Below are 55,676 nucleotides of genomic sequence, written 5' to 3'. Positions count from 1 at the left end.
AGATCAACCTGGCCGGGCCGCACCGCATGGCGGGCTACGACGGCCTGTCCTCCGACGAGGTGCTGCGCGGCGAATGGTTCGTCGGCGGCGACCTCGGCGCCGTCTCGGAGGACGGCGTCCTCACCGTGCTCGGGCGGCGCGAGGACGCCATCGCCAAGGGCGGCCACTGGAGCCAGCCCGCCGCCGTCGAGGAGGCCGCCGCGGCCCTGGACGACGTGGCGGAGGCTGGCGCGGTCGGCGTCCCGGAGGGCGCGTCGGAGCAGAAGATCCTGCTGGCCGTCGTGCCCCGCGCGGGTCACTCGCTCGACGCCGCCAAGATCGCGCTCGCGCTGTCGGAGTCGCTGCCCGCCCACCAGCGGCCCGACCACATCGTGGTCGCCGACGAGCTGCCGCACTTCCAGGACGCGTCCGGCGGGCCCGGCAAGCTGCTCAGGCGGGAGATCCGGGAGCTGTATGGCCACCTGGTCTGAGCACGCGGTCAAGGAACTGCTGCTCGCATCGGGCATCCCCGTGCCGCGGGGCGTGCTGGTCACCGACGGCGACTTCGCGTCGTGCGCCGCCCTGACCGCGCCCCTGGTGCTCAAGGCGTCGGGGGTGCTGCACAAGTCCGACGTGGGCGGTGTACGGCTCGGCCTCGCCCACGCCGACCTGCCCGCGGCGGCGGCCGAGATGGGCTTCGCCTCCTACCTCGTCGAGGAGCAGGCGCCCGCCGGGGTCGAGCTCATCGCCGGGCTGGTCCGCGACCCCATGGCGGGGCCCGTGCTGCTCTTTGGACTCGGCGGCGTCTGGACCGAGGTGCTGCGCGACACGGTGCTGCGGGTGTGCCCGATCGCCGAGGACGACGCGCGGGCCATGGTCGAGGGCCTTCGCGGCTCGCCGCTCCTGCACGGCTTCCGCGGCTCCCCCGCCGTCGACGTGTCGGCTGTGGTCAAGCTGCTGCTGGCCCTGGGCGGCAACGGAGGAATGTGGGAGCGGCTGGAGCTGGGAGAGTTCGAGCTCAACCCCGTCATCGCCGGGCCCGGCGGGCTGGTGGCCGTCGACGCCCGCTACATCGAGGGCTCGGCCCCCGCGCCGGCCCCCCGTCGCGCGGGCGACTTCACCGCCCTGTTCGAGCCGCGCCGCGTCGCCGTGGTGGGCGCCTCCACCACCAAGCCGGGCTTCGGCAACATGTTCCTCGGCTTCTACAAGCAGAGCGGTGTCCCGGTCGTGGCCGTGCACCCCACGGCCTCCTCCATCGACGGGGTACCTGCCGTGCCGTCGTTGTCGGGCGTGGACTACGCGCTGGTCGCGGTGCCCGCCGCCCGATGCGCCGAGGTCGTACGGCAGGCGGAGGGCGTGCCGTACATCCAGGTGATGAGCGGCGGGTTCGGCGAGGCGGGGCGCGCCGACCTGGAGGCCGGACTGCTCGACGCGATGCCGTCAGGGAGCCGGTTGCTGGGGCCCAACTGCATGGGCGTCTACTCACCCAAGGGCCGCCAGACCTTCGTCGGCGGCGGCCTCGGCGAGCCGGGCGGCATCGCCCTCGTCTCGCAGAGCGGCGGCCTGGCCGGGGAGGTCGTCAAGGTCGGCGAGCTGCGCGGGCTGCGCTTCAGCCGGGTCGCCACCGTGGGCAACTGCGCCGACGTCGGCCCCGCCGAGCTGCTCGGCTGGCTGGCAGGCGACCCGGAGACCACGGCGATCGGGCTCTACCTGGAGGACCCGCGTGACGGGCGGGCGCTGTTCGAAGCGCTGCGGGAGACGGACAAGCCGGTGGCCCTGCTGGTCGGGGGCCGCACCCGCCAGGGAAGGCTGGCCGCCGCCTCGCACACGGGCGGGCTGGCCGGCGACGGCCGGGTGTGGCGGGCGCTGGCCGAGCAGACGGGCACGGTGCTCGTCGACAGCCAGGACGACCTGATCGGGGTGCTCTCCTACTTCCAGGCCCATGCCACGTCCCACGGTGGCGTATCCCCCGGTGCCGCTTCTCGCGGAGCCGATCGGCGGGGGTCGGACGGTGTCCTGGTGATCGGTCCCAGCGGCGGGGCGAGCGTGCTGGCCGCCGACGCCTTCGACCGCCGGGGGTTGCCGCTGCCGCCCCTGCCCGACGGCGCCCTCGACGGCCTCGGCCTGGGCGCGGGCAGCTCGCTGGCCAACCCGCTGGAGATCCCCGTCGGCCCCCGCGCCGACCCCGCCCTGGCCAGGAAGGCCATCGAGGCGATACTCCCCCTCCTGGCGTACGGCGACGTCGTCGCCCACGTCAACGTGCAGAGCTTCTTCACCTACGGCTCCTCCGCCGAGCCGCTCCACGCCTTCGCGCGGGAGCTCGTCCAGGTCAGGGGCACCCGGCTGAGCCTGGTGCTGCGGAACGCCGACGTCGCCCCGCCCGGGGTCGAGAACGAGCTACGGGCCATCGCCTCGCGGCTGCCCGTCTACCGATCGATGGAGGCGGCGGCCGTGGCCGTCGCCGCGGGAAGGAGTCTGTGATGGGCCTGCTGGACGGCAAGGTCGCGTTGATCACCGGGGGCGCGAGGGGCATGGGGGAATCCCACGTGCGCTTGTTCCTGGAAGAGGGCGCCCAGGTGGTCTTCGGCGACGTGCTGGAGGAGGAGGGCAAGGCCCTGGCCGCCGAGACCGGGGCGACGTTCGTGCGTCAGGACGTGACCCGGCCGGAGGAGTGGGCGCGGGCGGTGGACACCGTCCTGGAGACGTACGGCAAGCTCAACATCCTGGTCAACAACGCCGGGATCCTGAAATTTCGCCGCATCGCCGACATGGACGTCGAGGAGTTCTCCCGCGTCCTCGACGTCAACCTCAAGGGCACCTGGCTCGGCGTGAAGTCGGTGATCGAGCCCATGAAAGCCTCGGGACGCGGCTCGATCGTCAACATCTCCTCCATCGAGGGCTTCATCGGCGCGGCAGGACTGTCGGCCTACGCCGCCTCGAAGTTCGGCATCCGCGGCGTCACCAAGGCCGCCGCGCGCGAGCTCGCCCCCTTCAAGATCCGGGTCAACAGCGTGCACCCCGGGGCGATCAACACGAACATGGTCCTGGACCCCGAGATGATGACCGAGGTCGACGCCGACGCCTTCGTCAAGTCGATGGTCATCAAGCGCTTCGCCAAGCCGATCGAGGTCTCCCACGTGGTGGCCTTCCTGGCCTCCGACCGCTCCAGCTACTGCACCGGCAGTGAGTTCACGGTCGACGGAGGGCTGCTCACCGGAGCGGGGTACTAGGACCTCTTGCGGCGGCTGCGCGCCACCTCCAGCGTGTCGACGGCGCTCCAGCCCTTGGCCAGCTCCAGCGAGGGGGCGCGGCCGCTGCTGACGTGCTTGAGCGCGCACTCGGCGGCGGCGTCGGGATCGTGAGCGGCGATCGCGGCGAACAGCTCCGCGTGCTCGGCGCACTGCTGGGCGATGTCGCGGCTGGAGGTGAGCCTGAACAGCCAGCGCAGCCTGGCCTCCAGCGGGCGCATGATGTCGACGAGCAGGGCGTTGCCCGACAGCTCGACGACGACCGTGTGGAAGGCGGCGTTGGCGCGGGCGATCTCCGAGGGCACGCTCTGGCGGGCGGCGTGGTCGAGCGAGGCGCGCAGGCGCTTGAGATCGGCCTCGGTGGCCTGCACGGCGGCCAGCCTGGCGGCCAGCACCTCCAGGCTCTCGCGCACGTCGAACAGGTCGGCCACGTCGGCGGGGGTGAACGGGCGCACCAGCACGCCCTTGCGCGGCACGACCACGACCAGGCGCTCGGCCTCCAGGCGCCGCAGCGCCTCGCGGACGGGAACGCGGGAGACACCGTGCTCGGTGCCGAGCTCACGCTCGACGAGACGCCGGCCCGGCTGGAGCACCCCCTCGATGATCTGCTCCTTCAGCGTCTCGTAGACCATGCATAAACCGTACCGTCAGGTGCCGGGATGCCGTCCCAGCCAGGCGGTCGGCATGACGAACACCCCGCTCGCCTCCACCAGGGGCGTGCCGTCGGGCAGCGCGATGCGGCCGTCGGCCCAGCTCTTGCGCCCCTCGGCGCGGGTGTGCTCGGCGGTGGCCACCAGCGGCGTGCCGTACGGCACGGGCCGCAGGTAGCGCACGGTGAGGGTGCCGGTCATGCCGGGGAAGCCCGCTGCCGCGGCGGCCTGGCCGAGTAGGTGGTCCAGGACCATGGCGCTGATGCCGCCGTGCACCCCGTTGGGCGGGCCCTCGTGCAGGGGGCGGAAGGTGACCTCGGCCCTGGCGGTCAGCCCGTCCATCTCGACGACCAGCGGCAGGGCCATGGGGTTGGCGCCGCCGATGACGGCGTTGCCGAGGTGGCGCAGGTTGCCGTCGGGCGAGAGGTCGAAGGGCAGCGGGGTGGCGCGGGAGGCCGCTCGCAGGCGCTCGGTGAGCGCCGCCAGCTCGGCCGCGACGGCCAGCAGCTCGTCCTCCGCGACCTCCGTCAGTGCCACGGCGTCCATCAGGTCGCGGGTCTGCTGGGCGAGCTCGCAGTGGGCGGCCAGGCGGGACTCGGGAGTGAGCTCCATCGTCATGCGCCCCATACTAGAACACGTTCTACAGAACGGCATTCGAATCAGGGATCACACAGGTCACAGGTAGATCTTTTCCGGATTTCACTACCTATTTCCGGCATATCTGGCAACCTCTTGACCTGCGGTTTTTGCTTCCGAACCGCTGTTGGCGATTCCTTGGTTTGTGCTTGACCGCTCGTTTGCCCAGGTAGCCTCCCCAATCACGGAAGTTGCAGGCTGCCCCGGAAGGTCCCCCGAACCTCCATGACACCAGAGATGCACAAGTACATCGAGCTGCTCGAGAAAGAGCTCGGTTACACGGAGAAGGCGAACGCCTACACCAAGTTCGGTGACTGGTACGGCAGGAACGTCGAGACCGACTCCGACTACAGCGGCCAGCCATGGTGCGACATGTACCTGTCGTGGGCCGCGGCCAAGCTCGGCTACGAGGAGTGGATCGGGCAGTTCGCCTGGACCGTCGCCCACGCCGAATGGTTCAAGGAGCAGGGCGCCTGGGGGACCAAGCCCAAGCCGGGAGCGTTCGTCTTCTACGACTGGTCCGGGTCGGACAGCATCGACGGCATCGACCACGTCGGCATCGTCACCAGCGTCGAGGGCGGCCGGATCCACACCATCGAGGGCAACATCGACGGCGGGGTCGCCAAGCGCAAGGAACGTGACACCAGCAAGGTCGTCGGGTACGGGTACCCCGAGAAGATCAAGGCCAGGCTCGACGCCGCCAGCGCTCCGCAGAAGGAGGAGGGCACCCTCGCACCCGACACGCCCTTCTACGGCGACGCGGAGTCGGGCAACGAGTTCACCGCCCTGTTCCCGCGCGTGGAGTCCTCACCCGAGGCCTCCGCCCCGTCCAAGCCCAAGGCCGCCGAGGCCCCCACACCTCCCACGGCCAAGCCCTCCGCGTCGTCCTCGTCCTCGTCCTCGTCCTCGTCCTCTTCGTCTTCGTCCTCGTCCTCGTCCGACGCCGCGGCCGGGGCTCCGACGACCAAGGGCAAGCACGCCAAGCCCTCGACGGCCGACACGCAGGAGGCGACCACGCAGCCGCTGCCCGCGATCGTCGACGTCGCCGCCGCCACCACCTCCCCGGTCGCCGCGCTCGGCACACCCGCACTGGTCGGCTCGGCCCTCGTCGCGGCGCTGGCGGTGCTGGTGTTCTCCAGGACCAGACACGTGCGGGCCCGGCTCGCAGGCGCCGGACCGCTCGCCTCCGAGACGCCCGCCCACGGCCGCCGCCGCCGCAAGCCCACCGCCGCACGGCCCGCCGCTCGCACGGCAGGCACCCGCCGCAAGACGTCGAAGACCACCGCCGGTGTCGCCATCACCGTCGAGGCACCGCGCACGGCACTCGTGCTCGCCGCACCGGTGGACGAGGCGTACCTGACGAGCCCGCTCGACACCGACATCCTGACCCGCCTCGACGCCACCACCCTCGCCCACCTCGACGCCACCGCCTCACACCAAGGCACCGCGCTCGCCCACCTGGACGCCGCCGCGCTCACCTCCCTCAACGCCACCGCCTCACACGATGGCGCCACGCTCGCCCGGCTCGACGCCGCCGCCTCGCACGCCGCCACGCTTGCCCAGCTCGACGTCACCGGGCCCTCGGCCGATCCCGCCGTCTCGTCCAGCCTGGCCGGCCTGTCCGGGCTGTCCGGTGCCGATCGGGCGGGCTCGTCGACGACAGCCGGTCGACGCGAGGAGCGGGTGCCGCGCAGGTTGCGCCGTGCGGTCCCCGCCGAGTCGCTGGGTGGCGAGGTCACGGGCGAGCCGGTGCGTGGCGAGGTCACCGCCGAGTTCGACGCCTTCCGCGCCGCCTCGGGACGCCGGACCACCTACCGGCGCCTCGACCAGGCCGCCGCGAGCTCACCAACGGGCGCGTTCCCGGGCATCGACCGCGACGCCCTCGCCCCGCGCGAGAACTCCGCCTACCGTGGCCGCCGCCGCAAGGCCGCCGTCCACGCCGACGACGCAAGCTTCCAGGACAGCGCCCCCACCCGCGGCCGCCGCCACCGCCCGTCGACGGACGGCCACCCGCACGACACACGCCGAGCCGACCTCCACGCCGAGGCACGCTCGACCGCGCCCCACGCGCACGACAGCCGACGAGCCGAGCTCCACGCCGAGGCTCATCCCACCGCGCCCCACGGCCACGCGCACGACATGCGGCGAGCCGACCTCCAAGCCTCCGCGCACGACGTCCCCCATGCGGCCGAGGGCTTCGTGCAGGACGGGCCGCTCAGGGGTCGTCGGCACCGTGACCTCCAGTCCGCCGTCGCCCCCCGGTGACCGGCTACGACACCCCGTACTCCCGCGCGAACGCGGCCAGCCCGTCCACCGCGTCGCGCGAGCGTTTCCACGGCCGCACGATGAGCCGCTCCACCCCCAACGCCGCCCACTCCCCCACCTCGCCGGGCGACGCGAGGTCGTAGGCGTGCGCCGTCACCGGCACGCGGCGACCGCCCGACAGTTCCGACAGCACCTCCAGCTGCGGCCGGATCGACTCCAGCGTGTGCGGCATGCTGATCCACCCGTCGCACAGCGTCGCCGCCCGCCGCAGTGCCGCGCGTGACTCGCCTCCGGCGAGCACCGGCAGCCGGTGCTGCACCGGTTTGGGCTCGAAGGCCACCTCGGGAAAGGTGTAGAACTCCCCCGCGTGCTCCACCACGGGCTCGCTCCACAGCCGTCTGGCGATGCGCAGCGCCTCGTCGAGCCGGGCGCCGCGCGTCTCGAAGGGCACCCCGGCCGCGTCCCATTCCCCTCGGTACCATCCGGCGCCGACCCCGCAGATGGCGCGCCCTGTCGAGATGACGTCGAGCGTGGCGAACGCCCGAGCCGACACGAACGGGTGGCGCAGCGCGAACAGGTGGACGGCGGTGCCGAGCCGGATCCGGCGGGTCAGCCCGGCCAGCCAGCACAGGAAGGCGGGCGCGTCGAAGATGGGCGTGGCGGGTCTGATGCCGGGGTCGCTGGTCCCGGGGTAGGTGGCGGTGGACAGGTCGGTGGTGAAGACGAGGTGCTCGGGCGCCCACACGGACTCGAATCCGAGCTCGTCGGCGGCGACGGCGACGTCCTTCCACGCGGCGGGGTGCAGCAGGCCGAGCGGCACGCCGTACTTCATCCTCACGGCCATCGCGGCACCTCTCTCACCAGGGCGCGCACGCGGGCGCGGTGGGTTGCGCTGGTGCCGTACGCGGCGCTCCACGACCAGACGCGGGTCAGCCAGTGGCGCAGCTCCAGCTCGTGGGTGTAGCCGATGGCGCCGTGCACCTGCAGCGCCGCTTCCGCGGCGAGGCGGGCGGCGTCGTTGGCGGCGGCCTTGGCGGCGCTGACGTCCCGCTCGCCTGAGGGCAGTTCGTAGGAGAGCGCCGCCCGGTGGACCAGGGGTGCGGCGAAGTCGACGGCGATGGCGACGTCGGCGAGCCGGTGCTTGACGGCCTGGAAGCCGCCGATGGCCCGGCCGAACTGGGTGCGTTCGCGGGCGTAGGCGACGGAGGCGTCGAGCAGGTGGCGGGCGGCCCCGATCAGCTGGGCCGCGGTGGCGACGGTGGCCGCCCGCCACGCTGGTACGGCGGAGCCCGTCAGTTCGCGGGTGTCGCCGTCGAGGGTGACGGTGAACAGCGGTCTGGCGGGGTCGATGCCCGGCCGTGGCTCCAGCCGTACGGCGTCGCGGAAGGCCATCCGCGGCCAGGCCACGATCACGTCGGCCAGGTCGGCGTCGGCGGCGGCCGAGGCGCTGTCCGCCACGGCGACGCGGAGCGCTCCGGCGGCGAGCTTGTCGAGCTCGGGCCCGTCGAGCAGCAGCGCTCCCGCGACGGCGGTGTCGACGACGGGGCCGGGCATGGCCGCCCGCCCGGTCTCCTCCAGGGCGGGCAGCGCGTCCACGAGCCGCAGCCCGAGTCCGCCCCGCGTGTCGTCGACGAGCAGCGCGAAGAAGTCGAGCGTCCCCAGCCGCTGCCAGGCGGCGGCGCCGCGGTCGTCGCGGCAGTCGGAGAGCACGTCGCGCACGACGAGCCCGAAGTCGAGCTGGTCGTCGGTGAAGGTGAAGTTCATCGTGGCAGCCCCAGGACGCGTTCGGCGACGATGTTGCGCTGGATCTCGTTGGTTCCCGCGTAGATGGGCCCGGCCAGGGAGAACAGGAAGCCGTCGTACCAGGGCGTCTCGGCGGCGCGGTCGCCGAGCAGGTCCATGGCGAGCGTGTGCATGCGCAGGTCGAGCTCGGACCAGAAGACCTTGCCGAGGCTGGAGGCGGCGCCGATCTGCGTGCCGTCCATGAGGCGGCGGGCGGTGGAGAAGGTGTGCAGGCGGTAGGCCTCGGCCTCGGACCAGCAGCGGGCGGCCCGGTCGAGCAGCACGGGGTCGCCGGCGTCGGCGGCGAGGTCGACGAGCCGGGAGGCGGTGGCCAGGAAGCGGCCGGGGCTGCGCAGGGTGAGCCCGCGTTCGGAGGAGGTGGTGGCCATGGCGATGCGCCAGCCCTGGCCGACCTCGCCGAGCACCATGGAGTCGGGCACGAAGACGCCGTCGAAGGCGAGCTCGGCGAAGCCGTACTCCCCGTCGAGCTGGGCGATGGGCCGCACTTCGACGTCGTCGAGGGGGAAGAGGAAGTAGGTGAGGCCGTGGTGGCGTTCGCCGGAGGTACGGAACAGGCCGAAGCCGTGGCCGGCGTAGGCGGCGCGCGAGCTCCAGGTCTTCAGTCCGTGCAGCCGCCAGCCGCCGTCGGCGCGGACGGCGCGTGAGGTGAGGGCGGCCAGGTCGCTTCCGGCGCCCGGCTCGGACCAGGCCTGGGCCCAGACGTCGTCGGCGCGGGCCATGCGCGGCAGCCAGGCGGCGCGCTGCTCGGGGGTGCCGTGGGAGAACAGGGTGGGGGCGAGCAGGAAGATGCCGTTCTGGGTGACCCGGGCGGGGGCTCCGGCCGCCCAGTACTCCTCTTCGAAGATCAGCCACTCGATGAGGGAGGCTGCCCGCCCGCCGTACTCCTCGGGCCAGGAGACCACGGACAGGCGTTCGGCGGCGAGCCGCGCCTCCCAGGCGCGGTGGGCGGCGAAGCCGTCGGCGGTGTCGAGCGAGGGCAGGTGGTGCGGGGTGTGTTCGGCCAGCCAGGAGCGCACCTCGGCGCGGAACGACTGTTCCGCGGGGGTGAAGTCGAGATCCACCTACCCAACCTAGCGCACGCTTGGTTCCCTGAACAGGAACCCCACCCCCGCCATCACCGCCAGCGCCGACCACACCGTCACGGCCTGCACCGCCCAGCCGTACCACTCGGGCGGCGGTGTCGATCGTGATGAGCAGCAGCCCGTAGAGGGCCACGTGGCCGAGAAGCACCGCGGCGGTGGGGCGTGACCTCATGCCCCTTGGACGCTCGTGACCCCCTTTTTCGTTCGTCCTACCATTGTCAACCATGTGCCACTCTCCTGACAGCCGCCCGCCCGCTCCGCCGGTCGTGGGCGAGGTCGCCGAGCACGGCGAGACCATCGTCACGTCCGCCGACGGCACCGCGTTCCTGGCCTACCGGGCCGTGCCCGCCGAGCCCAACGGGCGCGCGGTCGTGATCTTCCCGGACGTGCGCGGCCTGCACCCGTTCTACCGCGACCTGGCCGTGCGCTATGCCGAGGCCGGCTTCCACGCCGTGGCCATCGACTACTTCGGCCGCACGGCGGGCACCGGCGAGCGCGGCGACGACTTCGACTACCCGCCGCACGTGCAGCAGGTCACCGCCGATCAGCTCGACGCCGACGCCCGCGCGGCGGCAGCCACCCTGACCGGCCCGGTCTTCGTCGTCGGCTTCTGCTTCGGCGGCGCCCACGCCTGGCGCGTGGCCGCCACGGTCGAGGGCTTCGCCGGCGGCATCGGCTACTACGGCTCGCTGCGCTTCATCGACGGCTGGCAGCCGGAGGAGCCGGGCTCCCCCGTGCTGATGCTCCTGGGCGGCGCCGACCGCGGCTCGTCCCCCGAGCAGTTCGCCGCCCTGCGCTCCAGCCTGGAGCGAGCGGGCGTCGAGGTCGAGCAGCACGTCTACGAGGGCGCGCCGCACTCCTTCTTCGACCGCTCGGCGACCGAGTGGGCCGAGGCGTGCGCGGACTCGTGGCGCAGGATCCTGGAATTCACCTCTCGCCATGGATAGTTGAAAGGCGTACCGTCGGCGGCATGGCCACCGATTCCGTTCCGTGGCGGGGAGTCCACCACCTGGCCCTGGTGACAGCGGACATGGACGCGACCGTGCGCTTCTGGCACGGCGTCCTCGACGCGCGCCTGGTGACCACGCTTGCCATCCCCGCCTTCCGCCACTACTTCTTCGAGGTCGCGCCGGGCAACACCATCGCGTTCTTCGAGTTCACCGACCAGCCGATCGAGAGCTTCGCCAAGCCGGCCGGCGTGCCGTACCCGAAGGCCTCCCAGTTCGACCACCTGTCGTTGCACCTGCCGGACGAGGACGCGCTGAACCGTATGCGCGACCGGCTCAAGGCCCACGGCTGCGAGGTCACCGACGTGATCGACCACGGGTTCCTGCGGTCGATCTACTTCAGCGACCCCAACGGCATCGCGCTGGAGGCTTCGTGGTGGACGATCGACCCCACCGGGCGGCCGGTCGACTACGGCGACGAACGCCTGTTCGCCGACGCCGACCCTGTGCCCGCCGTACGAGAGCTGCGTGACCACGGCCGCCTGGAGCGCACCGTGGCCACGCGTCTGGTCGACGGGATCATCGAGGACCTCGCCCGCGAAGGGATCACCCTGCCGGCTAGATCCTGAAGAACAGGTTCAGGTAACGATCGGCGACGGTCAGGTCACCCCTGACCGTCCCGGCGTTGCTGCGCCCGAACGTCGTCAGCACCATGCTCCCGGCGTCGAACTCGATCACGGCCGGCAGGCCGTCGAGCTCGCCGCGCTCGTAGGTCATGCCCTGCTCGCCCACCTCGACCCGGAAGTCTCCGCCGTTGGCGCCGCCGACCCTGATGCCCAGCGAGAACGGGCTGCGGTCGGCATCGGCCTTGATCGTCGACTGCCAGAGCACGAACATGAAGGGCACCAGCAGGTCGGCCGCCTCGCCCGAGAGCCCGTGCGCCCGGCCGCTGCCCTGGCGCACGTCCCACGAGTGCACGGCGTAGTCCATCAGCTGTCCCGCCGCGTAGAAGTAGGCGGGCAGCGGGCCCATGTAGAAGTGCGGGACGGTCAGGCCGCCCCACTCCTCGGGACCGAGCTCGCGCAGGATCGCCTGCATGCGCTCGAAGTCGTCCTTGCAGCGGTCGAGCAGCTCCTTCTGCGGCACCGCGCGCAGCGCCACGGCCTGCTCGTTGACCCGTTCGCCCATGCCCGTCAGCCCGTACGGCGTGCCGGACGAGCCGGACGAGCGGGCCGCGTCGAACGCGGCGAAGTAGCCCTCCGTCGTGTCGACGATGTGCGCGACCACGTCGCGCACGCTCCAGCCAGGACAGGCCGTCGGGGCCGTCCAGGCCTGTTCCGGTTCGGCCATCGCGAACAGCCGCTCGGCCTCCTCGCGGACCACTCGAAGGATCGTGTCCTTGCCTTCGTAGGAGGTGGCATCCCATTGGCTCATGCCGTTCACCTCTTCTCCTCAAGGCGACGACAAGCCGATTTGGTTTAAATGTCAATGACTATCCGAGATAGGCGGCCCTGACCACCGGGTCCTCCCTGATCCGCTCGGGCGGTCCCTGGGCGATGACCTTGCCCAGGTCGAGCACCACGAGCTGGTCGCACACGCCCATCACGAAGCCCATGTCGTGCTCGACGAGCAGCACGGTCGTCTCCAGCCCCGTGACCACCTCGCGGAGCCTGGCCACCTGGTCGGCGTCCAGCCCCGAGGTCGGCTCGTCGAGCAGCAGCAGCCTCGGCCGCCCGGCCAGCGCCCTGGCCAGCTCCACCAGCCGCCGCTGCCCGACCGGCAACGCCGCCGCGTACGCGTCGCGCAGCGGCGACAGCCCGCACAACTCCAGCACCTCGTCCACCCGCTCGCCACGCTCGCGCTCCAGCGCACGCCTCGACGGCCAGGCGGCCAGGTCGCCCAGGAAGTTCTGGCGCGGCCACTCCAGCGCCGCCAGCACGTTCTCGGCCACCGTCAGGCGGCCGAACACCTGGGTGCGCTGGAAAGTACGGCGCACGCCGTGCCTGGCCCGCTTCACCGCGCTCAGCCCGGTCAGATCCTCCTCCTGGAAGCTCACCCGCCCGCCACTCGGCCGGCGCAACCCGGAGATCACGTCGAACAGCGTGGTCTTGCCCGCGCCGTTGGGACCGATCACGCCGCAGATCCCGCCCTCAGGGGCCTCGAAGCTCACCTCCGTCAGGGCCCTGACCCCGCCGAAGGAGACGGACACGTCCTCGACTCTCATGACACCCCCAGGTAGGCCGCCGCCAGCCGCTCGCCGTCGACCTCCGACCGGGAACCGGTCCACGTGATGCGGCCCAAGCGCATGAACGCCACCCGGTCGGCGATCGCCAGCGCCTCCGTCGCCTTCTCCTCGACCAGGAGCAGCGCCACACCCTTGTCGCGCAGCTCGGTGAACAGCTGGAAGACCTGCTCGACCACCCTCGGGGCCAGGCCCAGCGACGGCTCGTCGGCGATCAGCACCCTCGGCGGCCTGACCAGGGCGGGGGCGAGCGTGAGAAGCTGCTGCTCGCCTCCCGACAGGGCACCCGCCGGTACGGCGCGCCGCGTGGCCAGGAGCGGCAGGCGGTCGAACACCGGGGCGGGGTCGGGCAGCCAGGTGCGCAGGTTCTCCTCGACGGTGAGGGAGGGGAAGACGCCGCGGCCCTCCGGGGCCAGCAGGATGCCCGCCCTGGCCCGGCGGTGGGGTTGCCAGGCGGTGACGTCGGTGCCGTCGAGCAGCACCCGGCCCTCGGTGAGCAGGACGTCGCCCGCTGCCACGGCGCAGGTGGTGGACTTGCCCGCACCGTTGGCTCCCAGGAGGGCGACGACCTCGCCCGCGTTGACCTCCAGGTCGACGCCTCGCAGGACGGTGGCCTCGGCTCGGGCGGCTGTGACGTGGCGCAGCTCGAACAGGGGTGCCGGTTGGTCGCCTGCCAGGTTCTGCCGGGCTCCGCCGTACTCCGTCTCGCCGGCCCGGCGGAGGGGGGTGCCGGCGGTTCGTGGACCCGCCGTGTGCACCGCCCCGCTCGCCGTGGCGCGCTCGGCGGTCTTCCGGCGGCGGCGGTAACGTTGCTCGGCCAGCTGGGCGAGCACGCCGTCCGGGTGTTTGGCCAGGATCATCCCGCCCGCCCCGAACAGGATGAGCCCCACGTGCGCCGACACTCCCCACGCCGACAGCAGCTCGGGGAAGACGGCCGCGATGAGCCCGCCCACCACGGCGCCGCCGATGCGCCTCACGCCCTGCAGCACCACGACGGCCAGCCAGACGAATCCGGCGAACGCCGGCAGGTCGGTGGCGGTGGTCGCCCCCTTGGAGATCGCGTACAGCACCCCGCCGAGCCCCGCGATCGCCGAGGCCAGCGCGAAGAGCAGGAACTTGGTCCGCGCCGCCGACAATCCCGAGGTGGTCGCGGCGGCCGGCGCCGAGCGCACGGCGAGGATCGCCCGGCCGGAGGCCGACCGTTCGAGGTTGCGCACCAGCAGCCCGACCAGGCCGATCAGCACGAGCAGCAGCACCACCCGCACCTGCGGCGAGGTCGTGGTGCCCAAGCCCAGGTTGATCGCGGGCAGCGTCCACCCGATGGTGCCGTTGCTGAAGGCGTCGATCTGGAAGAGCACCTGGTCGGCCAGGAGCGCCAGGGCCAGCGTGGCCAGGGTGAGGATGCGCCCGCCGAGCCGCAGCGCGGGCAGGGCGACGAGCATGCCGACAGCGGTGGCGGCGAGCACCCCGAGCACGATGGCCACGATGAACGGCAGCCCGGCGGAGAAGGCCCACCCGCAGGTGAGCGCGGCCATCGCGGCGAAGGAGGCCTGGGCGAGGTTGACCATGCCGCCGATCCCGGTGACGACCACGAAGGAGCAGAAGATCAGCGCCAGGACCAGGCCCTGGGCGACGATGCCCACGTAGTAGTCGGGCTGGGTGAAGGTGTAGGCGAGCAGCAGGGCCAGCCCCACGAGCCAGGGCAGGCGGCGCCGCCACGGCGGCAGGTCGGCGCGGTAGTCGGGCGGCGGCGCGTCCTCGGCCGAGCTGCCCGCCACCCGCTCGCGCGAGCGGTTGAGCAGCAGCAGGCCGAGGAAGAGCAGGATGACGGGTACGGCGGAGCGCAGTCCGGTGATCTCCTGCAGGAACGAGCCGTATCCGGCGACGAGGTTCGTCACCACGCCGAGCCCGAGCCCGGCGGCGAAGGTCCACGGGATGGAGCGCAGCCGCCCGAACACCGCAGCGGTGGCGGAGGCGAACAGCAGCACGGTGTAGGCGTGGGCGTCGAGCCCGACGATGGGCAGCGCCAGCACTCCTGCCAGGCCCGCGAGCAGGCAGCTGAGCATCCAGGCCAGGGCCGAGGTGGAGTCGGGGTCGATGCCGCGCAGCCCGGCCAGGCCGCGCCGGTCGACGCAGGCGCGCATGCGCAGGCCGTACGGGGTGTGGCGCATGAAGGCCCACAGGCCCGCGGCGGCCAGCACGGCGAAGCCGAAGGTGATCAGCTGGTCGCTGTCGAGCGTGACCACGCCGAGGTCGAACAGGGCGGGCGGCGCCGGGCCGACGCCGCGCGGCTGCACGCTCACGTCGACCGGCGCGAGCCCGAGCGGCAGGGCCAGCTCGACCAGGAAGAGCCCGAGGGCGGGCAGCGCGATCGTCAGCCCGATGGTGCCGACGATCTGCGCCGTCTCGCCCGCCGCCGCCAGACCGCGGAACATCACCCGGTGCAGCACCAGCCCGACCAGCGGCGCGAACAGCCCGGCCGCCACCAGGGCGGCGAGCCAGCGCGGCAGGCCGAGCCCCGCGTAGAGCTCGTAGTACACCAGCGCGGTCAGGAAGCCGATCGCGCCGTGGGCGAAGTTGAACACCCCGGTCGCCGCGTACGACAGGGTCAGTCCCGAGCCCAGCACCGCGAAGATCGCGCCGGCGACGAGCCCGCTGAGGATGTATCCAATCACGGCTTGAGCGGCACGTTGTCGAAGCACTTCATGTTCTTGGCCACCTGGAACGCGCCGCCGCTGATCTTCACCAGCGCGCCGCAGCCGTTGGGCTCGTCGTGGTCCTTGGGATAGGCGATGCGCCCGAATCCGGCGTTCTCGTAGGAGAAGGTGCCGTTGGCCACGGACAGGAACTTCTCCCTGGTGAGGTCCTTGCCGGCCTGGTCGGCGACCTTCAGGAAGATGTCGGCCGCCCAGTAGCCGATGGCCAGGTGCTGGGTCAGCTGGGTGCCGGGCGCCACGGCCTCGACGTCCTTGCGCAGCTGCTCGATCTCGGGTGCGGTCGACTCGAAGGGCTCGAACATGGGAGCCGCGATGACGCCCTCGAAGGCCTGGGCCTGGGCGGGGTCCTTGAGGATGTTGGCGTCGTAGCTGGTGGCGTCGGTGAGCACGCCCTGGTAGCCGGCCTTCTTCAGCCCCGCGTAGAGCCCGGCGTTGAACTTGGTGCCCGCGATGACGCTGACGACGACGTCGGGCCGGGTGGCCATGATCTTGTTGACGTGGGGCAGCCAGTCGGGCGGCGGGGCCGCGGCGGGCAGGCTGGAGTCGACGCCGACGAGGCTGAAGCCGGCGGCCTCGAACGACTGGGAGATGGTCTTGCCGCCGTACTTGCTGCCGCTGGAGTCGGAGGTCTGCACCCAGACCTTCTTGCCCTGGGCGCCGCCGAGCAGGTCGGCCATCTGCCGCCCCCACCAGGTCTGCGACCCCGCGCCCGCCTTGGGCGCCAGGCAGCCGTTGTAGCCGAAGCCGGTCGTGGTGCCGCACCACTGCGGCCCGGTCGCCCAGCCGAACCACGGCACGCCCTGCTGCTCCAGGAAGGCGGCGCCGCCGAAGTTGGGCGCGTGCACGGGCACGAGTGCGAACACGCCGTCCTTCTGCACGAGCTTCTTGGCCGCCGCGTCGCCCTTGGCGGCGTCCTGGGTGTCGTCCTCGGCGCCGACGAACTCGATCTTCCTGCCGTGCACGCCGCCGGCGGCGTTGGCGCGCTCGAACCTGGCCTTGGCGCCGATCTCGGCGTCTTTGGTGGAGTATCCGCTGGCCGAGGTCTTGGTGAGCACTCCGCCGATCTTGATGGAGGTGTCGGTGACACCGGAAGCCGCACCGCTGGCCGTACCGCCCGACTGTTCTGCCGCGCAGGCCGCGGCGGCGAGCGCCGCAGCGGCCAGGACGGCCATCATCCGCTTCCTCATGAAAACCACCTAGCGCTCGCTCGGTTTTCTGAAGAGTAGAATTACGGACATCACCAAGCAACTGCTTGCTACGCAATTGTGCTCCGGCTAGCGTGACGGTCATGCTGACCCGCGCCGCCGTCCTGACCGAATTCCACGCGCCCCTGGAGATCCGCGAGGTCGAGCTGGCCGACCCGGGGCCCGGCGAGGTCCGCGTCCGGATCCGGGCCTCCGGCATCTGCGGCTCCGACCTGAAGGCCATCGACGGCAAGAGCCCCGTCGTCTCCCAGCTGCCCTTCGTGCTCGGCCACGAGAGCGCGGGCGTGGTCGAGAGCGTCGGCGACGGGGTCACGGCGCTCAAGCCGGGCGACCACGTGATCATCGCGATGAGCGGGCCCTGCGGACGCTGCCGCGGCTGCGCCGGGGGCGAGTTCCACCTGTGCTCGGGCCCCGCGCGGATCACCGCGATCATGGGCGGGCCGCCGCGCATGACCCTCGACGGCGCCGAGACCAGGCGCTTCATCGGCATCGGCTCCTTCGCCGAGCACACCGTGGTCTCCGAGCGCATGTGCGTGAAGATCGCCAAGGACGCACCCTTCGCCGCCATGGCCCTGCTCGCCTGCGGCGTCGTGACCGGGGTCGGCGCCGTGCTCAACGTGGCGCGCGTGCAGCCCGGATCCAGCGTGCTCGTCGTCGGCTGCGGCGGGGTCGGGCTCAACGTCATCCAGGGCGCCGTGCTGGCCGGGGCCACCACGATCTACGCCGCCGACATCGCCGAACAGAAGCTCAAGCTGGCCGAGCGGTTCGGCGCGACGCCGGTCCAGGAGTTCCCCCAGAACGTCGACTACGCCTTCGACGCCACCGGCGTGCCGGGCGTGCTGGCCAAGGCCTTCGCCGCCACCCGCCCCGGCGGCACCACCGTCATGGTCGGCAGCCCCCCGCGCGGCCAGAACCTGGAGATCGACCCCAGCCTGCTGTTCGCCTCGCGCCGGCTCATGGGCACCCAGGGCGGCGACGCCTCGCCGCTGCGCGACCTGCCCATGCTCGCCGCGCAGTACATGGCCGGACGGCTCGACCTCGACGGGCTGATCACCGAACGCGTGCCGCTGGAGGACATCAACGCGGCGGTCGAGAGGGTACGGCAGGGCTCGGTGGCCCGCAGTGTCATCGTCTTCGACTGACGGGCGAGGGTACGGCACGCGCCCCACCCCCGCCCGCTCGCAACGGAAGCGCCCCTCCTCCGTGAGAAGAGCACTCCTATCGCGCATCGACCAGCTCACGTGGTGCTGACGCGTGCTCCTCGTGTCCCTCCACCGACAGGTTGGGCAGCAGCCGGTCCAGCCAGCGCGGACACCACCAGTTGGCCCGCCCCAGCAGCACCATCGTCGCCGGCACCAGGAACCCGCGGATGATGGTCGCGTCCACCGCGATGGCCACCGCCAGGCCCACGCCGAACACCTTCACCAGAGGGTCGGGGTAGGCGATGAAGGCCACGAACACGGCGACCATGATGAGCGCCGCCGACGTGATCACCCGTCCGGTCGAGCCCAGCCCCTCGGCCACGGCGCGGCGGTTGTCCCCGTGCTTGAGATAGGCCTGGCGCACCGCCGTCAGCAGGAAGACCTCGTAGTCCATCGACAGGCCGAACAGCACCGCGAACAGCATCAGCGGCACGTAGTTGTCGATCGGGACGCTGAAGATCCACTCCACGAGCATGGAGTCGGAGACCGGCGCGTCCATGCCGACCAGGCGGCTGCCCAGGCCCAGCGAGAAGACCAGCGCCAGCGCGCCGAAGGCGGCGCCGAGCGAGATCAGGTTCATCACCGCGGCCTTCACCGCCACCACGGGGGCGCGGAAGGCCAGCAGCAGGAGCAACGCGCTGAGCAGCACCACGACGCCGATGACCAGCGGGGTGCGCTCGACCATCCGGCCGCCGACGTCGGCCATCGCCGCCACCTCGCCGCCGACGTGCACCTTCGCGCCGGGCAGCTCCACCGCGCGCACCGCCTCGACGACGTCCAGGGAGCGCGGGTCGCCGGGCGCGTAGTCGGGGATGACCTGCACCAGGACCGACCTGCCCGACTCGTTGAGCTTGGCGGGGCCGACGCTCGCCACGCCCGGCACCTCGTCCAGCGCCTGCCGTACGGCATGCGCGTCGCCGGTGCCGTCGGCCACCACGATCAGCGGCCCGTTGGCGCCGGGCCCGTAGCCGGTCTGGATCAGCTCGTAGGCGCGGCGGGTGGTGGTGCCCTCCTCGGCGTAGGAGTCGCCGAGCGGGCCGAGCTTCAGCGTCAGGGCGGGCGCGGCCAGCGCGGCCAGCACCAGCACGCTGCCGATCAGCACCCGCCAGGGCCGCCTGGCGACCCAGCGGGCCAGACCTCCCCAGCCGCTGTCCTCCGAGCCGCGCGCCCTGAGCACCCGCAGCGCGTTGATCTTCGGCCCGAGCACGCCCAGCATCGCGGGCACCAGCGTGACCGAGGTGAGCACCGCGCACACCACCGACAGGCCGGTGATCCAGCCGAGCGTCTGCAGCAGGGGAAAGCCGCCGAGCATGAGCGCGCTCAGCGCGATGATCACCGTGCCGCCCGCGAACACGACCGCGCCGCCCGAGCTGGAGGTGGTCCTGCGCACGGCCTCCACGGTCGGCACGCCGTCGGCCAGGAGCCTGCGATAGCGCGAGATGAGGAACAGGGCGTAGTCGATGCCCACGCCCAGGCCGATCATGGTGGCCATGATGCCCGCCTGCTTGGGCACGTCGATCACGTGGCCGAGCAGGCCGATCATGCCGAGCCCCGTCACGACGCTGACCAGGGCGCTGAAGATCGGCACCAGGGCGGCGACGAGCGTGCCGAAAGCGAGAACGAGCACCAGCAGCGCGATGAGGACTCCGGCGATCTCGCTCGGGCCGGTCTTGATCTCCTTGTCGGCGGGCGTGGAGTTGTCGGCGGGCACCACCTCGACGCCGAACTCCCGTGCCGGGTCGGCGGCCTTCGCGATCGTCTGGGCGGTCTGCGCCGTCTTGGTGGTGTCGTGGCCTTCGAGCCTGACGACGATCATCCCGATGTTCGGGTTCGCCGACGGCCTCAGCTCGGCGTCCACGACGTGCGGCAGCTCCTCGATGCGCTCGACCGAGTCGTCCAGCGCCCCCTTGCGCGGCTCCGCGGCCAGCGCCGCGTCCGCGTACAGGACCAGCTGGACCGTCCCGCCCGTGCCGTAACCCGGACCGAAACCCTCGGCCATCAGGTCGTGGGCCCGCTGCGCGTCGCTGCCGGGGATCGACACCTCGTTGCTCACCGGGCTGCCGAGCGCCAGGCTGCCGCCCATCAGGGCCGCCGCGACGATCACCCACAGGGCCAGCACCCAGCGGCCGTGCCGCGCGCACCAGCCGCCCAACCGTCCCAGCAGACCCGACATTGGCTTTCCCCTCGTCCTGTACGCCCGTACAGGACCTACGATAAGCAGTGCTGCACCACCTGGGAAGTGAGACGATGACCACACTCGATCACGGCAACGACACCCGCAGCCGCATCCTCGCCGCGGCGCAGAAGCTGTTCGCCGAGCGCGGCTACGCCGCCACCTCGCTCGCCGACATCGCCGGAGCCGTCGGGCTGACCAAGACGGCCGTCGCCTACCACTTCCACCCCAAGGACCGGCTCGCCGCCGAACTCATCGCCCCCGCCGCCGACGACCTGTTCGACTTCCTCGGCACCCCCTTCGACACCTTCGCGCGCTGCCTGGACGGGCTGGTGACCTTCTGCGTACGGCATCGCGCGGTGGTGCGGCTCATGCTGGAGGACATCGGACGCGTCGACGAGGCGCCGCCCGGCTCCACCGGCGAAGCGGTGCGCACCTTCCGCGACGAGATCTACGCCAAGCTGGTCGGCCCCGAGCCCACGGACTTCACCAGGGTGCGGGGGTGGGCGGCGCTGGGGGCGCTGGAGTACGGCATGGTGCACACGATGGACCTGCCGGAGGAGACGGTACGGCAGAGCCTGCTGGAGCTCCTGTCCCGCTGGTCCTGACCACCACCCTCGTGCCTCGGCTCTCGGGTTGCGGCTCTCAGGTCGGTCCCGGGCGTCGGGGGTTCAAGGGCTGGGGCTCGGGGCCGGGGTCGTCGGCTCCTCGCTCGGCTCCGGCTCGGGCTCCGTCTGCCCCATCACGCCCACGGTCAGCGTCACCATCCGCCCCGGCCTGGCACACGTCCCCGCGGCCACGTTCTGGGCCAGCACCACGTCACCCTGACCCAGATCGCTCACCAGCTGCGGCACCACCCTCACCGCGAACCCGGCGCCCGCGAGCTGCTTGGTCGCCTGAGCCCGCTGCCTGCCGACCACCCCCGGCACCTGCGCGCCGTTCCTCGCCACCGTCAGGTCGACCTTCGTCCCCGCCTTCACCCTGCTCCCCTGCGCCGGACTGGCCGCGGTCACCTTGTTCCCACCACCGACCGCACACGTCAGCGTGACCTTGCCCACCGCCAGACCGCTCCCGGCCAGGGCCGACGCCGCTGCCGGACGGGTCAGGCCGACCACCTCGGGCACCGCGATCCCCGCCGAGACCGTCAGGCTCACCCGCGACCCCGCCGCCACCTTCACCCCCGCCGCCGGGACGCTGCCGAGCACCTGGCCGACCTTCCGCGGCGAGTCGACCTCGGACACCTCACCCAGCACCAGGCCGCTGGCCTTGAGCCTCTTCTGGGCCGCGGCCCGATCCATACCGACGACGGCCGGGATCGGGACCTGGGCCACCGGAGGCGGCCCGCCGGTCGGGCGCTCGGCCGGCTTGTCAGAGGGCGCCTCCGAGCGCTTCTCCAGGGAATTCTCGCTCTCCAGCTGCGGCTGGAGCGCGAGGGGGGTCGTCGTCACCACCACGGTCGGCCCGGCGGCTGCCTGAGGCGGGGGGCCGTTCTGTCGGGAGATGCTCGGCCAGACGACGGCCACCAGGATGGCGGCGGTCACCAGGAGCGCGCCGGAGACGGCCAGCCCGGCACGGTTGACGGCACTGGCCCTGGGCGAGGTGACCAGACTCGCGCCCAGACCACCCACGGCCATCCCAGCACCCGCTGCGGCGGCTCCGGCAGTCCCGGCACCTCCGGCGGCCGCACCACCCTCGGCGGCCCCGGCGGGCGGCCCGCCCCTCGACCCAGCGCTCGCTCGGCCTCTCGGCCCGGCCCCCGGCTCACCCCACGGCCCGCTTTGCCCTCTGCCCCCCGGCTCGCCTTGCCGCCTGCCCCCTGGCTCGCGTCTCGGCCCGCCTTGCCCCCCGCCCTCGGGCTCGGCGTCTGGCAGGCGATACGTGTCCGGGGCCGCGCCCGTGGCCTCGGGCTCGGCGATCGGGGGGCCGTCGAGCGAGACGCCCGCCGCCATCCACCCCATCGGATCGGTGTCCTCCGCGTCGGCCGCCCGCAGGACGTGCGGCGGAGGTGAGCGCAGCACCTCCGCCGGCACCCCCTCGGCGCCGCCGAGCAGCTCCAGCAGCAGATCCCGGCTCGTGGGCCGGTTGCGCGGATCCTTCTCCAGGCAAGCCGCCACCAGTTCCCGTAACGCCCCCTCCAGACGCCCGAGCGCGGGCGGCGCGGTGAGGATGCGGTGCAGCACCGGCGCGACGGAGTCCTGCCCGAAAGGAGCGGAGGCATTCGCGGCGAAGCACATCGTGGCGCCCCACGCGAACACGTCGGCCACCCCGCTCACGGCGGAGGCGGTGATCTGCTCGGGCGCCATGTAGGCGGGTGTCCCGACGCTTCGCCCGCTCTGGGTGGCGGCGGCGTCGAGGGCGCGGGCCAGCCCGAAGTCGATGACGCGCGGCCCGTCGGGGCCCAGCAGCACGTTCTGAGGTTTGAAGTCGCGGTGCACGATGCCCGCCCGGTGGATGGCCGCCAGCGCGGTGGCGCATCCCACGGCCAGGCGTTCCAGCGAGGCTCCGCGCCGCGGCCCGGTCAGCGCCACCTCGCGGTGGAGCGAGGGCCCGTCGACGTACTCGCTGACGATGAACGGCCGGCCTTCTGCGAAGCCGACGTCGAGCACCTGCGCGGTGCAGAATCTCGCCACGTGCTTGGCCAGCTCGACTTCGCGCAGGAAGGCGGCCTGTTCGTCCCCCACGGTGCCGTGCAGCAGTTTGACCGCACAGCTCACCTCGTGATGGGCCCCTCCCGACGGCTCGTACTCGTCCCGCTCAGGACTCCTGGTGCCGAGATAGACCACTCCCTGACCGCCCTCACCGAGGCGGCCTGACAGTTCGTAGTCTCCCAGTCGCCGAGGGTCCCCCGTCCTGAGCGGCTGCGCTATGGGCACGGGCGCCTCCCCTCGCTAGCGGCCCGTCGTTGGTCTCCACTGAATGAGACGTATCCGAGGCAGTCAACGGTTCGCGGGGCGATTGCCGCCTGACTGTGACACACCAGGTCAGGAGGGGCGTGCCACCGTGCCCGAGTAGGTGACGGTGTTGTCACCTGATCGCATGACCTTTATCTCCAGCTGGTTCGAGTCGCGGGTGGGGCTGAGGACGAGGGTGCCGGGGTAGCACTCCTTGCCCTCCACGCGGTCGAGGCTGAAGGTGAGGGGTTTGCCGCCGGGGCTGAGCATGCCTTCGCAGTGCAGGTCGGCTCCCCAGCGCATGTGCGAGTCGCCCTGACCTGTGAGGTTCAGTTCGACGGGGAAGACGCGGCCCGCGGCGGGGTGGACGGCGGTGCCGGTCCACTGGCCGGTGAGGGTGGGGAGTTTGGGCGAGTCCAGCCACAGGACGAAGCCGGCCACCGCCGCGGCGAGACCGGCGACGAGGATGAGCGCCTGCCACCACTTCGGCCGCCGCCGCTGCTGCTTCGGCGCCGCCGCCTCGCCGCCCGGCAGGGTGAGCGCGATCGCAGGGCGAGCCGCGGCCTCGGAAGGCGCCGAGGGCACGGCCCCCGGCGCCGGTGCCCCGGTGGGCGGGTCCGAAAGCTGCAGCAGCCGGAGCACCTCCTCCGCCGACGGCCGTTCCTCCGGGACGGGTGCCAGGCAGGCCTCCACGATCTCCCGCAGCGACCCGCTCAGCTCCCCCAGGTCCGCCCTGCCGTACACGATCTTGGCCAGCACCTCCTGGTAGGTCGCCCCGCCGTACGCGTGCCGCCCGTTGGCCGTGAACGCGACGGCCAGCCCGAACGCGTACAGATCGGCGGCCGGCCCGACCGCCTCCCCCTTGACCTGCTCGGGTGCCATGTACGCCGGTGAGCCCACCGCGAGCCCGGTGGTGGCGTCGGTGCCCGCCAGCCGCGCGACGCCGAAGTCGATCACTCGCACCCCGTCGAGCCCGAGCAGTACGTTGCCGGGCTTGAAGTCCCGATGCACGACGCCGGCGCGGTGGATGGCGGCCAGGGCGGTGGACATGCCGATCGCCAGCCGGTGCAGCGACCCGCCGGTGCGGGGCCCGCTCGCGATGACGTGCTCGCGCAGCGACACCCCGTCGACGTATTCGCTGACCAGGTAGGGCCGCCCGTCGGCGATGCCCGCGTCGAGCAGCGGGGCGGTGCAGAACGGTGCGACCCGGCGCAGCGCCTCGATCTCTCCCTGCATGCGCCGTTCGTCCACGCTGGCGTGCAGCAGCTTGACGGCGGCCGCGGGGTCGGCCAGGTAGACCACGCCCTGGCCGCCCTGGCCGAGCCTGCCGACGAGTTCGTACGCGCCCAGCTGTCGCGGGTCCTCAGGGCGAAGCGGGGCGGGTCTCGACATAGGGGGAGATTATGGCAGCCAGCGTGTCCAGCACCGGCAGCACCTCGTCGGCGGTGCCGCTGGGCACGTTGGCCACCACCTCCTCGATCCCCAGCGTGGCGAAGTACTCGAGCTTCTCGGGGGTGGGCAGCGAGCCGAACGGGATGATGCGCTTGTCGCCGCAGGTGTCGCGGAAGGCGGGCAGGGCGGCCTTGATGCCCTTGGCGCCGATCGGGATCCAGCCGTCGCCGTACTCGGCCACGTGCGCGAACAGCTTGGGCCCCGCCGCGCCGCCGAGGTAGATCGGCGGCATCACCGTGGGTTTGGGCCATGAATAGGTCGGACCAAAGCTTTCCGACGAGGCCTGCTCCTGGCTCCACAGCGCCTTCATGGCGAGCATGTGCCGCCGTGCCACGTCCCTGCGCTCGGCGTACGGCACGCCGTGGTGCTCGACCTCGGGCGCGTTCCACCCGAACCCGACCCCCACCGCCACCCGGCCGGGCGCGAGGTGGTCGAGGCTGGCGATGGCCTTGGCCGTGACGAGCGGTTCGCGCTGCGCGGCCAGCAGGATGCCGGTGCCCAGGGTGATGCGCTCGGTGACGGCCGCTGCGGCGGCGAGCGCGACGAGCGGGTCGAGCGTGCGCTTGTACGACTCCGGCACGTCGGGCTGTCCCGGCGTGTGGGGGGTGGCGACGGGCATGTGGGTGTGCTCGGGCAGGTAGAGCGAGCAGAGCCCGCGCTCCTCGACGGCCCGGGCCAGCCGCGTGATGGAGATCGACCGGTCGGTGGCGAACATCGTGACGCCCAGCCGCATGACGCCCCTCTCTCTACCAAGCGATTGCTCGGTTCAGATTCTTAGAGTAGCTTGCTGACCATGTTCGTGGAGTTGGACGGGTTTCGGTTGTTCTACACCGATGACGGTTCCGGGGACACCACACTGCTGCTCGTCCACGGCTGGGGCGCGGACTCGCATCAGTGGGTGCACCACCTGCCCGCGCTCACCCAGCACTACCGGGTGATCGCCGTCGACCTGCGCGGACACGGCTACTCCTCCGCCCCGGAGACCGGCAACACCGTGACCGCGATGACCCGCGATCTCGCCACCCTGCTCCAGGAGACAGGCCCGTGCGTGGCCGTCGGGCACTCGATGGGAGCCGTCATCGTCTCCCGCCTGGCCGTCGAGCACCCCGAGCTGGTCAGGGCCCTCGTCACCGTCGACCCCGGCTACGGCTGGCCCGCGGGCGTGGGCCGCATCTCGCTGGGGCTTCTCGACGGCCTGCGCGGCCCCGACCCCGCGGCCGCGGCCGTCCAGATCGACCAGTGGTGCTACACCGCCGCCTCCCCCGCCTGGCTGCGCGAATGGCACCGCAGGAGGTTGCTGGCCACGCCGCCGCACGTGCTGGCCCAGGCGTTCGAGTCTCTCTGGGACGGCCCCGACGCGATCGGGACCCGCCCGGCCGCCGACGCCTACCTGTCGCAGCGGACCTGCCCGGTGCTGTCGTTCTGGGCCAACCCGGCCCAGGCCGCCTGGGAGGCCGACCTGCTGAAGGACCCCCGCTCGCGCACGATCTGCTGGCCGGGAAGCGGCCATCGGCTGCACGAGGAACGCCCTGCCGAATTCGCTCTTGTCGTCACTGAATGGCTGAGGAGTCTCACGTGAAGTTCGCCATCTTCCTGAACCCCCAGATCCCGGGCTCCGGGTACGCCGCGGAGGCGAACGCTCGCGCCAAACGGCCGATCGGCCGCGACACCGAGTCCTACCAGGGGTTGCTGCACGAGGTGCGCGAGATCGCGGTCCACGCCGACCGCATCGGCTTCGACGCCCTCATGATGACCGAGCACCACTTCCACTCGGAGGGCATGGAGTTCTCGGTCAACCCGCTGATGTTCCTGACGGACCTGGCGGCCCGCACCGAGCGCATCCTGCTGGCGCCGCTCGGCATGGTGCTGCCCGCGTGGGACCCGATCCGCGCGGCCGAGGACGTGGCGCTGCTCGACCAGTTCTCCAAGGGCCGGCTGCGCCTCGGCGTGGCGCGCGGCTACCAGAACCGGTGGATGAACGTGCTGGGCCAGCGCTGGCACGCCGCCGCCGCCCGCTCCGACGGGTCCAAGTCCGACGACCGCAACTTCGACGTCTTCGGCGAAGTGATCAAGATCATGAAGATGGCGTGGACGCAGGAGACGCTGCGCTACAAGTCGGACGTGCTCGACTACTCCGTGCCCTACCCCTACGAGGGCATCGAGGGCTGGCCCGCGCAGGAGTGGACGCAGACCTTCGGCGCGCCGGGCGAGCTCGACGACGAGGGCAGGGTCCAGGCGATCTCGGTCTGCCCCCGGCCCTACCAGAACCCGCACCCCGAGTTGTGGCAGCCGTTCACGATCTCCGACCGCAGCGTCATCCGCGCCGCGCAGGAAGACATCATGCCGTGGATGTTCACCCCCAACCCCGACGACCACGCGGCCAAGGCCAAGCTCTACCAGGAGGAGTCGGCCAAGGCGGGACGCCACTACAAGCTGGGCGAGCACACCGGCATCCTGAAGATCGTGGGCATCGCCGACACGACGGAAGAGGCGATCAACACCTACGGCCGCGGCATCCCCAAGGACTTCGCCGCCTTCTTCGGCCCCTTCGGCTACCTGGAGGTGCTGCGGAAGAAGGAGGACGACAGGCACAAGCCCATCTCGCCGGAGAAGGGCGACGTCAAGCGCATGAACGACGTCGAGATGGCGCTGTTCGGATCGCCCGACGACGTCAAGCGCGGCATCCAGCGCATGCTCGACCGCATGCCGGACCTGGAGTGGTTCGGCCTGTACATGCAGGGCCAGCAGGGCGTGCTGCCGCTCGACACGGTCAAGCGCAACCTGGAGCTGTTCGCCACCAAGGTCATCCCGGAGTTCCAGTGAGGTACTGGCTGGGCGCCTCCTTCGTCGACACGGGCGAGTTCACCCAGCTCGCCCGGATCGCCGAGGACTGCGGCTTCGACACCTTCACGCTGTCCGACCACCTCTTCTACGCCGACTTCGCCACGCCGTACCCCTATTCGCGCAGCGGGAAGCCGCGCTGGGACGCCTCCACACACTGGCCGGACGCATGGGTGACGATCGGGGCGATGGCGGCGGTGACGACGCGGCTGCGTTTCGCGCCGAACGTCTACATCGCTCCCGCGCGTGACCTGCTCACCGTGGCCAAGCAGGTCTCCACGGCGGCGGTGCTGTCGGGCGACCGGGTGACGTTCGGGGTGGGCGTGGGCTGGTGCAAGGAGGAGTTCCTGGCCACCGGCCAGGACTTCCACACGCGTGGCCGCCGCCTCGACGCGATGATCCCGCAGCTGCGCCGGTTGTGGAGCGGCGAGGCCATGACCCTGCCGGGCATCCCGGAGTTCTCCATCGCCCCCACGCCCGAGCGCCCGATCCCGGTGTACGTGGGCGGCGACAGCGAGGCGGCCCTGCGCCGGGCGGCCCGGCTCGGTGACGGCTGGATCGGCAACCGCATCTACGCCGAGGAGCAGCTCGACGAGGTGCTGGCGGCGCTGCGCAAGTATCTGGCGGAGTACGGCAGGCCCGCCGACGCCCTGGAGATCGTCGCCCCGCTGGCCGTGCTGCCCGATCGCGACACCTACCGTCGCTGGCACGACAAGGGCGTGTCGGCCACGATGGCCGCGCCGTGGTGGCTGGCCTCGCCGGAGGAGAAGGCCACGCTGAGCGGCCTCGACCTGAAGCGGGTGACCATGGAGAGGTTCGCCGAGGAGATCATCAGGTGAGCATCTCCCGCAGCACCTCCTCGACCGCGTTGGGCGGCACCTCGGTGACCGCCCCGATGCGCAGCAGCGCGGCCAGCCCCAGGTAGCCGCTGTAGGCCGACAGCGCCCTGTCGCGCGCGGCCTGCGGCGGGTGGCCGAGCTGCTCCAGCGCGGCCGCGATGTAGCCGAGCCGCCGCTGGCTCACCCGCCGCGCCACCTCCGCGACGGCGGGGTCATCGGCGGCGCCGACCAGGCGCAGCGACACCGAGGCGTCGCGCGGGTCGGAGAAGGCCAGCTCCAGCAGGGCCCGCAGGCGTGCGGCCGGGTCGGGGATCTCCTCCAGGAAGCCGATGATCTCGCCCGTCGAGGTCTCCCAGCGCTGCAGCGCGGCCTCCACCAGGGCCTGCCGGTTGGTGAAATGCCAGTAGAAGCTGCCCTTGGAGACGCCCAGTCTGGCGGCGACCGGCTCGACGGCGACCGCCGCGGGCCCGCCCTCCGCCATCGCCTCCAGAGCGGCGTTCGCCCAGTCGTCCGCGGTGACCTTCGCCATGTTGACATCTTTCCATACGCCAGCGTACGGTCCGACCATACGCAACCGTATGGAGTGATGCGACAATGGTTCACGTCCGGCCTGACGCCGCCGAACGGCACAGCATCGTCATCGACGCGCCGCCCGAGCGCGTCTGGGCGGCGCTGAAGTCCTTCTCCGCGAGAGATCTGAAGATCGTCAAACCGCTGTTCGTGCTGCGCGGCCTGGCCGCGCTGGTGCGCCACGGCCACCTCCAACGCGACCTGCCCGCCGCCTTCGTGCCGCTCACCGAGATCCCCGGCAAGGAGCTCACCAGCGGCATCGTCGGCCAGTGGTGGAAGCTCGGCGCCGCGCGCAACGTCGCGATCGCCGACGCCGCGGCCTTCGAGGCCTTCGCCGAGCCCGGCTACGCCAAGGGCGTCTTCGGCTTCACCCTGGAGGCACACGCCGGCCGTACGAAACTGACCACCGAGACGACGGTCACGGCGACCAGCCCCGACGCCCGGCGGGCCTTCCTGCGCTACTGGCGGGTGATCCGTCCCGGGAGCGGCCTGATCCGCGTGATGATGCTCCGCCGCGTCAAGGCGATAGCCTCTGGACGTGCTTGAACGGATCACGGCGACCCGCTACGTCACCCCGCTGCGGGAGGGCGGCTCGCTGCCAGGCGTGGTGGAGGCCGACGACTACGGCACCTACGCCGTGAAATTCCGGGGCGCCGGCCAGGGCCGGCGGGTGCTCGTCGCCGAGATCATCTGCGCCGAGCTCGCCCGCCGCCTGGGCCTGCGCACCCCCGACCTGAAGCTCATCGAGCTCGACGCCCAGTTCGGCGTGCGCGAGCCCGACCACGAGATCCAGGAGCTGCTCAAGAACAGCGCCGGGCTCAACCTGGCCGTCGACTTCCTCCCGGGAGCGCTCAACTTCGAGCCGCTCACCTGGACCCCCGACCCGGCCTTCGCCGCCCGCGTCGTCTGGTTCGACGGGCTGATCCACAACGTCGACCGCAGCTGGCGCAACCCCAACCTGCTGCTGTGGCACGGCGACGTCTGGCTGATCGACCACGGCGCGGCGTTGTGGTTCCACCACAACTGGAAGGGCGCCGACCCGCGACGGCCCTACGACGACTCCGACCACGTGCTGGCCCCGTTCGCCGAGGGCGAGGGCCGCATGGAGGTCACCCGCGCGATGCTGGAGGAGGCCACCGCGCTCGTCCCCGACGAGTGGCTCGACGACGAGCCCGGCTTCGACTCCCCCGCCGACGTACGGCACGCGTACGTGGAACACCTCCACCGGCGCGCCCTCGACGGCTGGGACAGCGCCGTCACCGAGCGACGCAAGAGCGGCCCCGGCTCCGTCGGCGCCTTCCACCGAGGTCAGTGATGGACGTCTACGAGTACGCGGTCATCCGCGTCATCCCCAGGGTCGAGCGCGGCGAGCTAATCAACGCCGGCGTGCTGCTCTACTGCCAGCCGCGTGACTACCTGTGCGCCAGGGCCGAGCTCGACGCCGTACGGCTGCGCGCCCTCGACCCGGTGGCCGACGTGCGTGCCGTACGGCAGGCGCTGTCGGCCTACGAGCTGTCCTGCGCCGACGAGCAGGGCCCGCTCTCGCGCGAGTCCCTGGGCAGCCGCTTCCGCTGGCTGACCGCCCCGCGCAGCACGATCGTGCAGGCCGGTCCCGTGCACGCCGGCCTCACCGGCGACCCGGCCCAGGAGCTGGATCGCCTGTTCGGCAAGCTCGTCAGGCTCTAGCGCCGCAGCTACGCCCGGCCATCAGGGACGGTCAGGACGACGGGGACTGTTCCGGCGCTCTCAGGGGTCTTCCGGCGCCGGTGACCCCTTGAGTTCGTGGAAGCCCGGCGTCCCCGCGACCAGGAGCAGCCCGTCCCACAACCGCCCCGCGGCCTCGCCGGACGGGATCTCGGAGATCACCGGGCCGAAGAACGCCACCTGGCCCGCCGCGACGATCGGGGTGCCGACGTGCGGCCCGACGCGGTCGATCCCGCGTGCCGTGGACGCGCGCAGGAAGTCGTCGAGGGTGGTGTCGCCCGCCCGCTCCGCCAGCTCGGCGGGCAGCCCGGCCTCGGTCAGCGCGGCGGCGAAGTCCCAGTCGTCGCGCTTGCCGTACGCGGAGTAGAACGCGCCGAGCGCCTCCTTGCCGTGCTCCAGCTCGACGGCGGCGCAGACGCGGGCGGGGTACCAGAGGTAGCCCTCGGTGTCGCCCTCCGGGTCGACCTCCAGGTGCTCGTTGAGCGCGGAGAGGCTGAGCAGCTGCCAGCGCACGGTCACCGGCCGCACGCGGGTTACCTCCAGCAACCAGCGCGAGGCGTTCCAGGTGTACGGGCAGGACGGGTCGAGCCAGAAGTCGACGGTCACATGATTGGGCACGTCTAGAAAAGTACCGACATGAACGTGTCGACCTCGTGGAAGCCCACCTTGCGGTAGACCGCCCGCGCGGCCTGGTTGAAGTCGTTGACGTACAGCGACACCACCGGGGCGAAGCACGACAGCGCCGCCTCCACGACCGCCGCCATCCCGGCCACCGCGTGCCCGTGGCCGCGCAGCTCGGGAGCGACCCAGACGCCCTGGATCTGGCACGCCTGCGGGGTGACCGCCCCGATCTCGGCCTTGAACACCACCCGGCCGTCGTCGATGCGCGCGTAGGAGCGTCCGATGCGGATCAGCTCGGCCACCCGGGTGCGGTAGAGCGCCCCGCCGTCGCCGATGTTGGGCGAGACGCCGACCTCCTCGGTGAACATCGCCACGCACGCCGGCAACATCACGTCGAAGTCCTCCGGCCTGGCACGCCGCACGAGCGGGTCGGCGGCGACCGGCGACTTCTGGGTGGTGGCCATCACCGGCTGGCGCCAGCGGATCGCGCGGGCCCGGCCCCAGTACGGCTCCAGCCGCTCCCACAGCGGCCCGACCGCGTCGGCGGGTCCCACGATCGACGAGCAACGGCGGCCCTGGCGCCGGGCGCGGTCGGCGAAGGCGTGGACCGCCTCGGGACCGGCGTTGACCGGCACCATGTTGGCTCCGGCGTAGCAGAGCGACACGAGCGCGCCGCGCGGCCCGTATCCCCACATCTGCCCGCCCAGCCGGGCCGGATTGAGCCCGACGGTGCGAACCCTGGAGGCGACGAAGACGTTGGCGACCGGGTCGGTGTCGAGGAGTGCGATGACCTCGTCCCGATCGCTGTCGTCCAGGACGCGCGACGCCGAAGTACGCAGCATCACATGTGCAGCCTACCTCCGACGGACCAGGATCTCCGTGAGCCTCCCGCTTCCGGCTGCGGACATCCGCTCGGCGGGCCTCGGCCCCGGCATCGCCGGGCAGGTCGTGGCACGCGGCAGCGTGCCGTCGTTGAGGTAGCGCGCCAGGTGCCTGTCGATGCACGCGTTGCCCGCCAGCGAGACGCCGTGGTTGCCGCCCGGGTCCACCACCATGTGCGCGGTGGGCAGCAGCTTGGCCAGGTTGACAGCCCCGTTGTACGGCGTGGCGGCGTCGAGCCGCGACTGCAGCATCAGGATCGGCGGCAGCTTGTCGGAGCCCTTGACCTGCGGGGGCGTGCCACCGGGGACGGACCAGAACGCGCACGGCGCGTTGTACCAGGCGTTGGGCCACGTCATGAAGGGCGCCTTGCGGTGCATCGCGGTCATGTCGGAACGCCAGCGCGCCCAGTCGCGCGGCCAGGCGGCGTCGCGGCACTGCACGCCCAGGTAGACGGCGTAGCCGTTCTCGCTCTCCGCGTCGTTGGCCGCGTGCTGGCGGTAGGCACGGACGAGCCCGTCGACCTTGCCCTTGCGCACGTACGCGGACCAGGCGCCGGCCAGCTGCGGCCACACGGCGTCGGAGTATCCGGCCACGGTGAAGATGTCGTCGAGCTCGCTCGGGCCCACGATGCCGCCGGCCGGGCGCTCGCGCAGCCGCGAGCGCATCGTGTACCAGGCGAAGGTGGTCTGCTTGAGGTTGCGGCCCAGCTTGTAGATGGAGCGGTTGGCGGCGGTCCAGGCCAGGAAGGCCCGGTGCCGCTTGTCGAACGCGCGGTTCTGGGCGAGGTTGGCGTCGTACCAGACGGCGCCGGGGTCGACCGAGCTGTCGAGCACCAGCCGCTTGACGTGCGAGGGGAACAGGGTGGCGTAGAGCGCGCCCAGATAGGTGCCGTAGGAGTAGCCGAGGTAGCTGATGCGCTCCTCGCCCAGCGCCTGGCGGATGACGTCGAGGTCGCGGGCGGCGTTCTCGCTGGTCAGGTGCGGCAGCATCCAGGCCCACAGGTTGCCGCAACGCTGGGCGTAGTCCTTGGCCCTGCCGATGAGCGCGCTCTCCTCGGCCGGGGTGCGCGGCACGTGGTCGGGACGCGGCGGCGCGTAGTAGACCTCCGGGTCGACGCAGCGCAGGCTCGGCTCGCTGCGGCCCACCCCGCGCGGGTCGAAGCCGATCACGTCGTAGCGGTCGGCCAGCGAGGCCGGCAGCGCGGCGGCGACGTACTCCGCCAGCTCGCGCCCGCTCGCCCCCGGCCCTCCGGGGTTGACCAGCAGCGTGCCCAGGTGGTTGTGGTCACGCGACACCGTGCCGCGGATGCGGTTGAGGGCGATCTTGATCTGCTGGCCCATCGGGTCGCGGTGGTCGAGCGGCACGCGGACCGTCGCGCACTCCACGCCGGGCTGGTCGGGCGTACGGCGCTGCGAGGTGAGCCCGCGGAGCACCTGGTCCACCACGGACGGAGCCCGCCCGCACGGTCCCCATACGACCGTTCCCCGGGGGAATGTCCGGGCTTGCGCAACCCCGGTCAGCCCCGCACTCAGCAGCGTCAATACAGTGATCATCCCGACGGCCCGTTTCACGACTGGCATGCTCCCAAGCACGAACCGCCGGGACCTGGGCTATTGCCATTCTGTAATCACAAGATTGCACAGTGTTATATCGCCACGGCCTCCAACCCCGGGACGCGCGGACGGCGTTTCCTAGGACGAAAGGAGACGCATGGACCGATATGAGGGCTTCCGGGAGTTCGTCCACGCCCGGCAGCAATCGCTGATGCGCAGCGCCTACCTGCTGACCGGCGACGCCCACCTGGCAGAAGACCTGCTGCAGACCGTGCTGACCAAGGTCGCCAGGCACTGGCCCAAGCTGGCCGCAGGCGGCAGCCCGGAGGCCTACGCCCGCAAGGCGCTGATCAACCAGCACATCTCGTGGCGACGCCGGTTGCGCCGGGACGTACCCACCCCGGTCCTGCCCGAGCAGGGGCACGACGCGAGCGACGCCAGCCTGCACCGCCTGGCCCTCCAGGACGCCCTGGCCCGGCTGACGCCGCGCCAGCGTGCCGTCCTGGTGCTGCGTTTCTACGAGGACCGCTCGATCGAGGAGACCGCCGAACTGCTCGGCTGCTCCGCCGGGACGGTCAAGAGCCAGACCCACCACGCCCTGGGCCGGCTACGCGTCCTTGCCCCCGAACTCGCCGAGCTGCTGGAGGCCACGTCATGACCGACCTGTTCCGCGACCGCCTGGAAGACCTGGCCGACCAGGCTCCCTCCGGCCCCGGCGACCTGGCCGAGCGTGCCGTACGGGGCGCCCGGCGCCAGCGCGCCGGCACGCTGCTGTCCGCGCTGGCCGCGGTGATCGCCCTGTCGCTGGGCGCCGCCGCCGTGACCGTCGACCGCGGCGGCGACGACGGCGTCACCACCGGCACCGTCTCCGAGACGCTGCCCCCGTCCGGCGTGGGGCCGCTCAGCCACGCCTACTACGACTTCTGCGGCGAGAAGTGGAATCTCGGAGGCAACACGGCGAGCTTCTCCGGCCGCACGTGCACGCAGTGGAAGGTCGTCACCCGCTCGGGGCAGACCTACCGCATGCCGGAAGCGCTCAGCGTCTACACCGAACAGAGCGCCGAGAACTACATGAACACCGCGGCCCCCGTCGCCATCACGCCGGACGGCCTGCGCATCGCCTACTACGACGAGGCCGCCCAGCGCTTCGCCATGCGCGAGCTGGACAGCGGCAGGATCGTGCACAGCCCGCAGACCGTCACCCGCGCCGAGCTCGTCTCCCGCGGCACCGGGCTGATGCTCTCCCCCGACGGGCGCCGGATGGCCACCTACGACACGATCACCGACCTGGAGACCGGGGAGAGCACCGCCGTGCCCAAGGGCTGGTACACCACGAAGCTCGCGAGCGGAGACCTGCCCGCCGTGGTCACCAGCGAGCGCGGGCCGATCGGACTGCTGGCCGACGGTCAGGTCCGCGAGCTCTACCGGCCCAAGCACTGGTTCCGGGTCGCGGGGCTCACCCCCGACGGCACCGGCCTGGTCGGCATCACCGGCACCGTGCCCGCCGACCAGAACGTGACCGAGGAGGGCCAGATCCCGTACGACACCGTCGTCACCATCGACACAGAAACCGGCAAGGAACGCAGCCGCGCGGCGTTCACCGGCGCCCCGCCGGACATCTCCCCCTTGCGGACAGGCGTTCTCGACGAGCAGCGCATCCTCGTCGCCGACAGCCGCGTCGGCGGCCGCGAACGCACCGACCCGCCCACACTCGGCGACCGCATCTACACGATCGACAGGCAGACCGGCGAGGTACACGCGGTCGCAACCCTGACCTACCGCGGCTGGTCGGGCGACCTCATCGCCGCCGGGCTCTGAACCATCTCCACCGTGATCGCCCACCGCTCGTGATCACGCCACGCGCCGTCGACGAACTGGAAATCCGGCGAATAGCCCTCCTTCCTGAAGCCGACACGCCTGACCAGGTTGACGGAACGGGTGTTGCCAGGCTGGATGTTCGCCTCCAGCCTGTGCAACCCCAGCTCGCCGAAGGCATGCTCCACCACCAGGCCCAGCCCCTCCGTCATGTAACCGCGCCCGGCCGTCGACACGTAGGCGGCGTAGCCGAGCGTGGCCGTCTGCTTCGAGCCCCGCACGATGTCGTTGACGTTGACCCGGCCGACGATCTTGCCCGTACGTCTGTCGCAGACGAGCAGACCGACGTGCGGGCCCTCCTCGAAGCGCCGCAGGTAGGCGTCGAAGGCCTCTCTGTCGACGACGGGAGGGCCGGGCATCCACCGGGCGTGAAGGTCGGCGCTCTCGCGGTTGAGCACCGTGAGCTCGGCGAAGTCGCCACGGCCGATCGGGCGGATGGCTACGCGCTCGGCTTGGTGCAGATAGGCCATGGGTGGGACCTCTCGTGGTGTATTACTCGTGTTCGTGCGCTTACTCATCCTGGCCTTTTCGGCTGTGTGCACGCTGCTGCTCACCGGTGAACCCGCTCACGCGCGAGGCCAGGAATGCGCGCTGACCAGCCTCGGCGAACCGGCGATCGAGCTCTCGACAGAGATCGGCGACGGTGAGACCCTCCGGCCGATCACCACCAGGGCGACCATCTTGGTGCCGCGTACCTGGGAGATCGCCGCCGACCTGTTACGCGAGGAGCCCGACGCCGAGTACCGGTACGCGATGCGCTGCGTCCTGGGTGCCTGGTGGTGGCCCACCGACGACGGGTCGCGGCCCGTCGTCACGCTCACCGGCGAGCACATCTCCGTCGCCGCCAAGCTGAAGCGTTACCCGTGGCGGGAGCAGAAGGAGTATCGAGCCTTCTGGGAGTGGGACGTGCGCCCCGGCGCGTGGACCCTGCGGCTGCTGCCCGCCAACAGCGCGTCGGCCTGGGAGGCCATCCCACCCGTGGTCTCCGTCGCCGAATGGCGCGCGGTGCGCGTCACCGCGAAGGGAATGGCGATCAAGCAGCTCTCCCCCCAGCCCACCTCACGCGACGGCCGTACCCTCGTCTGGACTCCCGCCGGAGGCGAGCGCCTGCCCATCCAGGTCGTCCTGGCCCCGTCCACCGCCGACGACCTGGTCTTCGGCGTCAACGCGTGGCCGGCGTGGATGTCGATGCTGCAGTACTACGCGGCCAACCTGACCTTCTTCATCCTTCTGGCGGTCCTGGCCGTCCGCCTGCATCGCCGCCACGGACCCGCCGGACGGCGCGTGGCCAGGGGCCTCGCCCTGGTGATCGCCGCAGCCGTCGTCATGCGCGCTCTGGCCCTGATCGACGACATCCTGCCCGCCGTGGCAGGCGTCTACAACTGGAAGAGCGCCTCCTACCTGACTCACCCAGGTGGCGAGCCACTCCCCGCCTATCACCTCGAGAACCAGCTGGGCGTGTGGCTGACTTCGGTGTGGGTGGTCGTCACCCCCGCCGTATGGTGCTCGCTGCTGGCCCTGATCGCGCTCCCCCTGTGGTGGCGCAGCCGGCCGGGCCGTGCCTGGCGCTGGCTCGTGGCCACCGGCCTGGCACTGCCCGTGGTCTTCGCCTGGGCGCTCACCCTCTACACGGTCAAGTATGCGTCCCTGTTCACGACAGGCGCCTCGAAACGGCTTGAGGTCAACACGCTGAACCTGGAGAACGTGATTCTCGCCGCCCTCCAAGGCCTGCTGATGGGCGTGGTTGTGCTCGGGCTGATCCGTCGCGTGCTCAACAGTTCACCGGACCGGCTGCCGATCATCGAGCGTGTCCACCGCCTCTTCGTCGTCCCCGCCCTAGCGGTCCTGGCGATCGCCTCCCCGATCCAGCACACGATCCGCCTGATGATCAGTGCGGAGGAATGGGCCTGGTTCAGCGAGGACACCGCGGTCGAATGGGGCCAGGACTTCCTGCTCGCCTACCCCCACGACCTCATCAACTGGGTCGCCGACCAGCAACACCTGCTCGTCCAGCTCGCCCTCCTCGTCGCCCTGCACCAGCTCAGAAAGCAGCCACTCGACCGCACCGCCAGGTTCCTGCTGGCCCTCCTTCTGATGGAAGCGGTAATGGGCTGGACCTGGGAATACGCCGGCCTCGACCTCCCCCTCGCCGCCATCGCCGGAACCGCTGCCCTGCTCGCATGCCTGCGCTGGGGCCGCCGCAGAAGCGTCATCCCCAGCGCGGGCGCCCAGAACCTCAGCGCCCGCCACCTCGCGGAGCTCGCACGCGAACAACGTCGGCTGGAGACCAGGGCCAGAGCACTCGACAGGAGCCTGTCCTCGGTGGAGACCGAATGGGACCGCGACGACTCCGATCGCAAGGAGATCAGTGACAGCCTGACCGCTCTGCGCCGCCGCGTCGGCCTCGGCGACGACCCCGCCATCACCCCACTCGACGTCGCCTTGTCATGGGGACCAGGGCGCAACTGGTGGCACAACGGCCGCATCGCGGCCAAATACACCCTCATCGCCGCCGTACCCGCCATGGCGATCAACACCTGGCTCACCTGGAGCGAGAACTTCCCCCGGCAACTGGCGACCAACTACTTCTCCCTGAACCAGCTCGCAGTCCACGTCCTGTCGTCGCTCGCCTTCTGGGCGTGCTCCGGCATGGTGCTCGGCTGCCTATGGCGTGAACTGCCCGGACGGCGGGGGTACACCAAGACCCTGGCGATCCTGCTCGCGGTCGCGATCGACGCGGCGGTGTACTTCGCCTTCCAGCTGGCTTCCGGAGTGTCGGCCGGATTCGAGCCGTACCTGATCAGCCTGGTGATGCAGTTCATCGTGCTGACGTGCGCGGGGGTCATGATGGACCTGCGGACGCTGCAACGACAGCGGAGCGTGTGGAGCCGTCGATTCGAGCCGTTGCTGGCGGTCTACCGGATCACGACGGCCAGCACGGCGGTGCCGATCCTGCTGGCGCAGGTGGTGGCGATCGTGGGGCTGTGGCAGCAGGTCAAGAACGGGGTCGACCTCGGGCCGGCGGTCGAGCCGAGCCGGGGCGGGACTACGCCGCAGCAGGGGACAGGGCCTTGAGGGCGGGTCACGGGCGCCTCACCCGATGAACACCCCCGGCCGCGCCATGGCGCTTCGCACCAGCATCCGGGGCCTTGCACGCGAACCACCCGAAGACCCCTGAACCGGGGGCTCCCCGTCCCCGACAACCGTCGCCAAGGGCAACCATGCGGGGGGTCCGGGGCGGCAGCCCAGGCCGGGGTCTGGGGGCTCGGCCCCCAGTGAGGGGAGCCCGACCCTGCCTGGCGCGAAGCGCCTCCGTGGGGAGGCCCTTGCCTTAGCCGACGGTCACCTGGGGCCCGGGGGCGTCGTCGTCGAGGTCGATCTCCACGCCCATCTCCTCGGCGATCCGCAGCGCCTCCTCGATCAGCGTCTCGACGATCTGCGACTCGGGCACGGTCTTGATGACCTCGCCCTTGACGAAGATCTGCCCCTTGCCGTTGCCCGAGGCGACGCCGAGGTCGGCCTCGCGAGCCTCGCCGGGCCCGTTGACGACGCACCCCATGACGGCCACGCGCAGCGGCACCGTGAGCCCTTCGAGGCCCGCCTGGACCTGCTCGGCCAGCGTGTACACGTCGACCTGGGCCCGACCGCACGACGGGCAGGAGACGATCTCGAGCCCGCGCTCCCGCAGCCCGAGGGATTCGAGGATCTGCGCGCCGACCTTGACCTCCTCGACGGGAGGGGCCGACAGCGAGACGCGGATGGTGTCGCCGATGCCCTCGGACAGCAGGGCGCCGAAGGCGACGGCGGACTTGATGGTGCCCTGGAAGGCGGGGCCCGCCTCGGTGACGCCGAGGTGGAGCGGGTAGTCGCACTTCTGGGCGAGCAGCCGGTAGGCGTTGACCATGACGACCGGGTCGTTGTGCTTGACCGAGATCTTGATGTCGCGGAAGTCGTGCTCCTCGAACAGGGAGCACTCCCACAGCGCGGACTCGACCAGCGCCTCGGGGGTGGCCTTGCCGTACTTCTGGAGCAGGCGCGGGTCGAGCGAGCCGGCGTTGACGCCGATGCGGATGGGGACGCCGTGGTCGCGGGCGGCGCGGGCGATCTCGCCGACCTTGTCGTCGAACTTCTTGATGTTGCCCGGGTTGACCCGGACCGCGGCGCAGCCCGCCTCGATGGCGGCGAAGACGTACTTCGGCTGGAAGTGGATGTCGGCGATGACGGGGATCTGCGACTTCTTGGCGATGATCGGCAGCGCTTCGGCGTCGTCCTGGGAGGGGACGGCGACGCGGACGATCTGGCAGCCGGAGGCGGTCAGTTCGGCGATCTGCTGCAGGGTGGCGTTGATGTCTGCCGTGACCGTGGTGGTCATGGACTGCACGGACACCGGCGCGTCGCCGCCGACCGGCACGTTGCCGACCATGATTTGGCGGGACGGGCGGCGTTCGGCGATCGGCTTGGGACGGACCGAGGGGATGCCGAGTGCTACAGAAGTCACCTTGACAGTTTAGGCGGTGAGCTCCCTAGCCCGAGCCCGGGCCCAGGCGTCGGCCGCCAGAACCTCACCCACAGTATCCGCCGATGTCACTGTATGTTCGGACACCACGCACGCAACTGTGTCCACGATGGATAGGAAAGGCAGGCGCCCTTCCTGGAAGGCCTCCACGCACACCTCGTTGGCCGCGTTGTAGACCGCAGGGGCCGTGCCGCCTGCCGTACCGACCTCGCGGGCCAGTGCCACGGCGGGGAAGGCCTCGTTGTCGAGCGGCTCGAAGGTCCACGTGTGGGCCTGGGTCCAGTCGACCGCGGCGGTGGCGCCGGGGACACGGTGCGGGTGACCGAGCGCCAGCGCGATCGGCAGGCGCATGTCGGGCGGGCTGGCCTGGGCGATGGTGGAGCCGTCGACGTACTCCACCATCGAGTGGATGATCGACTGCGGGTGCACGACCACCTCGATGCGGTCGAAGCCCAGGTCGAACAGCAGGTGGGCCTCGATCACCTCCAGCCCCTTGTTGACCAGGGTCGCGGAGTTGATCGTGATGACGGGCCCCATGTTCCACGTCGGGTGGGCCATGGCCATCTCGGGGGTGACGTCGGCGAGCTCGGAGCGCTTCCTGCCCCGGAACGGGCCGCCGGAGGCGGTGACGACCAGGCGCTTGACCGCGTCGGGGTCGTAGCCGTCGGGGCCGGCCGCCCACAGGCACTGCTGCAGCGCGGAGTGCTCGGAGTCGACGGGGAGCAGCTGGCCGGGCTTGGCCAGGCGCTTGACCAGGGGGCCGCCGATGATCAGCGACTCCTTGTTGGCCAGGGCGAGGGTGCGGCCCGCCTCCAGCGCGGCCAGCGTGGAGGTCAGGCCGAGGGCGCCGGTGATCGCGTTGAGCACGAGGGGGGCACCGGATCCGCCGCCTGCCGTACCTGCCGTCGAGGGCCACGTGGCGGCCTCGGCCACGCCCTCGTCGCCCGCCAGGACGGCGGCGCGCGAGCCGTGCGCGGCCAGCGCCTCGCGCAGGGAGGGTACGGCACGCGGGTCGGCCACCGCGACCGCCTCGGCACCGGACGCGGCCGCCTGCCGCGCGAGCAGATCGACCTTGCCGCCCCCGGCGGCGAGCGCGACCACGCGGAAGGCGCCGGGGTCGCGGCCGATGACGTCTAGCGCCTGGGTGCCGACGGAGCCGGTGGAGCCGAGGACGACGACGGGGCGGGAGTCAGGTGAGTGCACCCGTCCATTCTCGCGGTCCTGGACCGCGCCCCGGTACGGCGGGGCCGAGCCGAAATATGCAACCCCTGTGACAGCAGTTTATAAATGCCCCTTTTCCAAGAAATATCCCTATATCAAGAACCGCAAATCTTGAGAAATCGGGATATTGCTCTCGCTACCTTCCAACCTCAGATCAGGTTCCGGGAGGTACCTCATGCACCGCAGACTCGCTCTGCTCTCCGCTGTCGCCCTCGTCTCGGGGGGCACCTTTCTGACCACCGCACTGCCTGCCACCGCATCCACCGCTCCCCCGCCCGCCGAGGAGGAAGCCGCCGACACCAAGGCGGAACAGGGCGACGTCCTGGACTACTGGACCAAGTCCAAGATGCAGAACGCCCAGCCCCTGACCGTGCCCGCGCCCAAGACCGGCAGCAACGGCCAGGGCGAGCCCGGCCAGCCCAACACCAACAGCCCGTGGACCGCACCGCCCACCGACCCGCAGGCCGCCGTCAGCACCGGCTCCCAGTGGACCAAGGGCGGCGCCGTCGTCAAGACCACCGGCCGCGTCTTCTTCACCTACCAGGGACGCAACGCCTCCTGCTCCGGCAGCGCCGTGACCAGCACGAACCGCAGTGTCGTCGTCACCGCCGGACACTGCGTGAAGATGGGCGGCGAGTTCCACACGAACTGGGTCTTCGTGCCCGGCTACGACAACGGCAACCGGCCCTTCGGCACCTGGGTGGCGACCAAGCTGATCACCACCCCGCAGTGGAACGCCAAGGAGGACATCAACTTCGACATCGCCGCCGCCGTCGTCGCGCCCCAGTCGGGCAAGCGGCTGCAGGAGGTCGTCGGCGGACAGGGCATCGCGTTCAACCAGAACCGGCGCCAGCAGATGTACTCCTTCGGCTACCCCGCCGCCTCGCCGTACAACGGCTCGAAGCTGATCCACTGCGCCGGGCGGGCCTTCGACGACTTCCTGCTCTCGCGCGACCACGGACTCACGTGCAACATGACCGGCGGCTCCAGCGGCGGACCCTGGTTCGTCAACTTCAACGAGACCTCCGGCTCCGGCACGCTGAATTCGGTGAACAGTTTCAAGTACAACTTCGCGCCGAACTGGATGTTCGGCCCCTATTTCGGCAATGAGGCACAGGCCGTTTACAACGAGGCTCAGAACACCGACGCAACCTGAGGCTATTTGCCGAAAGTATCCACAAGAACACACTCCGTAGTGCAGACTCGGGGGCCATGACCCTGAGCACCCCCCTGCTGGCGGCCGCACCGCTCATAGCGGGCCTCATGGGCCCCGCAATCGTCGGCGCGGCCCCCTCGGAGCCGCACGTGGAGTCCCGGCCGATCGTCCGCTCCGCCGCGCAGGAGCGGACCCCGCCGGTGGCCGACATCGTCGAACGAGTCGCCACCCGAAGCGCCGCCGACCAGCGGCGCGTGCTCGCGTACTGGACTCCGGAACGCATGGCGGCAGCTCTGCCGATCAAGCTGCTCGACGAACTCCACAAGACCCTCGACGGCGACGGCCTGCTGAGCGGTCTCAGCAACCGGACCGGCCTCGGCGCCGCCCCCGAACTCGCCAACGGCGTCACGAAAGTCACCCCGCGCCGCCAGTCGGCACGCCCGCAGACCACCACCTTCGGGTCACGCTGGGTGACCGGTGGCGCCGTGGCCAAAACCACAGGACGCGTCTTCCTCACCCTCGACGGCGTCGACTTCGTCTGCTCCGCGGGCACCGTCAAATCCGCCAACAAGGACGTCGTCGTGACCGCCGGCCACTGCGTCAAGGACGGCCGCGGCGTCTGGGCCGAGAACTGGACCTTCGTCCCCGGCTACATCGAGGGCGGCGACCGCCCCTACGGCACCTTCACCGCGCGCCGCATGTTCGTCGCCGGACCCTGGTCGCGCTCGGCCGACGACAGCTACGACATCGCGATGGTGGCGCTCAACAAGTACGGCGGCAAGCACGTCGCCGACGCCGTCGGGACCCAGGACATCGCGTTCAACGCCGGGCGCGGCGGCCAGGTCTTCGGCTTCGGCTACCCCGCCGACCCGCCCTACGACGGCGAACGGCTCATCTACTGCGCCGGCCGCGTCCGCGACGACCCCCACGGCGCCACCCGCGACCAGGGACTCGGGTGCGACATGACCGCCGGGTCCAGCGGGGGGCCGTGGATGAGCGGATTCAACGCCTCCACGGGGCGGGGGACGGTGATGTCGGTGAGCAGCTTCAAGTACAGCGACGACCGGGAGACCATGTACGGGCCCTACTTCGGGGACGCGGCCAAGGCACTCTTCGGTACGGCGGAGCGGGCCTGACGACACGGACCTCCCAGTCGGCGGCTGAAGGGTCGGGCCCCCTGCTTGGGAGGCCGAAGCCCCCCGCGACCCCAGCCGCGGGGCTGCCGCCCCCTCAACCCCCGGTCGTTGCCGTGGGCGACGGGGTGAGTGTGGCGCTTGGGCATCGGGCCTGAAGCACCGCGCCGAGAAGGAGCCGGCGCAGCGGTGCACGGTGGATGCGGGCACGCCAAGGATGGGGGCCGACCTCGCGGCTGGCCCCCGCAGCCGGCGCACCTGGTCCTCCAACACTGCCGGAGCGCGGTGCGGGACGGTATACGGGCCCCGGGACCGATCGTGCAGCCCCGATTGGCCTTCGGCGTGCCGGCGACGGATCCGCTTGTCCCCCCGGCGAAGCCCCTCAGTGGCACTCCCCCCGTCTCCCCAGCGTCTCCACCGCCGCCGCCCCCGGCCGGGTCCACTGCGGCACCGGGCGGCTGGTCTCCCCCCACGTCGGGTTCCCCTCCGCGTCCGATCGCCAGGTCCAGCATGCCCCCCGCCCCTCAGGCCACCCCTCGGGCGTGTCCTCCCACGTCTCGCCCCGGCCGTACGGCGTCATGTCGAGCAGGCTCATCGAAGGGTTGACCGCCTCGTTCCCCCGCCCCGTCGTGGAGTAGGTGAGGAACACCCGCTCGCCGTCCCGCAGGTAACAGGCGATGACCCCCATGTCGCCCCCTACCGGCTCCGCCGTGTCGCGCACGGAGTACCACGGCTGCGTGTACCCCATGAAGTCGACGAACGGCGCCACCTCCTCCCACACCCCGGTGGTCACGATGGCGAAGGAGACGCCACGGGCGTTGAGGTAGACGGCGTCCTTCAGGTGCCAGGCGGCCCAGGTGCAGCCCTCGCACTGCCCCTGGTGCGGCGCTCCGTCGTGCCACATGTGCTTGTAGACGACGAGCTCGTCGCGCTCCTGGAACAGCTCCAGGAAGGGGACGGGTCCGGCGGCGCCGGTGACCTCGACGGTGCCGTCGAACTCGACCATCGGCAGCCGTCGGCGGGCCGCGGCGAGGGCGTCGCCTGCGCGGGTGTGGGCCTTCTCGCGGACGAGGAGCTCGTCGCGGGCGGCCTGCCAGGTGGCCAGGTCGACGATGGGTGGGCGGCCGGTCAGCCTGGTGGTCGTCTCGTCCGAGGTGGTCGTCATGGGGTCCTCCGTGATGTGTCGTTCCGATCGGGTCACGCGGCGCCGGTCGCGAGCGCGCCGGTGGCACCGGGACAGACTCGCGACGCGGCCGGAACTCATCGCGGAGGTGCTGGACGGGTGGTTCAGGTGCAGTGCTGGATGAGGTCGGCGCTCCAGTGCTCGAGGTTGTCGTACGACACCCAGCCGTGCTTCTTCGTTCCCGCCACCCGCACGTACACCCAGATCTTGCCGTAGTCGTTGATGACCATGCAGTGGAAGTACACCGTGGTGAGTTCCTTCAGGTACATGACGTTCCCGCAGGCCGAAAACGGACCGTTCTTCATGTTGCTGGGGTGCTTGACCGTGTCCCAGCCGTGGTCGTAGTTCCCGTGGGACCAGCCGCGGCATGAGGGCGCGGCGGTCCGCGCCTGGGCGGGGGCGCTCAGGCCGATGGTCCCGAGGAGCGCCAGCGCGGCACCTGTCGCGGTCAGGCGTGCGAACGTCGACTTCATCTCTGCCTCTTCTCGCTGGGGTGATGGTCGGCCTCACCTTCCTCCGGCGGGTGTTGAGGGCGTGTTGAGGCTGCGTTGAGCGCCGCTGTCACCGGCTCTCAGCGGGTGTCAGCGCCGTGGGAGCCCGGTGTTGGAGCGCCCGGCCAGCATCGGTGCCATGAACAACACCACCGCGCACACCGCCACCGCGACCCCCGCCACTAAGACCGTCACGAACACCGCCACGAAGACCGTCACCGCCGCCGGGGTTCTCCAGGTCCTGTTCGCCCTCGCCTTCCTGATCGTCCCGGTCGCCGGTCTCTTCTACGGAGCCGACGTCCAGGCGGCGGCGGAGGCCGAGCTGGCCAGGCAGGGCCTCGACCCCGGCCTGCTGGCCAGGAACAACCTGCACTTCGACGAGGGCGGGTACGCGCTGGTCATCCCGGCCGTCACCGCCGCGATCGCCGCCGTCCTGGCCTGGCTGAACCTGGCGGGCAGGCGCGCCGGACGCGTCCTCACCCTGATCGTCCAGCCGATCCTCCTCCTGCTCGACTTCTTCATCCTCACGAGCCAGCTGGCGCGGGCGGAGTACCTGCAGGGCATCCTCGGCGGCGGCGCCGACGCCGGGGCGATCCTGGCGGCGAGCGAGAGCGTCTACCCGGGCTGGCTGCTGGCGGTCTCGCAGGGGCGCATCTTCTTCACGATGGCGGCCTCGGCGGTGGTCATCGTGCTGCTGCTCCTCCCCTCGGCCCGCGCCTTCTTCCGCAGGTGACGTCACCACCCACCGTCCACGTGGGGTTTTGACGTTGCCGCCCGATAACGGGTGATGTCAGCCTGGCGGGTATGGCCACAGATGAGCGGCGCCGCTTCTCGGACCGCGGTCACCCCCGCCAGTACCTGCGAACCGCCGACCGCATCCTCGTGCACTGCCCGCGATGCGCGGGTTGTGCCGTCGTGACCCGGCAACGGGTGACGTGCCTGTCATGCGGATACGCCAAGGACGCGACCGGCATCGGCTGGTCGGGCAGGATCGGCACGCTCGCCTACGGGCGCTGCGGGACGTGCGGCCGCGACATCGAACGCCGCGGAAGCCGTACGGGAGCGCCCGCGCGATGGATGCCGGTGAGATGCCCCGGTTGCCGTGCGGTCACCCGCCTGCCCGTGAGGTGGTGGCCGCACGCGGCGTCGGGCGCCCCGACCGTCAGCGGCCTGGACCTGTGGCTGCAGACCCCGTGCCGGGGCCACGTGTTGTGGGCCTACGACGCCGGGCATCTCGACTTCCTCGAGCAGTACGTCCGCGCGGCGCTCCGCGAACGTGAGCCCCACCGCAACGGCAGCCTGGCCAGCCGCCTGCCCGGGTGGCTGAAGAGCGCCAAGCACCGCCAGGCCGTCCTGGCCGCCTGCGCCACCCTCAGGAAGCGCCTCTCCGACGCCGGTACGTGTAGAGAATGAACCCCTCGTGGAACCGGCCGACCTTGTCGTACAGAGCCCTGGCGGGGGCGTCTTCCAGCGTGTTCCAGTAGAGGCCGGGATGGCCGTGCTCCTCGGCGTCCCGTGCCACCCACTCGATCACCGCGCTCGCGACGCCGCGCCGCCGGGCGTCCGCATCGACGAAAAGGTCCGCCAGGTAGCATCTCCCGGCGGACCAGACGCTGGCGTGGAACAGATAGTGCGCGATGCCGACCATCCTGCCGTCGAGCCGGGCGGCGGCCCCGCGTACGCGCTCGTCGTCGAGCAGCCGCCGCCAGGTCGTCTCGTAGTCGTCGTCGCCGCGTTCGACCTCGAAGTGGGCGTCCTTGCCCCGGGCCAGCGACTCCCAGCAGGCACGGTCGGATTCGGTCAGCAGGGCGATCTCCACCGCCGCAGCCAGATACGAATGTCCTGTTTCTTCCACGCGAGCCCTATACCCGGGTAAAGGAAGACGAGCTCCGGCCGCGGCTCACTTCCAGCAGGATTCCAGCCGCCCCCTCGATCGTGGACCTCACCCGTAGAGGAGAGGAGGCCCGCGATGAGACGTCTGTGGGACTGGTGACGTGATCGTGGCGGCGCTGCACGGGAGTAAGCGCCGCACGGCACCCGGATGCGACCCACCTCCACGACAAACGACAGGCTGCGCCGGCCACAGGGCCGGCGCCGCCGCCGAACCTCAAACAGCTCCTAGAGCGCCAGCCCCGTCAGCACCATCGTCTTCTCGAAGGTCAGGTCCTCCATCGCCGACCGCAGCCCCTCGCGTCCGACGCCCGACTCCTTCACCCCGCCGTACGGCATCTGGTCGGCCCGGTACGACGGTACGTCGCCGATGATCACGCCGCCCACCTCCAGCTCCCGGTTCGCCCGGAAGGCGACGTCGAGCGAGCGGGTGAACACCCCGGCCTGCAGCCCGTACTTCGAGTCGTTCACGGAGGCGAACGCGGCGTCCACGGAAGGCACGGTCTCGATTACCATGACCGGCCCGAACACCTCCTCACACACGACCTTCGCCCCCGCGGGCACGTCGGCCAGGACGGTCGGCTCGATGGTGGCCCCATCGCGTCCGCCGCCCGCGAGCAGGCGGGCGCCGCCGGCGACGGCCTCCTGGATCCAGGATTCGACGCGGATGGCCGCGTCCTCCGACACCAGCGGACCGACCTGGGTCTTCTCGTCGAGCGGGTCGCCGGTGACGAGCCCGCCGACGGCTGTGAGCAGCTTGCCGGTGAACGCCTCGGAGACGGCCTCCTCGACGATCACCCGCTGGACGGCGATGCAGCTCTGCCCGGCCTGGTAGTTGGAGAACAGCGCGACGCGGGATGCGGCCCAGTCGAGGTCGGCGTCGGCCAGGACGACCGCGGCGGCGTTGCCGCCGAGCTCCAGGACGACGTGTTTCCTGGGCACCGAGTCCATGATCGAGTAGCCGACGGGCCCGGAGCCGGTGAAGGAGACGACGGGCAGGCGCGGGTCCTCGACGAGGGCGGAGGCGCGGGAGTTCTCGATCGGCAGCACCGAGAACATACCGGCGGGCAGGTCGGTCTCGGCGAGGATCTCGCCCAGCAGCAGCGACGACAGCGGTGTCGCGGGCGCGGGCTTGACGATGATCGGCGCGCCGACGGCGATCGCGGGGGCGACCTTGTGCGCGACGAGGTTGAGCGGGAAGTTGAAGGGCGTGATGGCCAGCACCGGGCCGTACGGCACGCGCGAGACGTAGGCGAGGCGCCCGGTGGCGGCGGGCTCGGTGTCGAGCCGCATCGCCGTACCCGACCAGCGCCGTGTCTCCTCGGCGGCGAAGCGGAAGGTGGAGATGGCCCGGCCGACCTCGCCGCGCGCCCAGAAGATGGGCTTGCCGTTCTCCGCGGTGATGAGCCTGGCGATCTCGTCGGCGCGCTCGGTCAGGCGGCGCGACACGTGGGCGAGGGCCTCGGCCCGCACGTGGACGGGGAGCGCGGCGGCTTCGCGCGTGACGGCCGCGGCCGCCGCGACGGCCTCCTCCACCTGGGCGTCGGTGGGCACGGAGTAGGTGCCCACGGCCTGCCCGGTGTGGGAGTTGGTCACGGTGAGCGAGGAGTCGCCGGTCGCGGGGCGCCCGGCCAGCCAGAAGGTGCGCACGTCCATACCCCCGACGCTATGCCACCGGCGCCGCGTGCCCGTACTCCACCCTGCACAAGAGCACCAGGTGACTCTGCCGTTACGAACAAACGGGGCTATGTAACAAAACTAGGACCAATTCGGGATGTTTACCGTGTGGGGCGGTTTGAAGCTTCGCCGCCATGGCTAAGGATCCGACCGGACAACTCAGCAGAAAGGCGTGGCTCCGTGAGCGAACACGTGACCTCGGCGCCACTCGGCCTCCAGGGAGCGTATCTGCTGGGCGAGCGGGCCAGCCATGACGAGCTGCGCACCCGGCTGCTCGACGTGGCCGTCTCCCTGCTGGCCACCGACGGCCCCGAGAGCCTGGCCATGCGCCGGATCGCCTCCGAGGCGGGCTGCTCCACGACGGTGATCTACACGATGTTCGGCAACCGGGAAGGCCTGGCCGAGGCGCTGTACCTGGAGGGGTTCGAGCGCATCAGGAAGCACCTGGAAGCGGTGCAGCCCCGCCACGACGCCTTCGAGTACCTGACCGCGCTGGGCCCCGCCTACCGTGCCGCCTGCCTGGGCGAGCCGCAGTACTACAGCCTGATGTTCGAGCGCGCCATCCCGGGATTCGAGCCGAGCGAGCGCGCCAGGACGCTGGCCAGGGCGGCGCTCAACCTCTTCGACCGGGTGATCTCCGACTGCATCTCCGCCGGGTACCTGGTGCCCACCCAGCCGCGCAAGATCGCCGACGCGCTGTGGGCGGCGGCGCAGGGGGCGATCAGCCTGGAACGTGCCGGGCACCTGCGCGACGGGCGCACCTACGACGCGGTCACCACGGCGACGATCTGCTGCTATCTGCGGAAGAACTGACGTCATCCGGACGTGACGGCCAGGGCGACCCACAACTCCGCGCGCACGCCGGGATCCTCCAGGTCCCGGCCGAGCAGTTCCGCCACGCGGCGCATGCGATAGCGCAGGGTGTGGCGGTGGATGCCGAGGTGCTGGGCCGCGTTGTCCCAGTGGCCGTTGCTGCCGAGGTAGGCGCGCAGCGACTCGACCAGGTCGGCGCGCGAGCCGTACTCCGCCAGCGGCGCCAGCAGGGAGCGGGCGAAGGCGCGTGAGGCGACGGGATCGAGCACGGACAGCAGGCCCTGGCCGGCCAGGTCGGCGAAGCGCACGCGCCCGCCGTCGCGCCGGGCGGCCTCCAGCGCCCGCTCGGCCTCCTCGACCGCCCCGGCGAGCGTGGAGTACGCGGCCTCCCGGCTGGCCCCGACGGGCCCGGGCAACCCGTCTGCGGGAGCGAGCACGATGTCGGCGGGAGCGAGCACGATGACGATCTCCCCTCGCGACACCGCGAACCCCGCCGACTCCGCCGCCTCGAGCGCCGTCTCCTCCGCCGCCAGCACCGTCACCGGCTCCCCCGGCAGCTCCTGCCCGATGGCGCCCAGCACCGCACGGGCCCGCTCGACCTCCCCCGCCAGCACCAGCTCCAGTACGGCGGCGCGGACCCGGCGCTCGGCCTCCCGCTGGGCGCGCCCGCGCTCGACGGCCAAGGTCAGCAAGGAGCCCGCGGCGTTGATCACCGTGTGTCCCACCGGCGTGAACGGCTGCTCGGAGCCCACCCCGAAGTACGCCCGCGGCCGCGCGCCCCCGCCGAGCGGCTGGACCACGACGTGCTGCCCCGGCTCGGAGAAGGCCAGGCTCGCGGGAGGCGGCCGCCAGGCGCCGCCGCGCCGCAAGCGCCCCAGCTCCCCCGTGACCGCACCGACCCGGGCTCCCGCCGTGGCGTGCCGTACGCGTCCTTCGTCGTCGAGCAGCACCGCCCACCCGCCGACCTCGCGCGCCAGCCGCTCGACCACCGCCTCCAGCCCTTCGAGCGCCGCCCTCGTCAGTCTGCCCTGCGCGGCGAACGCCCGGCTGAGCTCTTCGTACTGCTCGGCGGCCAGCAGCTCGCTGACCACCTTCCCGATGGCGATGAACGGCGTCTGCCTGGGCACCTCCACCAGCGGTAGCCCTGCCTCGCGTGCCGCCAGCACGAGCCCGGCGGGCGTCTCGGCGTGCGAGAGCCCCACCCCGAAGCCGAGCCCCGCGACGCCGCGCTCCACCAGCCGTCCGATGTAGTTCTCGTACGGCGCGGCCAGCCGCATGCCGGTGGTGAGCAGGAGTTCCCCGCCTTCGAGGAAGGGGGTCGGGTCCTCCAGCTCGCTGACCGCCACCCAGCGCAGCGCCGGAGCCCCGCCCACGAGCGTGGTGAGGTGGAGCCTGCGTACCACGGTGTCCAGAGTCGGCGGCACTTTTGTCCATTCAGCACTAATGGTTTGGATATATCGTGCCACAACGGAGTATCGGCCCTTTGCCGTCCCCGTCCTACCGTCGGGAGCATGAGTCTTCCGCAGGAGCGCCGCCTCGTCACCGCCGTCCCCGGCCCCAGGTCGCAGGAGCTGCTGGCCCGCAAGCAGGCCGCCGTCCCGCAGGGCATCGGCACCACCCTGCCCGTCTTCATCACCCGGGCGGGCGGCGGCGTCGTGGAGGACATCGACGGCAACAGCCTGATCGACTTCGGCGCGGGCATCGCGGTCACCAACGTGGGCAACGCGGCGCCGAAGGTCGTCGAGCGCGTCAGCAAGCAGGTCGCCGACTTCACCCACACCTGCTTCATGGTCACCCCGTACGAGTCGTACGTGGAGGTCTGCGAGAAGCTCAACGAGCTCACCCCCGGCGACCACGACAAGCGTTCGTTCCTGGTCAACAGCGGCGCGGAGGCGGTCGAGAATGCCGTCAAGATCGCCCGGCACGCCACCGGCCGCCAGGCGGTCGTCGTCTTCGACCACGGCTACCACGGCCGCACGCTGCTGACGATGACGCTGACCGCCAAGAACATGCCCTACAAGCACCGCTTCGGCCCGTTCGCGCCCGAGGTCTACCGGGTGCCGCTCGCCTACCCCTTCCGCGGCCCGAGCGACGCCTACGAACAGGCAGTCGACATGATCGAGAAGCAGATCGGCGCCGAGAACGTCGCCGCCGTGCTGATCGAGCCGATCGCCGGCGAGGGCGGCTTCATCGTGCCCGAGCGCGGCTTCCTGCCGAGGATCGCCGACTTCTGCAAGGACAACGGCATCGTCTTCATCGCCGACGAGGTGCAGACCGGCTTCGCCCGCACCGGCGACCTGTTCGCCTGCGAGGACGAGGGCGTCGTGCCCGACCTGATCTGCACCGCCAAGGGCATCGCGGGCGGGCTGCCGCTGGCCGCCGTCACGGGACGCGCCGAGATCATGGACAAGGTCCACGTGGGCGGCCTGGGCGGCACCTACGGCGGCAACCCGCTGGCCTGCCAGGCGGCGCTCGCCGTCCTGGAGACGATCGAGGCCGAGGACCTGGTCGCCAGGGCCCGCAGGATCGGCGAGATCATGCTCCCGCGCCTGGAGGCGATGCGGAGCCGGTTCCCGGTCATCGGCGACGTGCGCGGGCGCGGCGCGATGATCGCGATCGAGCTGGTCGAGCCCGGCACCAAGACCCCGAACGCGGCCGCCACGCAGGCCCTGGTCAAGGCGTGCCACGCCGAGGGCCTGCTGGTGCTGACCGCGGGCACGTACGGCAACGTGCTGCGGTTCCTGCCTCCGCTGGTCATGCCCGAGCACCTGCTGGAGGAGGGCCTGGGCATCCTGGAGAAGGCGTTGGGCGAGCTCTGATCAGCTCTTTACCCTGACCGTTTCCCGCTTTATCCCACAAAGAGGGGCATCCATCTTCAGGTGGATGTCCCTCTTTAGTGGTGTACGCCAGGCTCTCCTGGGGAAGCTGTACCCGCGCTTGACGCCCCCCTTGATCGAAGACGGCTATAACGGATCCGGTATAGGGCTGGGCGAGCGCTGCGAGGAGCGTGATGAACTGGGGTCCGACCGGAACGGTGGACGACATGGTGACGTTCGACCCAGAGGGCCTGTCATCGGCCCAACGCTTCGGCGACGCCTGTGTGGTCTGCCACAAGAAATGGCCGCGACCGCGGGTTCGCGTCGGCCGCCTTCCCGACGAAACAGCCGTCATGGCCTGCACCGACTGCGCGGAGGCCCTGTTCCCCGCCCCATTGGCCACAGTCGTGGCCTTCCCTCTCCGCTGACCCAGGGGGTAACGTTCCGTCAAGCCCATCGGCCCTGAAGGAGGCCATGTGACCTCACGACCGCCGAAAGGTGCGACGAGAATCCACCGGCTCCCCACCATTGCCCCCGATGTCCTGACACCCGCGCAGCGGGTGGGCCGCTCGTGCGTGTCGTGCCGCAAGCAGTGGCCGCTGCCCCGGGTGCGAATCGGCCGCCTGCCCGACGGTTCCCCCGTGATGGCCTGCTCCGACTGCGCCGAGGTGCTCGGGGTGGACTAGGAGCCGTCCCCCCTGGTCTCGACCAGGGAGGACCTCGGTGGCCATCTGCCGAGCGGTTCGCGGTCAGGCAGCCCGCACGAGGCTGTCGTCGCGCATGCCCCACGGCGAGCCGTACTCCTCGAGCATCGACAGGAACGGCACCGCGTCGAAGGCCTCGGGGCCCAGCACGCCGCTGCCCGACCACACGCCCGACGCGACGAGCTCCAGCGCGACGACGGGGTGGATGGCGGTCTGCCACACGACGGCCTGCGAGCCGTACTCCGCCATCGACCACTCGTTGTCGACCACGTGGTAGAGGTAGACCTCGCGCGGCGCCCCGTCGACGCCGACGCCCTTGACCCAGGTGCCGGCGCAGGTCTTGCCGCGCATGCGGGTGCCGAGCGTCGCCGGGTCGGGCAGCCGGGCCGCCACGAGGTCGCGCGGGGCGATCTCGGCCGCGCCGACGCGCACCTTCTCGGCGGTGTCGAGGCCGAGCTTGCGCAACGTCTTGAGCACGCCGATGAATTCCTGGCCGAGGCCGTACTTGAAGGTCACCCGCCGGGCGTCGATCCAGCGGGGCACCAGCAGCACCTCCTCGTGCTCGACGTTGACGCACTCGACCGGGCCGATGCCCTCGGGGAAGTCGAAGACCTCCGGCTCGCTGAACGGCTCGGTGGTGTGCCAGGCGCCGTCCTCCCAGACCACCGGAGGGTTGAGGCACTCCTCGATCGTGGTCCAGATGGAGAAGGTGGGGGCGAACTCGTAGCCGTCGACGACCAGGTTGGAGCCGTCGCGGATGCCGACCTCGTCGATGCGGCTGAACAGGTGGTCGGCGGCGTAGCGGGCGAAGATGTCGGCCAGTCCGGGCTCCACGCCCATGCCGACCAGGGCCAGCCGGCCCTTGGCGCGCCATTCGCCGTCGAGGGCGAACTGCTCGTCGCCGAGCTTGACGCCCGGCTTGCTGTACGGCTCGGCGGGATGCGGCCTGCTCAGCGACATCGCCATGTCGAGGTAGTGCGCGCCCGCGTCGAGGGCGGCTTCGAAGAGCGACATGGTGAAGCGCGGGTCGACCGCGTTGAACAACACGTCACACCGGTGTTCGCGTAGCGCCGCTGCCACCTCCGCCCGGTTCGAGGCGTCGAGCTGGATGGAGCTGAAGCGGGGATCGCCACCGGCCTTGGCGACGGCCTGTGCCGCCCGGTCCTGTTTGGAGTCGGCGACCACGACGTGCTCGAAGAATTTTCGGCGGGCGGCGATGGGCACGACCGCGGAGCCGACGCCTCCGGCTCCCACAAGCAGGATTCTCATGACGGGACTCTACTCGCTGACTGGTCGTTCAGCCAGTACTGACTGGCCATTCAGCCAGTTACAGTTTGGACAAAAAGAGAGACGCCCCGGTGTCGGGGGGAACACCCGGGGCGTCTCGGCAACCAGAACTCAGCTAACGATCTTGCGCCACCGTTCTTCCCAGGTGGCATAGCTAGTGCATTCCCGGTCCTGCGCGGCGCAAATCCCGGTGGAGCCGGGCAAGAAGTCGACCTTGGCGGCCTTGCCGTACGCCCTGCACACCTCGGCGGCGGCGCCGGTGCAGGCCTTCTGGCTCGCGGGCGCCAGGCCGGTCCAGGCGGCCGCCTCGGCCTGGGTGGAGGGAGCGGCGATCCAGCTCAGCCAGCGGTAGGCGCAGTCGGCGTTGGCTGTGCCCGCCGCCATCATCCAGGAGTCGGACCAGCCGATCGTGTGGTCGGCCTTGACCCGCTTGACCGGCCGGCCCGCCTTCTGCAGGCGGCTCCTGATGTACGGCGTGGCCTGGGCGTAGTCGATCTTCCCGGTGGCCAGGCCGGTGACGATCTCCAGCTCGCGGGTCCAGTAGTCGCGCTCGCCCGCTCCGAGCCTGCCCGCCAGCTCGTCGAGCTGCGCCGGGGTCAGCTTGGCCGGGTCGAGGCCGAAGGCGCGCGCGGCGTGGCCGATCGTCATCGGGGTGTCGCGCACGATCGCCCGCGGCGAGGTGTAGAGCGCCTCGGCCGTGGGCGCCTTGACGCGCGAGGAGTCGTAGACGGTTTCGTACGAGCCCCACAGGAACGGCACGCCGTAGGCGTCGTCGCCGCGCGTCACCTGCTCGCGCTGCCGCTTGCCGAGGTCGGCGTAGCCGGAGACCTTGGCGGTGTCGAGCCGCTGGGCGCGCTTGCCGTCGATCAGCTCGCCGGCCAGTTCGGGTCCGGCGGTGAAGACGTCGTAGGGGCGCTTGGCGAGCGCGGCCTCCAGCTCGGCGCGCGAGCCGACGACGTCGAGGCGGGCGATGCGGCAGCCGGTGGTGTCCTGGAAGTCGCTGGTCCAGTTGACCTTGGGCGTGGAGCCGCCGTATTCGATGTAGCCCTTGAAGGCGAGGATCTGCAGCGTGCCGTCGCTGGGGGTCGCCGTGGGAGTGGCGGACGGGCTCGGCGTGGGGGTGGCCGCGGGGGTCGGCGTGGGGCTGGGCGGCGGGGTGAACCCCGTGGTGAGCAACGTCGCCACCAGTGCGGTCGCGAGTGTACGGCTGCGCACCTGTCCCCCTCGGTCGTGCCTGGCTGTCTGCTGGAGCTTACCGCCGCACGGGAAGGGGGTGGGGGGGGGGGGGCGCCCCCCCCCCCCCCACCCCCGGGTGGGGGGGGGGGGGGGGCCGCGGGGGGGGCCCCCCCCGGGGGGGGGGGGGCCCCGGGGGGGGGGGGCGCGGCGGGGGGGGGGGGGGTGGTGGCGCCCCC

51 protein-coding genes (1 of these 51 running past the window's edge) are annotated in these 55,676 nt (G+C 71.5%); 24 read left to right on the top strand and 27 right to left on the bottom strand.

The window, feature by feature from the left end; translation table 11 throughout:
* The 3 genes in view from ACIBH1_RS39130 to ACIBH1_RS39120 are tightly spaced (each overlapping or abutting the next) and all read left to right on the top strand, a layout consistent with a single transcriptional unit that may run on beyond the window.
* Positions 1-470, top strand: partial view of a class I adenylate-forming enzyme family protein gene (locus ACIBH1_RS39130; RefSeq protein ID WP_397319115.1) — the final stretch only. The gene continues 1,036 nt to the left of window position 1, outside the view; 470 of the gene's 1,506 nt are visible here — the last part of the coding sequence; its start codon lies off the left edge, out of view; the stop codon is at positions 468-470.
* A complete protein-coding gene (locus tag ACIBH1_RS39125; protein ID WP_397319114.1) occupies positions 454-2,460 on the top strand; it encodes an acetate--CoA ligase family protein in 2,007 nt (668 codons plus the stop codon). Before ACIBH1_RS39130 ends, ACIBH1_RS39125 begins: the two co-directional genes overlap by 17 nt.
* Positions 2,460-3,209, top strand: a complete 750-nt coding sequence (locus ACIBH1_RS39120) for a glucose 1-dehydrogenase (RefSeq protein ID WP_397319113.1) — start codon at positions 2,460-2,462, stop codon at positions 3,207-3,209. The genes ACIBH1_RS39125 and ACIBH1_RS39120 overlap by 1 nt, the downstream gene beginning before the upstream one ends.
* On the opposite strand, the gene ACIBH1_RS39115 is transcribed toward ACIBH1_RS39120, so the two are convergent.
* The gene (locus ACIBH1_RS39115) at positions 3,206-3,859 is read right to left on the bottom strand and encodes a GntR family transcriptional regulator (RefSeq protein WP_397319112.1); all 654 of its coding nucleotides are present in this window, start codon (positions 3,857-3,859) and stop codon (positions 3,206-3,208) included. The two genes, ACIBH1_RS39120 and ACIBH1_RS39115, sit on opposite strands and share 4 nt — an antisense overlap.
* Before the next feature lie 15 nt (positions 3,860-3,874).
* On the bottom strand, positions 3,875-4,495 hold the full coding sequence (locus tag ACIBH1_RS39110; protein ID WP_397319111.1) for a PaaI family thioesterase: 621 nt from the start codon (positions 4,493-4,495) through the stop codon (positions 3,875-3,877).
* 243 nt (positions 4,496-4,738) lie between these two features.
* Between ACIBH1_RS39110 and ACIBH1_RS39105 the strand changes: the two genes are divergently transcribed.
* Positions 4,739-6,778 (top strand): CHAP domain-containing protein, encoded by a 2,040-nt coding sequence (locus tag ACIBH1_RS39105; protein WP_397319110.1) that lies wholly within the window; start codon positions 4,739-4,741, stop codon positions 6,776-6,778.
* 4 nt (positions 6,779-6,782) lie between these two features.
* Here the strand turns inward: ACIBH1_RS39105 and ACIBH1_RS39100 are convergent, their stop codons facing one another.
* From ACIBH1_RS39100 to ACIBH1_RS39090, 3 genes are read right to left on the bottom strand one after another with little or no spacing between them, the layout of a single operon-like run.
* Positions 6,783-7,622, bottom strand: coding sequence for a TIGR03619 family F420-dependent LLM class oxidoreductase (locus ACIBH1_RS39100; RefSeq protein WP_397319109.1), 840 nt, complete (start codon positions 7,620-7,622; stop codon positions 6,783-6,785).
* A complete protein-coding gene (locus ACIBH1_RS39095) occupies positions 7,613-8,542 on the bottom strand; it encodes an acyl-CoA dehydrogenase family protein (protein WP_397319108.1) in 930 nt (309 codons plus the stop codon). The genes ACIBH1_RS39100 and ACIBH1_RS39095 overlap by 10 nt, the downstream gene beginning before the upstream one ends.
* Positions 8,539-9,642 (bottom strand): acyl-CoA dehydrogenase family protein, encoded by a 1,104-nt coding sequence (locus ACIBH1_RS39090; protein ID WP_397319107.1) that lies wholly within the window; start codon positions 9,640-9,642, stop codon positions 8,539-8,541. Before ACIBH1_RS39090 ends, ACIBH1_RS39095 begins: the two co-directional genes overlap by 4 nt.
* 245 nt (positions 9,643-9,887) lie before the next feature.
* Between ACIBH1_RS39090 and ACIBH1_RS39085 the strand changes: the two genes are divergently transcribed.
* Together ACIBH1_RS39085 and ACIBH1_RS39080 are read left to right on the top strand one after the other, a co-directional pair.
* A complete protein-coding gene (locus ACIBH1_RS39085) occupies positions 9,888-10,610 on the top strand; it encodes a dienelactone hydrolase family protein (RefSeq protein WP_397319106.1) in 723 nt (240 codons plus the stop codon).
* A gap of 23 nt (positions 10,611-10,633) precedes the next feature.
* A complete protein-coding gene (locus ACIBH1_RS39080; protein WP_397319105.1) occupies positions 10,634-11,239 on the top strand; it encodes a VOC family protein in 606 nt (201 codons plus the stop codon).
* Here ACIBH1_RS39080 and ACIBH1_RS39075 read toward each other — a convergent pair.
* The 4 genes from ACIBH1_RS39075 to ACIBH1_RS39060 are packed head-to-tail and all read right to left on the bottom strand — an operon-like array spanning position 11,229 to position 16,756.
* Complete coding sequence (locus ACIBH1_RS39075) at positions 11,229-12,044, bottom strand: maleylpyruvate isomerase family mycothiol-dependent enzyme (RefSeq protein ID WP_397319104.1); 816 nt, start codon at positions 12,042-12,044, stop codon at positions 11,229-11,231. The genes ACIBH1_RS39080 and ACIBH1_RS39075 overlap by 11 nt on opposite strands.
* Positions 12,045-12,102: 58 nt before the next feature.
* Positions 12,103-12,834 carry an ABC transporter ATP-binding protein gene (locus tag ACIBH1_RS39070; protein WP_397319103.1) on the bottom strand — a complete coding sequence of 244 codons (732 nt, stop codon included), beginning with the start codon at positions 12,832-12,834 and terminating at the stop codon, positions 12,103-12,105.
* The gene (locus ACIBH1_RS39065) at positions 12,831-15,527 is read right to left on the bottom strand and encodes an ATP-binding cassette domain-containing protein (protein ID WP_397319102.1); all 2,697 of its coding nucleotides are present in this window, start codon (positions 15,525-15,527) and stop codon (positions 12,831-12,833) included. The genes ACIBH1_RS39070 and ACIBH1_RS39065 overlap by 4 nt, the downstream gene beginning before the upstream one ends.
* Positions 15,524-16,756, bottom strand: coding sequence for an ABC transporter substrate-binding protein (locus ACIBH1_RS39060; RefSeq protein WP_397319101.1), 1,233 nt, complete (start codon positions 16,754-16,756; stop codon positions 15,524-15,526). The genes ACIBH1_RS39065 and ACIBH1_RS39060 overlap by 4 nt, the downstream gene beginning before the upstream one ends.
* Before the next feature lie 101 nt (positions 16,757-16,857).
* Here ACIBH1_RS39060 and ACIBH1_RS39055 point away from each other — a divergent pair, with 101 nt between their 5' ends.
* The gene (locus tag ACIBH1_RS39055) at positions 16,858-17,916 is read left to right on the top strand and encodes an alcohol dehydrogenase catalytic domain-containing protein (protein ID WP_397319100.1); all 1,059 of its coding nucleotides are present in this window, start codon (positions 16,858-16,860) and stop codon (positions 17,914-17,916) included.
* 76 nt (positions 17,917-17,992) lie between these two features.
* On the opposite strand, the gene ACIBH1_RS39050 is transcribed toward ACIBH1_RS39055, so the two are convergent.
* Positions 17,993-20,149: an MMPL family transporter gene (locus ACIBH1_RS39050; RefSeq protein WP_397319099.1), complete on the bottom strand. Its 2,157-nt coding sequence runs from the start codon at positions 20,147-20,149 to the stop codon at positions 17,993-17,995.
* Positions 20,150-20,223: 74 nt separating this feature from the next.
* Between ACIBH1_RS39050 and ACIBH1_RS39045 the strand changes: the two genes are divergently transcribed.
* Positions 20,224-20,757 (top strand): TetR/AcrR family transcriptional regulator, encoded by a 534-nt coding sequence (locus ACIBH1_RS39045; protein WP_397319098.1) that lies wholly within the window; start codon positions 20,224-20,226, stop codon positions 20,755-20,757.
* Between the two features lie 63 nt (positions 20,758-20,820).
* Here the strand turns inward: ACIBH1_RS39045 and ACIBH1_RS39040 are convergent, their stop codons facing one another.
* From ACIBH1_RS39040 to ACIBH1_RS39030, 3 genes are all read right to left on the bottom strand, one after another.
* Complete coding sequence (locus tag ACIBH1_RS39040; protein ID WP_397319097.1) at positions 20,821-23,022, bottom strand: PASTA domain-containing protein; 2,202 nt, start codon at positions 23,020-23,022, stop codon at positions 20,821-20,823.
* Between the two features lie 108 nt (positions 23,023-23,130).
* Positions 23,131-24,432: a serine/threonine-protein kinase gene (locus ACIBH1_RS39035; protein ID WP_397319096.1), complete on the bottom strand. Its 1,302-nt coding sequence runs from the start codon at positions 24,430-24,432 to the stop codon at positions 23,131-23,133.
* Complete coding sequence (locus tag ACIBH1_RS39030; protein ID WP_397319095.1) at positions 24,404-25,225, bottom strand: TIGR03619 family F420-dependent LLM class oxidoreductase; 822 nt, start codon at positions 25,223-25,225, stop codon at positions 24,404-24,406. Before ACIBH1_RS39030 ends, ACIBH1_RS39035 begins: the two co-directional genes overlap by 29 nt.
* A gap of 60 nt (positions 25,226-25,285) precedes the next feature.
* On the opposite strand from ACIBH1_RS39030, the gene ACIBH1_RS39025 reads away from it, so the two are divergent.
* The 3 genes from ACIBH1_RS39025 to ACIBH1_RS39015 are packed head-to-tail and all read left to right on the top strand — an operon-like array spanning position 25,286 to position 28,172.
* The gene (locus tag ACIBH1_RS39025) at positions 25,286-26,071 is read left to right on the top strand and encodes an alpha/beta fold hydrolase (protein WP_397319094.1); all 786 of its coding nucleotides are present in this window, start codon (positions 25,286-25,288) and stop codon (positions 26,069-26,071) included.
* On the top strand, positions 26,068-27,315 hold the full coding sequence (locus ACIBH1_RS39020) for an LLM class flavin-dependent oxidoreductase (protein ID WP_397319093.1): 1,248 nt from the start codon (positions 26,068-26,070) through the stop codon (positions 27,313-27,315). The genes ACIBH1_RS39025 and ACIBH1_RS39020 overlap by 4 nt, the downstream gene beginning before the upstream one ends.
* Positions 27,312-28,172 (top strand): TIGR03619 family F420-dependent LLM class oxidoreductase, encoded by an 861-nt coding sequence (locus ACIBH1_RS39015; RefSeq protein ID WP_397319092.1) that lies wholly within the window; start codon positions 27,312-27,314, stop codon positions 28,170-28,172. Before ACIBH1_RS39020 ends, ACIBH1_RS39015 begins: the two co-directional genes overlap by 4 nt.
* Here the strand turns inward: ACIBH1_RS39015 and ACIBH1_RS39010 are convergent.
* Entirely contained in the window at positions 28,165-28,701 is a 537-nt protein-coding gene (locus ACIBH1_RS39010; protein WP_397319091.1) for a TetR/AcrR family transcriptional regulator, read from the bottom strand. The two genes, ACIBH1_RS39015 and ACIBH1_RS39010, sit on opposite strands and share 8 nt — an antisense overlap.
* 65 nt (positions 28,702-28,766) lie before the next feature.
* Here ACIBH1_RS39010 and ACIBH1_RS39005 point away from each other — a divergent pair, with 65 nt between their 5' ends.
* From ACIBH1_RS39005 to ACIBH1_RS38995, 3 genes are read left to right on the top strand one after another with little or no spacing between them, the layout of a single operon-like run.
* The gene (locus ACIBH1_RS39005) at positions 28,767-29,288 is read left to right on the top strand and encodes a hypothetical protein (protein WP_397319089.1); all 522 of its coding nucleotides are present in this window, start codon (positions 28,767-28,769) and stop codon (positions 29,286-29,288) included.
* The gene (locus ACIBH1_RS39000) at positions 29,281-30,057 is read left to right on the top strand and encodes a HipA family kinase (protein WP_397319088.1); all 777 of its coding nucleotides are present in this window, start codon (positions 29,281-29,283) and stop codon (positions 30,055-30,057) included. The genes ACIBH1_RS39005 and ACIBH1_RS39000 overlap by 8 nt, the downstream gene beginning before the upstream one ends.
* Entirely contained in the window at positions 30,057-30,428 is a 372-nt protein-coding gene (locus ACIBH1_RS38995) for a DUF3037 domain-containing protein (protein WP_397319087.1), read from the top strand. Before ACIBH1_RS39000 ends, ACIBH1_RS38995 begins: the two co-directional genes overlap by 1 nt.
* A gap of 60 nt (positions 30,429-30,488) precedes the next feature.
* On the opposite strand, the gene ACIBH1_RS38990 is transcribed toward ACIBH1_RS38995, so the two are convergent.
* Genes ACIBH1_RS38990 through ACIBH1_RS38980 form a run of 3 tightly spaced genes read right to left on the bottom strand, consistent with a single transcriptional unit; the run spans position 30,489 to position 33,382 of the window.
* Entirely contained in the window at positions 30,489-31,064 is a 576-nt protein-coding gene (locus ACIBH1_RS38990) for a disulfide bond formation protein DsbA (RefSeq protein WP_397319086.1), read from the bottom strand.
* A 2-nt stretch (positions 31,065-31,066) separates the two neighbouring features.
* On the bottom strand, positions 31,067-31,909 hold the full coding sequence (locus tag ACIBH1_RS38985; RefSeq protein WP_397319255.1) for a GNAT family N-acetyltransferase: 843 nt from the start codon (positions 31,907-31,909) through the stop codon (positions 31,067-31,069).
* Positions 31,910-31,921: 12 nt separating this feature from the next.
* The gene (locus tag ACIBH1_RS38980) at positions 31,922-33,382 is read right to left on the bottom strand and encodes an alpha/beta hydrolase (RefSeq protein ID WP_397319085.1); all 1,461 of its coding nucleotides are present in this window, start codon (positions 33,380-33,382) and stop codon (positions 31,922-31,924) included.
* 277 nt (positions 33,383-33,659) lie between these two features.
* Here ACIBH1_RS38980 and ACIBH1_RS38975 point away from each other — a divergent pair, with 277 nt between their 5' ends.
* Both ACIBH1_RS38975 and ACIBH1_RS38970 read left to right on the top strand, forming a co-directional pair.
* A complete protein-coding gene (locus ACIBH1_RS38975; protein ID WP_397319083.1) occupies positions 33,660-34,160 on the top strand; it encodes a SigE family RNA polymerase sigma factor in 501 nt (166 codons plus the stop codon).
* Complete coding sequence (locus ACIBH1_RS38970; protein WP_397319082.1) at positions 34,157-35,320, top strand: hypothetical protein; 1,164 nt, start codon at positions 34,157-34,159, stop codon at positions 35,318-35,320. Before ACIBH1_RS38975 ends, ACIBH1_RS38970 begins: the two co-directional genes overlap by 4 nt.
* Here ACIBH1_RS38970 and ACIBH1_RS38965 read toward each other — a convergent pair.
* Positions 35,278-35,847, bottom strand: coding sequence for a GNAT family N-acetyltransferase (locus ACIBH1_RS38965; RefSeq protein ID WP_397319081.1), 570 nt, complete (start codon positions 35,845-35,847; stop codon positions 35,278-35,280). The two genes, ACIBH1_RS38970 and ACIBH1_RS38965, sit on opposite strands and share 43 nt — an antisense overlap.
* A 28-nt stretch (positions 35,848-35,875) precedes the next feature.
* Here ACIBH1_RS38965 and ACIBH1_RS38960 point away from each other — a divergent pair, with 28 nt between their 5' ends.
* Entirely contained in the window at positions 35,876-38,452 is a 2,577-nt protein-coding gene (locus ACIBH1_RS38960; protein WP_397319079.1) for a DUF6185 family protein, read from the top strand.
* A gap of 256 nt (positions 38,453-38,708) precedes the next feature.
* On the opposite strand, the gene ispG is transcribed toward ACIBH1_RS38960, so the two are convergent.
* Together ispG and dxr are read right to left on the bottom strand one after the other, a co-directional pair.
* A complete protein-coding gene (gene ispG / locus ACIBH1_RS38955; protein ID WP_397319078.1) occupies positions 38,709-39,875 on the bottom strand; it encodes a flavodoxin-dependent (E)-4-hydroxy-3-methylbut-2-enyl-diphosphate synthase in 1,167 nt (388 codons plus the stop codon).
* A 9-nt stretch (positions 39,876-39,884) separates the two neighbouring features.
* Entirely contained in the window at positions 39,885-41,096 is a 1,212-nt protein-coding gene (dxr, locus tag ACIBH1_RS38950; protein ID WP_397319077.1) for a 1-deoxy-D-xylulose-5-phosphate reductoisomerase, read from the bottom strand.
* Between the two features lie 193 nt (positions 41,097-41,289).
* On the opposite strand from dxr, the gene ACIBH1_RS38945 reads away from it, so the two are divergent.
* Together ACIBH1_RS38945 and ACIBH1_RS38940 are read left to right on the top strand one after the other, a co-directional pair.
* Entirely contained in the window at positions 41,290-42,270 is a 981-nt protein-coding gene (locus ACIBH1_RS38945) for a trypsin-like serine peptidase (RefSeq protein ID WP_397319075.1), read from the top strand.
* A 56-nt stretch (positions 42,271-42,326) separates the two neighbouring features.
* Positions 42,327-43,406 carry a trypsin-like serine peptidase gene (locus ACIBH1_RS38940; protein ID WP_397319074.1) on the top strand — a complete coding sequence of 360 codons (1,080 nt, stop codon included), beginning with the start codon at positions 42,327-42,329 and terminating at the stop codon, positions 43,404-43,406.
* A gap of 379 nt (positions 43,407-43,785) precedes the next feature.
* On the opposite strand, the gene ACIBH1_RS38935 is transcribed toward ACIBH1_RS38940, so the two are convergent.
* Positions 43,786-44,568 carry a DUF899 family protein gene (locus tag ACIBH1_RS38935; protein WP_397319073.1) on the bottom strand — a complete coding sequence of 261 codons (783 nt, stop codon included), beginning with the start codon at positions 44,566-44,568 and terminating at the stop codon, positions 43,786-43,788.
* Positions 44,569-44,690: 122 nt separating this feature from the next.
* On the bottom strand, positions 44,691-45,059 hold the full coding sequence (locus ACIBH1_RS38930) for a hypothetical protein (protein WP_397319071.1): 369 nt from the start codon (positions 45,057-45,059) through the stop codon (positions 44,691-44,693).
* Positions 45,060-45,216: 157 nt separating this feature from the next.
* Here ACIBH1_RS38930 and ACIBH1_RS38925 point away from each other — a divergent pair, with 157 nt between their 5' ends.
* Entirely contained in the window at positions 45,217-45,810 is a 594-nt protein-coding gene (locus tag ACIBH1_RS38925) for a hypothetical protein (protein WP_397319070.1), read from the top strand.
* Positions 45,811-45,881: 71 nt separating this feature from the next.
* Entirely contained in the window at positions 45,882-46,490 is a 609-nt protein-coding gene (locus ACIBH1_RS38920) for a hypothetical protein (protein ID WP_397319069.1), read from the top strand.
* Here the strand turns inward: ACIBH1_RS38920 and ACIBH1_RS38915 are convergent.
* Entirely contained in the window at positions 46,450-46,932 is a 483-nt protein-coding gene (locus ACIBH1_RS38915) for a GNAT family N-acetyltransferase (protein WP_397319068.1), read from the bottom strand. The genes ACIBH1_RS38920 and ACIBH1_RS38915 overlap by 41 nt on opposite strands.
* 263 nt (positions 46,933-47,195) lie before the next feature.
* Positions 47,196-48,623 carry an aldehyde dehydrogenase family protein gene (locus ACIBH1_RS38910; RefSeq protein WP_397319067.1) on the bottom strand — a complete coding sequence of 476 codons (1,428 nt, stop codon included), beginning with the start codon at positions 48,621-48,623 and terminating at the stop codon, positions 47,196-47,198.
* A 201-nt stretch (positions 48,624-48,824) separates the two neighbouring features.
* Between ACIBH1_RS38910 and ACIBH1_RS38905 the strand changes: the two genes are divergently transcribed.
* Complete coding sequence (locus ACIBH1_RS38905) at positions 48,825-49,457, top strand: TetR/AcrR family transcriptional regulator (protein WP_397319066.1); 633 nt, start codon at positions 48,825-48,827, stop codon at positions 49,455-49,457.
* Positions 49,458-49,459: 2 nt separating this feature from the next.
* Here the strand turns inward: ACIBH1_RS38905 and ACIBH1_RS38900 are convergent, their stop codons facing one another.
* On the bottom strand, positions 49,460-50,860 hold the full coding sequence (locus tag ACIBH1_RS38900; RefSeq protein WP_397319065.1) for a PucR family transcriptional regulator: 1,401 nt from the start codon (positions 50,858-50,860) through the stop codon (positions 49,460-49,462).
* 108 nt (positions 50,861-50,968) lie between these two features.
* Between ACIBH1_RS38900 and gabT the strand changes: the two genes are divergently transcribed.
* Both gabT and ACIBH1_RS38890 read left to right on the top strand, forming a co-directional pair.
* Positions 50,969-52,276 carry a 4-aminobutyrate--2-oxoglutarate transaminase gene (gene gabT, locus ACIBH1_RS38895; protein WP_397319064.1) on the top strand — a complete coding sequence of 436 codons (1,308 nt, stop codon included), beginning with the start codon at positions 50,969-50,971 and terminating at the stop codon, positions 52,274-52,276.
* 473 nt (positions 52,277-52,749) lie between these two features.
* On the top strand, positions 52,750-52,959 hold the full coding sequence (locus ACIBH1_RS38890) for a hypothetical protein (RefSeq protein WP_397319063.1): 210 nt from the start codon (positions 52,750-52,752) through the stop codon (positions 52,957-52,959).
* A 63-nt stretch (positions 52,960-53,022) separates the two neighbouring features.
* Here ACIBH1_RS38890 and ACIBH1_RS38885 read toward each other — a convergent pair whose 3' ends face one another.
* Positions 53,023-54,246: a saccharopine dehydrogenase family protein gene (locus tag ACIBH1_RS38885; protein WP_397319062.1), complete on the bottom strand. Its 1,224-nt coding sequence runs from the start codon at positions 54,244-54,246 to the stop codon at positions 53,023-53,025.
* 129 nt (positions 54,247-54,375) lie between these two features.
* Positions 54,376-55,479, bottom strand: a complete 1,104-nt coding sequence (locus ACIBH1_RS38880) for an extracellular solute-binding protein (RefSeq protein WP_397319061.1) — start codon at positions 55,477-55,479, stop codon at positions 54,376-54,378.
* Between the last annotated feature and the right edge of the window lie 197 nt (positions 55,480-55,676).

This window comes from Nonomuraea sp. NPDC050663 (assembly GCF_044456985.1).
Lineage (GTDB): Bacteria > Actinomycetota > Actinomycetes > Streptosporangiales > Streptosporangiaceae > Nonomuraea.
The sequence above is the reverse complement of the archived record's forward strand: the minus strand, read 5'-3'. Positions and strand labels throughout refer to the sequence as shown.

Excerpts from the sequence above, each read along its gene's own strand:
- ACIBH1_RS39125 (WP_397319114.1), top strand. The coding sequence starts at position 454 with ATGGCCACCTGGTCTGAGCACGCGGTCAAGGAACTGCTGCTCGCATCG.
- ACIBH1_RS39120 (WP_397319113.1), top strand. The coding sequence starts at position 2,460 with ATGGGCCTGCTGGACGGCAAGGTCGCGTTGATCACCGGGGGCGCGAGG.
- ACIBH1_RS39115 (WP_397319112.1), bottom strand. The coding sequence starts at position 3,859 with ATGGTCTACGAGACGCTGAAGGAGCAGATCATCGAGGGGGTGCTCCAG.
- ACIBH1_RS39110 (WP_397319111.1), bottom strand. The coding sequence starts at position 4,495 with ATGACGATGGAGCTCACTCCCGAGTCCCGCCTGGCCGCCCACTGCGAG.
- ACIBH1_RS39105 (WP_397319110.1), top strand. The coding sequence starts at position 4,739 with ATGACACCAGAGATGCACAAGTACATCGAGCTGCTCGAGAAAGAGCTC.
- ACIBH1_RS39100 (WP_397319109.1), bottom strand. The coding sequence starts at position 7,622 with ATGGCCGTGAGGATGAAGTACGGCGTGCCGCTCGGCCTGCTGCACCCC.
- ACIBH1_RS39095 (WP_397319108.1), bottom strand. The coding sequence starts at position 8,542 with ATGAACTTCACCTTCACCGACGACCAGCTCGACTTCGGGCTCGTCGTG.
- ACIBH1_RS39085 (WP_397319106.1), top strand. The coding sequence starts at position 9,888 with ATGTGCCACTCTCCTGACAGCCGCCCGCCCGCTCCGCCGGTCGTGGGC.
- ACIBH1_RS39080 (WP_397319105.1), top strand. The coding sequence starts at position 10,634 with ATGGCCACCGATTCCGTTCCGTGGCGGGGAGTCCACCACCTGGCCCTG.
- ACIBH1_RS39075 (WP_397319104.1), bottom strand. The coding sequence starts at position 12,044 with ATGAGCCAATGGGATGCCACCTCCTACGAAGGCAAGGACACGATCCTT.
- ACIBH1_RS39070 (WP_397319103.1), bottom strand. The coding sequence starts at position 12,834 with ATGAGAGTCGAGGACGTGTCCGTCTCCTTCGGCGGGGTCAGGGCCCTG.
- ACIBH1_RS39060 (WP_397319101.1), bottom strand. The coding sequence starts at position 16,756 with ATGAGGAAGCGGATGATGGCCGTCCTGGCCGCTGCGGCGCTCGCCGCC.
- ACIBH1_RS39055 (WP_397319100.1), top strand. The coding sequence starts at position 16,858 with ATGCTGACCCGCGCCGCCGTCCTGACCGAATTCCACGCGCCCCTGGAG.
- ACIBH1_RS39050 (WP_397319099.1), bottom strand. The coding sequence starts at position 20,149 with ATGTCGGGTCTGCTGGGACGGTTGGGCGGCTGGTGCGCGCGGCACGGC.
- ACIBH1_RS39045 (WP_397319098.1), top strand. The coding sequence starts at position 20,224 with ATGACCACACTCGATCACGGCAACGACACCCGCAGCCGCATCCTCGCC.
- ACIBH1_RS39035 (WP_397319096.1), bottom strand. The coding sequence starts at position 24,432 with ATGTCGAGACCCGCCCCGCTTCGCCCTGAGGACCCGCGACAGCTGGGC.
- ACIBH1_RS39030 (WP_397319095.1), bottom strand. The coding sequence starts at position 25,225 with ATGCGGCTGGGCGTCACGATGTTCGCCACCGACCGGTCGATCTCCATC.
- ACIBH1_RS39025 (WP_397319094.1), top strand. The coding sequence starts at position 25,286 with ATGTTCGTGGAGTTGGACGGGTTTCGGTTGTTCTACACCGATGACGGT.
- ACIBH1_RS39010 (WP_397319091.1), bottom strand. The coding sequence starts at position 28,701 with ATGGCGAAGGTCACCGCGGACGACTGGGCGAACGCCGCTCTGGAGGCG.
- ACIBH1_RS39005 (WP_397319089.1), top strand. The coding sequence starts at position 28,767 with ATGGTTCACGTCCGGCCTGACGCCGCCGAACGGCACAGCATCGTCATC.
- ACIBH1_RS38995 (WP_397319087.1), top strand. The coding sequence starts at position 30,057 with ATGGACGTCTACGAGTACGCGGTCATCCGCGTCATCCCCAGGGTCGAG.
- ACIBH1_RS38985 (WP_397319255.1), bottom strand. The coding sequence starts at position 31,909 with ATGCTGCGTACTTCGGCGTCGCGCGTCCTGGACGACAGCGATCGGGAC.
- ACIBH1_RS38975 (WP_397319083.1), top strand. The coding sequence starts at position 33,660 with ATGGACCGATATGAGGGCTTCCGGGAGTTCGTCCACGCCCGGCAGCAA.
- ACIBH1_RS38970 (WP_397319082.1), top strand. The coding sequence starts at position 34,157 with ATGACCGACCTGTTCCGCGACCGCCTGGAAGACCTGGCCGACCAGGCT.
- ACIBH1_RS38965 (WP_397319081.1), bottom strand. The coding sequence starts at position 35,847 with ATGGCCTATCTGCACCAAGCCGAGCGCGTAGCCATCCGCCCGATCGGC.
- ACIBH1_RS38945 (WP_397319075.1), top strand. The coding sequence starts at position 41,290 with ATGCACCGCAGACTCGCTCTGCTCTCCGCTGTCGCCCTCGTCTCGGGG.
- ACIBH1_RS38940 (WP_397319074.1), top strand. The coding sequence starts at position 42,327 with ATGACCCTGAGCACCCCCCTGCTGGCGGCCGCACCGCTCATAGCGGGC.
- ACIBH1_RS38935 (WP_397319073.1), bottom strand. The coding sequence starts at position 44,568 with ATGACGACCACCTCGGACGAGACGACCACCAGGCTGACCGGCCGCCCA.
- ACIBH1_RS38930 (WP_397319071.1), bottom strand. The coding sequence starts at position 45,059 with ATGAAGTCGACGTTCGCACGCCTGACCGCGACAGGTGCCGCGCTGGCG.
- ACIBH1_RS38925 (WP_397319070.1), top strand. The coding sequence starts at position 45,217 with ATGAACAACACCACCGCGCACACCGCCACCGCGACCCCCGCCACTAAG.
- ACIBH1_RS38920 (WP_397319069.1), top strand. The coding sequence starts at position 45,882 with ATGGCCACAGATGAGCGGCGCCGCTTCTCGGACCGCGGTCACCCCCGC.
- ACIBH1_RS38910 (WP_397319067.1), bottom strand. The coding sequence starts at position 48,623 with ATGGACGTGCGCACCTTCTGGCTGGCCGGGCGCCCCGCGACCGGCGAC.
- gabT (WP_397319064.1), top strand. The coding sequence starts at position 50,969 with ATGAGTCTTCCGCAGGAGCGCCGCCTCGTCACCGCCGTCCCCGGCCCC.
- ACIBH1_RS38885 (WP_397319062.1), bottom strand. The coding sequence starts at position 54,246 with ATGAGAATCCTGCTTGTGGGAGCCGGAGGCGTCGGCTCCGCGGTCGTG.